Below are 55,316 nucleotides of genomic sequence, written 5' to 3'. Positions count from 1 at the left end.
CTTGCACGGACTGGAGCCGGGCCATTCGAAGACCATGATGGCGGCCTTCATCGTCGCCATTCGCGGCACCGTGAAGCAGGCTGTCCTGCTTGGGCTCGCCGCGACCGTTTCACACTCTGCTGTGGTTTGGCTGGTCGCTGTGGGTGGTATGTACCTGGGCCAGAACCTGGACGCCGAAACCACCGAACCGTACTTCCAGCTCGCATCTGCGCTGATCATCGTGGTCATCGCGCTCTGGATGCTCTGGCGCACCTGGCGTGGCGAGCAGATGTGGCGTTTCGAGCAGGACGATGACCATCACCACGACCACCATCATGACGAAACCCGGCGTATCGACACGGGCCATGGGCGTGTTGAACTCGCGATTTTCGAGGACGGGGCGCCGCCGCGCTGGCGAATTAGCGTGCTCAGTGGCCACGCCTGGGCGGCGGGAGAAGTGACCTTGCAGACCACCCGCCCGGACGGTCGCATGCGTCGCTTTGCGTTCGCCGATCGGGGCGGCTACCTGGAGTCCGTGGATGAGGTTCCGGAGCCCCATGAGTTCAGCGCGCGGCTCAGCCTGGGCCATGGCAACCATTCCCACGATTACGACCTGGACTTCCGCGAGCATGGCCACGATCACGCGCATGCCGAACTGGAGGGGCTGGAGCTGTCGCTGGACGGCTATCAGGATGCCCACGAACGGGCCCACGCCAACGATATCCGCAAGCGCTTCGCCAACCGCAATGTGACGACCGGGCAAATCATTCTGTTCGGCCTGACGGGAGGGCTGATCCCCTGTCCGGCAGCGATCACCGTGCTGCTGCTCTGCCTGCAAGTGAAAGAAGTCGCCCTTGGCGCCGCGCTGGTGTTGTGTTTCAGCATTGGCCTTGCCCTTACCCTGGTCAGCGTGGGAGCGGCAGCGGCCATCGGCGCTCGGCGGGCCTCCAATCGCTGGCCCTGGCTGGGAGCGGTGGCGCGACGAGCGCCCTATCTGTCCAGCCTGCTGATCATCGGCGTGGGTATCTACATGGGCATCCACGGCTGGATCGGGCTGAATGCCCCGCACGGATAAACGATGGCGGATGAGCAGGTACCCTCCCCTTCATCGATCCGAAACGGCAGCCTGGACCTCATAAAGTGGCTGGCAATGCTGACGATGGTGATGGATCACCTGCGTTACATATGGCCGGAGGCCAATGGCCTGTATGTGCCCGGGCGAATTGCCTTTCCTTTCTTCTGCCTGGCCATTGCCGCCAACGTGGAGCGATCCCGGGTTGGTGATGTGTTCACCGCCGGGAATGCCCGCTATCTAGTCTGGCTGCTGCTTTTCGCGGCGCTGTCCGAAGTGCCTTACCGCAGCTATTTCTACGGAACCACGTCACTCAACGTGCTGCCGACGCTGTTACTGGGACTGGTGATTGCCTGGGGCGTCCATCATCAGACGCGCGAGGCCTACACAATGGCGCTGGTCGCAGCTGCGCTAGCGTTCGTCCTCGATGGCCCGTTGATGTACGGCTTTATCGGTGCGCTGGTGCCCGCTGCATTGCTGGTAGCGATCAGACAGCCCGGGCTGCTGTGGCTGCTGCCGGCGGCACTGTGTGTGCTGATGAACGTGCGTGACCACCTGCTGAGTGGAGTGGCCAGCTACCAGCTCTATCCGATCCTGGTGCTAGCCACTGCGTTCGTCGCGCCCTTGTTCGGCCTGTGGTTGCTGCGGCAATCCACGAAATTCAACGTGTGGCCGGTGCGACGTTGGGGCTACCTCTTTTACCCAGTACACCTGGTCATTCTGCAGGTGGTGCGCATCGCTACCTTGTAGGGGCGGTCGCTACGGTTGCACCTGTTCTGGGTCCGGCTCAGCAACCTTGAAGCAGAGGCAGACACGGGTGCCTTCGTTCTCGCGACTGGTCAGACTGGCTCGCCCCCCAAAGCGCTCCATGATCTGTTTCACCATGATCAAGCCAATCCCCAACCCACCTTGCTTGGTGGTGTAGAAGGACTTGAAAGCCATCGCTTCCTGCTGACGCGACATGCCTTGGCCGGTGTCGCTGATGTTCATGTAGAGCCACCGACCTGTAACGTCCGCTTCGATACTGACCTTGAGCTTGCCGCCCTTTTGCATCGCCTCGATGGCATTGGCGACGACGCTGTTCAGCACCTGGGAGAGCAGCATGTGGTGGCTGACCACCTTGGGTGGAGAATCATTGCTCATCTCAACCTGGATGTTCGCCTTCGCCAGTTGCGCTGCAAAATGCTCCAGGGTTTCTTTCATGATTTCGACCGGCTCAACCTTTTGCGACTCACCGTGCAGGGGGCGCAGGCAGAGAAGGAGCTCACGAACCCAGGTGGACATGCGATCAACCTGGCTGATGATGTCGCGCACGCACTTCTGTAAATCCGGGCCATCCAGCTCCTGGGCCAGTTCGGCGCTGGAGCGGATCGAGGCCAGGGGGTTGCGCAGGCTATGGGCAACAGCCGACGACATTTCCCCAAGGCCCACATAAGTCCGGTTGGCTACCAGCTGGTTCTGCTGCGAGGCCAGCAGCCGCGAGGCACGCCGCACAATCCAGAACAAGCCGAAGTAGATCAGCAGGCCACCGACTGCGGTCGCCAGCCAGATCATCCTGTAGCCTCGGTTCACCCGCTCGATCAGGTCCACGGGCTCCTTGTAGATCTCGACCATGGACAGAACCTTGCCTCGTCCATCGGTCAGCGGGATGTAGTTCTCGATGAAGAAGTTCTTGGGCGGCCGCAGGAACTGCTGCTCGACGCGCTTTTCCCCGACCTCGGTGTATTCGGCTGAAACTTCGGTCGCCGAACTGAAGGCCTTCTCCATTTCTTCGTCACCCTCGACACGCTGGCCGATCAGGGCGGGATTGGTCGACCAGACGACAACGTGGTCAGGGGAGTAAATGGTGGCCAGCAAGGCGTCCGGCAAGTGGGAAAGGTGTTCGAGAAACTCGGAACGGGCGCGTTCCCGTCGGTGTCGCTCGTCCTCCGACAGTTCAGCGGCGTCCTGGAGAAGCAGCAGCTCGCCCATGTCCATGCCTGGCAGACGGTGATGCCGGACTTCGCCAGCGGCGAGGGTCTGGATGAACTGCGCAGTCAGGAGGGCGTCCCGCGCCAGGCTCTCATTGACCACGAAGCGCGTGGCGATGAGCCCGAGCCCCACGGCGACAGAGCTGATGATCACCAGACTGATGATCGAGAACCAGCGGAGCAGGTTGAACGACTCGGTAGGCGCGATGGCATCCGTATCACGCTCCCATATGTATTTCCCCCAGACAGTCGCCAGTTGCATGAGTGGCCCTCCCTAGTGTTTTTCGATCCTGTATAGCAGCAGTGGAGACAGGGCCATTTGCGGCCCCGTCAGCGCTGCGCCAGGTGGTCGAGTTCAGGGAATGATTGGAGACCAGTCGGACGAGCGGCCCCGATTACCATGCCCATTGAATCATCGCCCTTCGAGCCGGGCTGGCCGCCTCACATCTGGGGCGGCCAGTTATGGGCTTCGGCCTGGCAGTCCTTGCACCAGGCATAGAGCGCGTCGTAGATCACCAGGCCGTGAGCCAGCATCTCGTGGTCATCGGCGAAGTTGTGCGAGAGCCCCAGCGAGATGGCATAGAGGCCCGCCGATTGAGGGGTGAGATCGAGTCGCGACGTGTCGGCGCCGCGCACGATGGCTGCCAGCTTTCGCAAGGCAGGATCAACCAGGGCGTACTTCTTCAGGAAGGCATCGAAGCTGCATAACTCGCCGTCGTGGCTGAGTTCGACATTGGGTATGTCGTAGGGGGCCGCATCCTGCTCGGCAGCCACACGCAGTACCTCGGAAGCCGGCACATAGAGAAACTCCGGCTGCGGATCGATGAAACGCTGGATGAGCCAGGGGCAAGCGATACGGTCGATCTTCGGACGTTCACGGGTAACCCATTTCATGGAGCACCTCCCGCCTGCGTCTACAGGCTCCGGGTGGGCCGGCCGGCGTCACGCCAGCCGGAAAAACCATCGATCAGGTAGCGCGCATCGAGCCCCATGGCGTCCAGCGTGGCGGCGATACCCTGGCTGATTTCGTGGCCATGGGCGCAATAGAGCACCACGGGCCTGTCCCGTGGTACCGAATCCTTCCAGGTAAACACCGACTCGGGATCGAGCCAGCGCGCGTCAGGAATGGCCGCCGCGTCAGCCGCACGTACCGCTTCGCGGCGCACATCCAGCAGGGTGAATTTGCGTCCTGCCGCTTGCCACTCCATCAATTCGCAACTCGTGATCCGGCTCATTTCACACCTCTCAGGTACGCAACAGGTGCACCAGCAACCCCACCAGGGCACAGGCCAGCAGCACCGGGATGACGCCTCGCTTGAATCGGAACAGGGCAATCGCCGCTGCCACGGCGATCAGCGCCGACGGCCAATCGAAGCGACCGTCGAAGCCTTGTGGCCAGAGCACGTGGTAGCCGAAGAAGAGGGCCAGGTTGAGGACCACCCCCACCACCGCGGCGGTGATGCCGGTGAGCGGGGCAGTGAATTTCAGCTCGCCATGGGTGGATTCCACCAGCGGGCCGCCCGCGAGGATGAACAGGAATGACGGCAGGAACGTGAACCAGGTGACCAGGGTGGCGGCCACGGCGCCGGCCAGAAAGGCCTGGTCGGCGCCGAACATCGGATTCACGTAGGCGCCCACGAAGCCGACGAAGGCAACGACCATGATCAACGGACCCGGCGTGGTTTCCCCCAGCGCCAGGCCGTCGATCATTTGCGTCGGGGTGAGCCAGCCGTAGTGGCCCACCGCGCCTTGATAGACATAGGGCAACACCGCGTAGGCGCCACCGAAGGTAAGCAGCGCCGCCTTGGTGAAGAACCAGCCCATCTGGGTGAGCGTGCCGTGCCAACCGAAGACCGCCGTCAGCAGGCCCATGGGCAGCAGCCAGAGCACGCCGCCGATGACCGCCAGTGCCAGCAAACGAGGCCAGCGAAAGCGCGCATGCTCGGGCGTGGGCGTGTCGTCATCGATCAGCGCCGGCCCATAGGTGGCTTTCGCCGCAGCATGGCCACCGCCCAGCGCGAACTTGTCCGGGAAGAGGCGTCCACCCACGTAGCCGATCAGTGCCGCGCCCAGCACGATCAGGGGAAACGGAACATTCAGGGCGAAAATGGCGATGAAGGACGCCGCGGCGATACCCCACAACCAATTGTTCTTCAAGGCGCGCGAGCCAATGCGGTGGGCGGCCTGGACCACGATGGCGGTGACCGCCGGCTTGATGCCGTAGAACAATCCGGCTACCACCGGCACCTCACCAAAGGCGATGTAGACCCAGGACAGCGCGATGAGGATGAACAGCGACGGCAATACGAAGAGCGCGCCGGCAATGACACCTCCCCAGGTACGGTGCATCAGCCAGCCGATATAGGTCGCGAGCTGCTGGGCCTCAGGTCCCGGCAGCAACATGCAGTAGTTCAGGGCATGGAGAAAACGCCGCTCGCTGATCCAGCGCCTCCGTTCCACCAGCTCCTGGTGCATGATCGAAATCTGCCCGGCGGGCCCGCCGAAGCTGATGAAACCGAGCTTGAGCCAGAACAGGAAGGCCTGGAAGAGGCCTACATGACGGGCACCGGATGGCGACTGTTCGTCGGCGCGCATGGTGTTTTCACTCATCGTTTTTCTCTTCATTGGCAAAGGCAGTCAGCAGGCCATCGAAAATGGCGCTGGCGGCGGTCAGGAGCTGATCATCATCCGAGATGCTTTCCCGCAGGCCGGCCAGAACCCGCTCGATGCCCGCCGCCTCCAGCGGCTGAACACCGCCTACGTCCAGGTAGTGCACCAGGGCGGCGACTTTCCCCAGGGACGGTGCGTTCAGCTCGAAGCTGGCTTGCAGGGTCTCGAAGGTGACGCGGTTGCCGACGTGGCTGAAGGTGGCGCCATCGAAATCGAAACCGAGGGCATCCGCCGGGCAATCATGGGGTGAGTCCAGCCAGAGGATTCGAGCGCCGTCGTCGATGTAACGACGGATGAGCCAGGCGCTGGCCAGACGGTCGACCCACGGACGCTTTCGCGTGGCCCAGAGGCGGCCCTGGTAGTCCTGCCGCCTGAGAACGGGGATGGGCTGGTCATGGCTACAGGGCTCATCTGCCGACAGGGCACGGCTCAGGGCGGTTTCCAGGCCTTGCAGTGCCACGTCGACATCCTGACCGGCTCGACCCGGGAAAAAGTCGATGGCTGCAAGCTGGGTGAAGGACTTGCGCAGCTTGCGGATCTGCCTGGTAGAGGCCAGCGCATTCTCGGCTGTCAGCTGGCCGCGACAGACCTCGATCTCGGCGCGCAGCGCCGCATAGTCCTCGGCGCGATCGAACAGCGGGATGAAGCGCTCGCCCTGGGGATCATGGATGGGCAGCAGGTAGGCCGTGCCCTGGATCGAAAGGATGTCGCGCTCGATGGCGGCCAGCGCCGTGCGGCAGACATCGCTGTCTGGCAGCAGATACACCCCGTCTCGGAGCACCGCAGCACCACAGGCCTTCAGCGCCCGCCAGGCGCGCATGCGCGCAGTGGCATTGGCAGTGGGGAGGGTGAGGACGAGCGAGAGCCAATCTTTCATGTAGGATATCTAACAAAATTTGTCTCTTGCTCTACATTATTCCTTATCCAGGCTCAGGAAAAGCCCCGCCCGTCGAAGAGGCCTCGGCCACTCAGGGCGATTTCGTGTGGCTGTAGATGCCCGCCCTGCCCGAAAGACCAAGCAACGCGGGATGAGTCGCGTCGGCGGCGAATGCCTTTGGCGGACAGGCAGCGATGGAGCTAACAGGATGGACGGGCAGCGATACCCGTCCTGCGGATTCAGGGCGCGCCGAACATCATGGTCCAGTAGATACCGTTCTCGCTGCGGGTCTGCGAGGCGTAGGCGGCACCGACCTGGGTGAACCTGGGGTTCATCAGGTTGGCGCAATGGCCGGGGCTGGCCAGCCAGCTGTCCATGGCCGCGCGGGGTGAGCCCTGGCCGGCGGCGATGTTTTCGCCGACCTGCCGTCCCTTGAAGCCCGCCGCGCGGGCACGGTCGAAGGGCGAATCGCCGTCGGGGCCGTTGTGGGAGAAGTAGTCGCGGTTGGCCATGGAGCGGCTGTGCTGTTGGGCGGCCTTGCCCAACGCGGTGTTCCAGGTCAGGGCGCGGGCGGCGCCGAAGCGCTTGCTACCGCACTGGCGTGGCGTGGCCCGCGCGGCGTTGACCTGGGCCAGCAATGCCTGCCCGGCCGAGCGGGCATCCCCCAACTGGGCACTGGCCAGCGGCCGCGAGAGCACCAGACGCCATTGGTTGCCGCTGCGACTGATGCCGATATCGGAAACCTGGCTGTCGAGCAGCTCCGCGCAGTAATCGTCGCGAAGCATGTTGAAGGCCGCCCGCGCATCTCGCGCCCGCGACAGGCTGATGCTGCGCACCTCTGCGGCCTGATACCCGGCCTCACGCAACTTGCGCCGCATTTCACCCGAGTAGCCCACCGGCAAGGCCAGGTTCGATTTCAACACCAGCGGCGACGTGGCCTGGAAGCTGCGCCAACCGCAGCGCTGGTTATGAGTGCGGTAGTCGTTGATGGCCGCCAGCAGCTGACGCTCATCGCCGGCATGGGCCGGGTTGGCGAGCAGGGAAATCAGGGCGGCGGGGAACAGGGGGAGCAAGCGAAGGGTTCGGACGATTGGGCGCATGAATGGGCTTGTGGAGAAGGTTGATGGATCAGGCCGGTGTATGACTGCTGCGCGAAGAGCAGGTTCATGAGCGCAGGGGATATCTGTCACACGTCTGATGGGTGGCCGTGGGGCAGCTTCGCCACCCTTGGCGAATGAATTGGCTATATCTGCATTGCGTGTTGCAAGCACTTACATCGCCCGTAGGAGCTGGCTTGCCAGCGAATGGCCCCGTTTCGCTGGCAAGCCAGCTCCTACAAGGCTCTTGGCCCGATGGTAAATCTCTAGCAACAGCTAACGCAGACAGAGCCAATGAACTCGCCCCCACAGGGTGTGGGCCCTGACAGGGATTGCCCTGGATCAGCCCGCCGGCCGCCGCTTCTCCCCCGACCAACGGTGCCACCGTCCGCCCCTTTAGGTTGTGGGCTCTAGAGCCGGCGGACAATCCTCGCGGCGACCCATGCCTCCAACAAGAACAAGGCACGTGCAGTTCCATCCACTACTGCCCGATCGAACCAAGGGGTACGCCCCTGGGGAGGAGCCATGCGAATTCGTTGCTTTGTGCTCGGTTGTCATTGGACCGAGGGTTTTCGTACCGAAGTGGGCACTGTGCCCATGATCTGCCAGCGCTGCCTGCGCTGCGGTGCCCATCGCTACTTGAGCCTGCCGGAGGAGGAGGCAGAAACAGCCGGATGAATGGCGCAGGCAGCCGACGGGTAGCCATTTGACAGTACGCTGCGAGCCTCTAGCTTTAACCAGCGTTGCCGATGGCTTTCAAAGAGCCGCATTTCGGTTCAACCATCCTGGCAAGGGAGTGCTCCATGTCGCATCCGTCGTCCGCCAACCCCATCAAGGGCCTGGCCCTGCATTCCCTGATCTGGCTGGCCTGCGCCGGCATGGTCGCCGTCGGCCTGCCGGCCTGGCTGGCCTTTGCCGGTGGCTGGCTGGCCAGCCTGTTGCTGGTCTGGCTGCAACGGGAAGCACGCGTCCATGCAGCGCAGGCCAATGCGCAACCGGTGGTGGCGACGCCCGACTGGCAGCAAACGCAGGATGCGCTGGATGAGCAGCTCGGTACCCTGCAGGCCCATGCCGGGCAGGTCGATGGTCTGCTGCAGGATGCCATCGGTCGCCTCGGCGACAGCTTCCACGGCCTGGCCGCACGCATCGACCAGCAGCGTGCGCACTCCCACTCCCTGATCGAACGCTATGGCAACCAGCAAGGTGCCGATGACGGCATGAACTTCCAGGAGTTCATTGCCACCACCCGCAACACCCTTGGCCTGTTCGTCGAGGCCACGCTGGAAACCAGCCAGACCTCCCAGGATCTGGTCAAGCGCATGGACCGGGTGACGCAGAAGATCGCCGATATCCTGAAATCCACCCACGATATGGATGCCATCGCCAAGCAGACCAACCTGCTGGCGCTGAATGCCGCCATCGAGGCCGCCCGCGCCGGCGAGAGCGGCCGGGGTTTCGCCGTGGTGGCCGACGAGGTGCGGGCCCTGTCCACCCGCTCCACCGGATTTTCCGAACAGATTCGCGAGCATGTGGATGTGGTCTACCGCGAGATCCAGGATGCCGAGTCGGCCATTGCCCAACTGGCGGACAAGGACATGGGCATCGCCCTGGAATCCAAGCAGCAACTGCATCACATGCTGGAAGACCTGGAAGGCATGAACCGCCACACCCTCAAGGTGATCCAGGAGCTGGACCGAATCTCCCTGGAGGTGGGCGCGGGTGTCGACCAGGCCATTACCGCCCTGCAGTTCCAGGACATGAGCAGTCAGTTGATCGGGCAGATGCGCAAGCACTTCGCCAAGCTCGGCAGTTTCGCGACGGGTATCGGCGGGCTGCACGCGGTAGCGCCGGAGCACTGGGCGGAACGGGTCGAAGAGGAAACCGCCGAACTGAGGAAACCGGTCGCCAACCCCGTGAGCCAGAACAGTGTCAACGCGGGCGAGGTAGAGCTTTTCTGAGTCGATAGCCCTCAGCCATTTGCCGCTCATCCGCGCGACGAATGGCTGACGCCGGCGGCTGGACGCTCGATAGGCGCCCATCTACACCTAATCGTGGCCACTAGCCAGCAAACGGATGCAACACCTCGTAGGGACGAATTCATTCGCCAAGGGCGACGAAGGTGCCCCGACGGAAAGAACCAGAAAAAAGCGGCATGGAGAGCGGCACTGATGAGCAAGCAGATTCTGATAGTCGACGATTCGGCATCCATACGGCAGATGCTGAGCTTCACCCTCAAGGCCGCCGGGTACCTCGTGGACGAGGCGGTCGATGGCAAGGATGGCCTCGGCAAGGCACAGATCAAGAGCTACAACCTGGTGTTCACCGACCAGAACATGCCCAACATGGACGGGCTGAGCCTGATCCGCAGCCTGCGAGGGCTGCCCGGCTACCGCGCCACCCCCATCCTGATGCTGACCACCGAGTCCAGCGACACCATGAAGCAGCAAGGCAAGTCCGCCGGCGCCACTGGTTGGCTGGTCAAGCCCTTCGATCCGCCGAAACTGCTGGAAGTCACCCGCAAGGTCCTCCCCTGACCCCTGCACAAGGCGCTTCCCATGAGCGACGGGATGAATCAGTTCCTCCAGGTGTTCTTCGAGGAAACCGAAGAGCACCTGGCCAGCCTCGAACTGCTGCTGCTCGGTCTCGACCTGCAGCAGCCTGACGCCGAAGAGCTCAACGGCATCTTCCGCGCCGCCCATTCCATCAAGGGCTCGGCCGGCATGTTCGGTTTCGATGACCTGACCGCCGTGACCCACGAGCTGGAAACCCTGCTCGACCGCATCCGCAGCGGCCAGATGGCCCTGCACGCGGAGATGGTCGACCTCTTCCTGCAGGCCCGTGATGTGCTGATGCGCCTGCTGGACGCCCATCGCCAGCAGCGCCCGGACCCGAGCGTGCCGGTGGCGGAAACGGTCGCCCGCCTGCGCGAGTTGCTGAAGGCCGCACCGGCTCCCCGTGAGGAGGCGAGCTTCGGCTTCTTTGACGAAGCGCCGGAGGCGGAAGCCGGCGACGACTTCGGCTTCTTCGACGATGCGCCCGGTACGCCCGCCCAGGCCGAATCCAGCGACTTCGGTTTCTTCGATGACGCCCCCGGCGTGCCGGTCCAGGTCGCCGCCGAACCGCCCAAGCCAGTACCAGCGGCGATATCGGCCACCAGCAAACCGGCAGCCGCTGAGGGCGAATCCAGCTCTATCCGCGTCAGCGTCGAGAAGATCGACAGCCTGATCAATCTGGTGGGCGAGCTGGTCATCACCCAGGCCATGCTCGGCCAGCTCGGCGGCGCGCTGGACCCGAGCGCCCACGAACGTATTCACCAGGCCCTGGCGCAACTGGAACACAACACCCGCGACCTGCAGGAATCGGTGATGTCGATCCGCATGTTGCCCATCAGCTTCATCTTCAGCCGCTTCCCGCGCCTGGTGCGCGACACCTCGGCGCGGCTCGGCAAGCAGGTTGAGTTGGTGCTGCAGGGCGAGCACACCGAGCTGGACAAGGGCGTGATCGAGCGCCTCAGCGACCCGCTCACCCACATCGTGCGCAACAGCATCGACCACGGTATCGAGTTGCCCGAGGCGCGCCTGGCCGCCGGCAAGCCAGCCAGCGGCACGGTGCGTCTCGGCGCCTTTCATCAGGGCGGCAGCATAGTCGTCCAGATCAGCGATGACGGCCGTGGCCTGGACCGTGAGCGCATCCTCGCCAAGGCCCGCGAAAAGAACCTGGCGGTGCATGAGGGCATGAGCGACGCCGAAATCTGGCAACTGATTTTCATGCCCGGCTTCTCCACCGCCGAAGTGGTCACCAACCTCTCCGGGCGCGGCGTCGGCATGGACGTGGTCAAGCGCAACATCCAGTCCATGGGCGGGCGTATCGACATCGACTCGGCCGCGGGTCTGGGCACCCGCATCAACATTCGCCTGCCGCTGACCCTGGCCATTCTCGACGGCCTGATCGTCGCGGTGGCGCGCACCCACTACGTGATTCCGCTGACCTACATCGTCGAATCGCTGCAGCCCAAGGCGGCGGACATCCGTGGCCTGGGGGGCGAGGAAGGCGCGGTGATCCGCGTGCGTGGCGAGTACCTGCCGCTGCTCTCGCTGCACGACCTGTTGGGCGAATCCACCCCGCCGCTGCCGGCGGAGCAGTCCATCGTGGTCATCCTCGAAGCCGACGGGCGCCACTTCGCCCTGCTGGTGGATGACTTGGTTGGCCAGCAGCAGGTGGTGATCAAGAGCCTGGAACAGAACTTCCGCCGGATCGAAGGCATCGCCGGCGCCACCATCATGGGCGACGGCAGCGTCGCCCTGATCCTGGATATCGACGCCCTGCCGGGCCTGGCCCAACAACAAGGAGCGGTACTGCATGAACTCACCTAGTGCGGAACAGGCCGGACAGCCGGCCCAGGAGTACCTGACCTTCACCCTCGGTCGCGAGGAGTACGCCATCGACATACTCCGGGTGCAGGAAATTCGCGGCTATGACCAAGTGACCGCCATCGCCAACAGCCCGGCCTTCATCAAGGGTGTGATCAACCTGCGCGGCGCCATCGTTCCCATCGTCGACCTGCGCATCAAGTTCAACCTGGCCGACGTCACCTACGACCCGTTCACCGTGGTGATCATCCTCAACATCGGCCGGCGCATCGTCGGCGTGGTGGTGGACTCGGTGTCCGACGTGATCGCCCTGTCGGGTGAGGAGATCAAGCCACCGCCGGAGTTCGGCGCCAGTTTCGATACGGAATACCTGCTGGGCCTTGCCACCGCGGCCGAGCGGATGTTGATCCTGGTGGATATCGAGAAGCTGATGACCAGCCGCGAAATGGCCCTGGTCGAAGCAGCCGCAGCCTGACACGCAAGGGGATAATCCATGGGTCTGTTCAACGGAAAAGCACAAGCACAGCTTCGCGCGCAGCACATTGCCGGCCTGATCCAGGGCCTGGCCGACGGGAACCTCGACCAATCGATCGGCGCCGGCGACGACCCGATCTGGACGCCGGTCTACGACAGCCTCGCCCGCCTGCAGAAGGGTCTGCGCCAGCAACAGACGGAAACCACCCAGACCGAGGCGCTGGACAAGGCCCTGGTGGAAATGACCCGTCAGCATAGCGACGGCTGGATCGACGAAGTCATCCCGGTGGCACAGTTCAGCGGCACCCAGGCGCGCATCGCCAAAGGCATCAATGATCTGGTGGCCGCCCACATCGCGGTGAAGATGCAAGTGGTGCGCGTGGTCACCGCCTATGGCGATGGCGACTTCAGCCAGGACATGGACCGCCTGCCCGGCAAGAAGGCGCAGATCACCCAGGCCATCGACAAGGTCCGCGACCAGTTGAGCAGCGCTGCCCAGGCCGCCAGCGAGAACATCCGCATCAAGAGCGCCCTGGACAACTGCAGCACCAACGTGATGATCGCCGACGGCGAGCGCAACATCATCTACATGAACAAGACCGTCACCAGCATGCTGCAGAACGCCGAGGCCGACCTGCGCAAAGCCTTGCCGAGCTTCTCGGTGAGCAAGCTGCTGGGCGGCTCGATCGACCAGTTCCACAAGAACCCGGAACACCAGAAACGCCTGCTCGCCACCTTCACCAGCACCTTCCGTGCGCAGATCGAGGTTGGCGGGCGCACCTTCGGCCTGGTCGCCAACCCGGTCATCAGCGACAGCGGCGAGCGTCTCGGCTCGGTGGTGGAATGGGCCGACCGCACCCTAGAAGTGAACGTCGAGCGCGAAGTGGCCGGGCTGGTCGGTGCCGCCGCCAACGGCGACTTCTCCAAACGCATCAACGAAGAGGGCAAGACCGGCTTCATCCTCAACCTGGCGACCGGTCTCAACCAGTTGGTGGACACCGCCGACAAGGGTCTCAAGGACGTCTCGCGGATGCTCGGCGCCCTGGCCAAGGGTGATCTTTCGCAGAGCATCAGCGCCGACTACCAGGGCACCTTCGGCGAACTCAAGGACTACTCCAACGAAACCGCGCAGAGCCTGTCACGCATGCTCGGGCAGATCCGCGAAGCCGCCGACACCATCAACACCGCTGCCGGAGAAATCTCCAGCGGCAACGCCGAGCTGTCCACCCGCACCGAGCAACAGGCCTCCAGCCTGGAAGAAACCGCCTCCAGCATGGAGGAGCTGACCAGCACGGTGAAGCTCAACGCCGAGAACGCACGCCAGGCCAACTCCCTGGCGGTGAACGCCTCGGAAGTGGCCACCGAAGGCGGCAATGTGGTGCAGAAGGTGGTCAGCACCATGACCGCCATCAACGAGTCGGCGCGGAAAATCTCCGACATCATCGGGGTCATCGACGGGATCGCCTTCCAGACCAACATCCTCGCCCTCAACGCTGCGGTGGAAGCCGCCCGCGCCGGTGAGCAGGGGCGTGGCTTCGCCGTGGTGGCGGCCGAGGTACGCACCCTGGCACAGCGCTCGGCGGCGGCAGCCAAGGAGATCAAGACGCTGATTTCCGACTCGGTGAGCAAGGTGGAGAACGGCAACACCCTGGTGGCCCAGGCGGGCCAGACCATGAGCGACATCGTGATCGCCATCAAGCGGGTCACCGACATCATGGCGGAGATCGCCGCCGCGTCCGCCGAGCAGAGCCGTGGCATCGAGGAGGTCAACGGCGCGGTCAACCAGATGGACGAAATGACCCAGCAGAACGCCGCCCTGGTGGAAGAGGCCGCCGCGGCAGCCGAAGCCCTGCAGGAACAGGCCGGGCTGATGGCCCAGTCAGTGGCGGTGTTCAAGCTGGACCCGGCCCATGCCGGCCAGCCCGCCGCAGCCCTCGGGGCCACTCGGCACAAGTCGCCCGCGAGGCCGCAACGCGCGGCCGGCCGCGTCGGGCGAAGCAAGGAAGAGGAATGGGAGGAATTCTAGTCCCAGGCCATAACCCCGGCGCTTGCGCCGGGGCTTTCGAGGTGACGCGATGAACGCGCTGGTACTTGGCGAACACGAGTTCGGCTACAACGATCACGACTTCGAGCAGGTGCGCGAGCGGCTCTATCGCCGCGCGGGCATCAGCCTGGCCACCAGCAAGCAGCAGATGGTCTACAGCCGACTGGCACGTCGCCTGCGCCAACTGGAACTGCGCAACTTTTCCAGCTACCTCGCCTACCTCGACCAGCATCCCGAGGAATGGCAACCCTTCATCAACGCGCTGACCACCAACATCACCGCGTTCTTCCGCGAACGCCACCACTTCGACCAGCTCATCACCCTGGCGCGCGAACAGCAGCAACGAAGCCGGCCACTGCGTTTCTGGTCAGCCGCCTCCAGCACCGGCGAAGAGCCCTACTCCATGGCCATCGCCCTGCACCAGGCGCTGGGCGAGCGGGCCCAGGGCATGCAGATCATTGCTTCCGACATCGACACCGGCGTGCTGGAAATCGCACGCCGCGGCGTCTACCCACTGGAACGCATCGAGCAGTTGGACCCGGCATTGAAAAAGCGCTATTTCCAGCGCGGCACCGGAGCCAACACCGGCCTGGCGCGCGTAGTGCCGGAGCTGCGGCAGATGGTTGAGTTTCGCCGCATCAACCTGCTGGATGCCGACTGGCACCTCAGCGGCGGGCTGGACGCCATCTTCTGTCGCAACGTGATGATCTATTTCGACAAGCCCACCCAGGTGCGCCTGCTGGAACGCATGGTGCGCCTGCTCAGGTCCGACGGCCTGTTCTTCGCCGGTCATTCGGAAAGCTTCGTCCAGGCCAACCATGTGGTGAAGCTGGTCAGCCGCACCGTCTACCAGCCCGTGCCGGGAGTCCTGACATGAAAGGTGAAACCGCAGGCGCCATCGCCGCCACCCGCTATTTCGACCCGGACCACCAGTTGCCGGCCGTCAAGCTGCTGCCCGGCGAGTACTACGCCACCACTGAAGACCAGGTGCTGGTCTCGGTGCTTGGCAGCTGTGTGGCGGTCTGCCTGTTCGACCTGCAGCGCGGCATCGGCGGCATGAACCAGTTCCTGCTGCCCGAGCCCGGCCCCGGCAGCGGCAGCGGCCTGGCCAGCGCGTCCACGCATCATGGCGTGCGCATCATGGAGCAGCTCAGCGAGGAGCTGCTGCGCCAGGGCGCCCGCCGCCACCAGTTGGAAGCCAAGGTCTTCGGCGCCGGCAACCTGCCCAACGACCTGCTGCGGGTCGACACCACCCTGCGCACCGTGGAGTTCGTCCACAGCTACCTGGATACCGAAGGCATTCCCCTGCTGGCCGAAGACGTGATGGGCGCCGAGGCGCGCAAGGTCTACGTATTCCCTTCCAGCGGCAAAGTGCTGGTGAAGAAGCTGAAGAGCCTGCACAACGACACCATCCTGCAGCGCGAGCTGGAATACATCCTCTACCTCAAGCGTGGGGAAGCGCTGGGGCCCTACGACCTGTTCAAGGAGTGAACATTTGCCCATCAAGGTACTGGTGGTGGATGACTCGGCGCTTATCCGCAGCCTGCTCAGCGAGATCGTCCGTGCCGACCACGAACTGCAACTGGTGGGCGTGGCGCCCGACGCCTATGTGGCCCGCGACCTGATCAAGCAGCACTCGCCGGACGTCATCACCCTGGACGTGGAAATGCCGCGCATGGACGGCCTGACCTTCCTCGACAAACTGATGAAGGGCCGGCCGACGCCCGTGGTGATGATTTCCTCCCTCACCGAGCGCGGCTCCGAAGCCACCCTGCGGGCCCTGGAACTGGGCGCCATCGACTTCATCGCCAAGCCCAAGCTGGGCATCGCCGAAGGGATGCAGGCCTATGCCGAAGAGATTCGCGCCAAGCTCAAGGTAGCCGCACGCGCGCGGATGATCCGCCGCATCGCCGCGGAACGTCCGGCAGAGCGCGGCCTACCCATCGTCGGCACCGAGAAACTGATCGCCATCGGCGCCTCCACCGGCGGCACCGAGGCCATCAAGGAAGTGCTGCTGGGCCTGCCGGCGGACAGCCCCGGCGTGGTCATCACCCAGCACATGCCCGCGGGCTTCACCCGCTCGTTCGCCGCGCGCCTGGACAAGCTCTGCCGCATCAGCGTCAGCGAAGCCCGCGACGGCGACCGCATCCTCCCCGGCACCGCCCTCCTCGCCCCCGGCGGCCTGCACATGGAAGTGACCCGCTCCGGCGCCAACTATGTCGCGCGACTGTCGGACGCACCGCCGGTCAACGGCCACCGTCCGGCCGTGGATGTGATGTTCAACAGCGCCGCCCGCTGCGCCGGCCGCAACCTGATCGCCGCTCTGCTTACCGGCATGGGCAAGGACGGCGCCCGTGGCCTGTTGGAAATCCGCGAGTCCGGCGGCTACACCCTGGCCCAGGACGAGGCCAGCTGCGTCGTGTACGGCATGCCCCGGGAAGCGGCGGAAATCGGCGCGGCGGAAGAGGTGCTGCCGCTGGAGGAGATCGGCCCGGCGCTGCTGGCGCAGGCACGGCGCCGGGGCAGTGGGAACAGGGTGTGAGGGCCGAGGGTGGGTGCACGGACAGCTCCCTCTCCCTTCAGGGAGAGGGTTGGGGAGAGGGCAGCCAGGAGGGCTCGGTCCATCACCCTTGCCTACGACGTTGAGCTTCGCCCATCACCCATCTACAGGGGCGCTGTGTGCCTGCCCTCGCAGGCCCAAAGCTCCACCATCGGCTGATCGGCATCCGGCGGCCCCAGCCACTCGGCCAGTACGCGGCACCGACCGTTGCTGCAAAGCTGGTAATCCCCCGCCTCCGGCGTCCGCCCGAGGCGCAGGGGATTCAAGGGTGGCAACGGGCGCCGGTAATGCCAGGCGCCGTCCCGCAGTACGGCGCCGTCGGGAATGTCCATACCCGCCCCGCTGCCGCGCACCCGCGCCTCGCGCAGTTCCAGGCCCTGCGGGGTAATTCGGTAGTCCTCCTCCCAGCGCACTTTTTCCACCGTGTGCTGCCAGGCCAGGGTGAACTCGGTGACCGGCAGCGTCGCCCAGACGCTACCGGCCAACCCCAGGCACAGGCCGATCATGCGGTGGCGGCGCCTGCCCGGCGGGCACGCCAGACATGCTGGGCGATGAACAAGAAGGACAGGACGAAGCCCAGCTCATCGGTCACCGGCAAGGCGAGGATCAGCAATGCGCCAGCGACGAAGGCCAGGATGCGCTCCCACCACGCCAGGCCCACCTGCAGGTGCCCGGTGAACACCGCGCCCCACAGGCCGATGGCCAGGACCGCCTTCAGCAGTACATAGAGCGTCGCCCAGCCGTTTTCACCCTGTAGCATCAGCGCCGGATCGTAGACCGCCATGAAGGGCACCACGAAGCCCGCCACCGCGATGCGCACGGCCCAGAGGCTGATCAGCAGGCCCCGCTCGCGGGCAATCGGCGCCGCCGCGAAACAGGCCAGGGCAACCGGTGGCGTAAGGTCGGCCATGATCCCGAAGTAGAAGACGAACATGTGCGACACCAGCAGCGGCACGCCCAGTTCCAGCAGCGCCGGTGCGGCGATGGAGCTGGTGATGATGTAGTTGGGAATGGTCGGGATGCCCATGCCCAGCACCAGGCAGGTGAGCATCGTCAGGACCAGGGAAAGGAACAGGTTCTCCTGGCCGATGGCGAGTATGTAGCCGGCGAAGGTGGAGGCCGCGCCGGTCAGGCTGACGACGCCGATGATCACCCCAACCAGGGCACAGGCGATGCCCACCGGCACCGCATGGCGTGCGCCTTCCACCAGCGCATGGAGGCACAGGCGCAAGGTTGCCCGGCCGCCCTTGACGAACCAGCATGCCGCCACCAGCGCGGCGATCACGCCGAAGATCACCCCGATACCCAGTTGGAAGAACCCTGCGCAGAGCAGCCCCAAGGCGATCCAGAAGGCGATACGCAGGCCAAAGGACGACACCCGCAGGATGATCGCCGAGCCGAGGATGACGATGGCCGTCAGCGCCAGGCCAACGGTGCCGGAGAACAGCGGCGTGCGTCCGGAGAACAACAGGTAGATCAGCACGAGCAGCGGTATCAGCAGGTACCAGCGGTCCCTCACCGCCCCCCAGGCGCTCGGGCACTGCTCCTTGGGCAGGCCCACCAGATTGGAGCGCCGCGCTTCCAGGTGGACCATCCAGAAGGTCGAGCCGAAGTAGAGCAAGGCCGGAATCAACGCCGCCTTGGCCACTTCGAAATAGGGCAGGTTGATGGTCTCGGCCATGATGAATGCCACCGCCCCCATCACCGGCGGCATGATCTGGCTGCCCATACTCGCGGTGGCCTCCACCCCGCCGGCAAAGGCAGCCCGGTAGCCGAAGCGCTTCATCAGCGGAATGGTGAACTGGCCGGTGGTGACCACGTTGGCCACGCCCGAGCCGGTGATGGTGCCCATCAAGGCCGAAGACACCACCGACACCTTGGCCGGCCCGCCGAGCTTGTGGCCGAACAGGCCGAGGGAAAAATCGGTGAACAACTTGATCATCCCTGCCTGTTCGAGGAAGGCGCCGAACAGGATGAACAGGAAGATGTAGGTCGCGGACACGTAGGTGGGCGTGCCGTAGAACCCCTCGGTGCCGAAGGACAACTGGTTGACGATCTGATCCAGCCCGTAGCCCCGGTGCGCCAGGTCGCCCGGCAGGTACTCGCCAAGCAGGCCGTAGGCGAGGAACACGCCGCAGATCAGCGGCAGCGCGATACCCATGACACGGCGCGCCGCCTCGAACACCAGCGCGATCAGCAACAGGCCGACGGCCATGTCGGCGCCGGTGAGGTCGCCCGAGCGCTGGATCAGGTCCACCTCGAAAATCCATTGGTAGGCCGCGGTGGCCGCACCCGCCAGGGCCAACAGCCATGCCAGCGGTTGCCAGGGCGGCGTCCGGCCGACGGCGGGATAGCTGAGGAACACCAGCATCAACAGGAAGCCGACGTGTACGGCCCGCAGTATCTGCGTGGAAACCGGGTGGAAAGCGGCGGTTACGATCTGGAAGCAGGTGAACAGCAAGGCGACGACGAACAACGCCTTGGGCCAGTCCGACACGCTGGCGCCGAGCCCCGAATGGTCTTCTGTCATGACACGTCCTCTACTGCCTGGAATGCCGGCGGCCCCCGCCGCCGGCGCGGGCCATCACTTGAGTACGCCGGCTTCTTTGTAGAAGCGCTCTGCACCTGGATGCAGAGGGATGGGCAGGTTCTGCGCCGCCGTTTCCAGCTTGATGTCCTTGGCGGCGGCATGGGAGGTGACCAGTCGGCCAAGGTTGTCGAACATCAGTTTGGTCATCTGGTAGGCCAGTTCGTCGGACACGCCTTCGTGTGTCACCAGGATGTTGGTGATGGCCACCGTCGCTACATCCACGTCCTGGCCGTCATAGGTCTTGGCCGGGATCACCGCCGGCTGATAGGCCGCATTGCCGATCTTGGCCGTGACCTCCTTCGGTACCTCGACAAAGTTGATCGGCATGGTTGCGGACAGGTCGCGGATTGCCGCCATACCCAGCCCCGAGGACTGCAGCGTGGCGTCCAGCTGGCGGTTCTTGATCAGCTCCACCGACTCGGCATAAGGCAGGAACTCGACCTTGCCCATGTCTTCGTAGCTGAGGCCGGCTGCCGCGAAGATCGCCCGTGCGTTCAGTTCCGTACCGGACTTGGGCGCCCCCACCGAAATGCGCTTGCCCTTGAGGTCGGCCAGGGTTTTGATCCCCGACTCCTTGGCGGCGACGATCTGGATGTAGTTCGGGTAGGTGGCAGCGATGGCCCGCAGCTTCTTCAATGGCGCCTTGAAGCCCGCCTCTTCGACGCCTGTCCAGGCGTCGCTCACCGAGTCGCCCAGCGCCAGGGCCAACTCGCCACGCCCGGCCTGCAGCAGGTTGAGGTTCTCCACCGAGGCCTTGGTGGCCTGCACCGAGGTCTTCGAGCCTTCGATGCCGCTGCCGTAGATCTGCGACAGACCGACACCGATGGGGTAGTACACCCCGCTGGTGCCGCCGGTGAGGATATTGATGAAGGTGGGCGCGGCCAGTGCTGCGGCGCTGGCCGCCAGGGCGGAAAGAAAGGCAATGGAACGGATCGAGGTACGCAGTCGCATGGGGGGACTCCCTTCTTGTTGTCATGGTCTCAAAGGATTGACTCTAGACCATCGGACAGAAGGGATGCAGCCCATGCGCACCGGGCCGAAAGGAGCATTGCGCCAAGACCGGAAATGGTGTTGACGCTCCTCGATCCAGTGCCCGAAGCCCCCTCAGGTCGGCAACACCTCGCGCTGGCGCGACAGGGTCAACGCCAAGTCTTCGATCATGTCTTCCTGACCGCCCACGGTGCCTCGACGCCCCAGTTCCACCAGCAGTTCGCGGGCCTGGATGCCGTACTTTTTCTCGGCGCGCTTGGCGAACAGCAGGAAGGAGCTGTAGACCCCGGCATAACCCAGGGTCAGGGCATCGCGGTCGACGCGGATCGGTTGGTCCATCATCGGCACCACCAGGTCCTCGGCCACGTCCATGATCTTGTAGAGGTCGATGCCGGTCGCCACGCCCATGCGTTCCAGCACTGCCACGAACACCTCCAGCGGGGTGTTGCCGGCACCAGCCCCCAGGCCCGCCACCGAGCCATCGATGCGCGCGGCCCCCGCCTCGATGGCAGCCAGGGAGTTGGCGATGGCCATGCCCATGTTGTGGTGACCGTGGAAACCGACTTCGGTGCCGGCGTTCAGCCCGTTACGCAGCACGGCGATCTTCTCGGTCACTTCATCGGGCAGCATGTAGCCCGCCGAGTCGGTGCAGTAGATGCAGTTGGCGCCGTAGCTCTCCATCAGCTTCGCCTGCTCCAGCAGTTTTTCCGCGCTGACCATGTGCGCCATCATCAGGAAGCCGACGGTGTCCAGGCCCATCTTCGCGGCCATGCCGATGTGCTGGCCGGAGACGTCCGCCTCGGTGCAGTGGGTGGCGACGCGGATGGTGGAAACGCCGAGGTCATGGGCCATTTTCAGGTGGTCGACGGTGCCGATGCCCGGCAGCAGCAGCGCCGAAACCTTGGCCTGCTTGAGCTTGGGAATCACCGCGTCGAAGTATTCCTCGTCGCTGTGCGCCGGAAAGCCGTAGTTCAGCGAGCTGCCGCCCAGGCCATCGCCATGGGTGATCTCGATCAGCGGCACGCCGGCTGCATCGAGGCCGGTGGCCACGGCGACCATCTCGTCCAGGCTGATCTGGTGGCGCTTGGCATGCATGCCGTCGCGCAGGCTCATGTCGTGCAGGCGCACGTGCTTACCTTGCAGGTTCATGGGGTATCTCCACTCAACGGACGGGCAGTTGCAGGGCGCCCTTGTGGGCTTCTTCGGCGAACATCTCGGCGGTGCGCAGGCCGGCGGCGGTCATGATGTCCAGGTTGCCGGCGGACTTGGGCAGGAAGTCGCCCAGGCCTTCGACCTCGATGAAGATCGACACCTTGCGACCGTCGAACACTGGGCCGTTGATCAGCTTGTAGCCCGGCACGTAGCGCTGCACTTCCTTGACCATGTGCAGCACCGAGGTGCGAATCTCCGCCTGGTTCGGCTCGCCTTCGGTGAGGCAATGGATGGTGTCGCGCATCATCAAGGGCGGCTCGGCCGGGTTGATGACGATGATCGCCTTGCCGCGCTTCGCCCCGCCGATCTTCTCCACGGCACCGGCGGTGGTGCGGGTGAATTCGTCGATGTTCTGCCGGGTACCCGGCCCCACCGAGCGGGACGATACGGTGGCGACGATTTCGCCGTACTCCACCGGCTGCACGCGGGACACCGCCGCCACCATGGGAATGGTGGCCTGGCCGCCGCAGGTGACCATGTTGACGTTGAGCGCCAGCTTCTCCGCGTGCTCCTTGAGGTTGACCGGCGGCACGCAATACGGGCCGATGGCCGCTGGGGTGAGGTCGATCATGATCACGCCCAGCTCATTGAGCTTGCGGCTGTTCTCGGCATGCACATAGGCCGAGGTGGCGTCGAAGGCAATGCGGATGTCGTCGTCCAACACATGCGGCAGCAGGCCGTCGACGCCATCAGCGGTGGTTTTCAGGCCGAACTCGGCGGCGCGTTTGAGCCCCTCCGAGGTCGGGTCCACGCCCACCATCCACACCGGTTCGATCCATTCCGACCGACGCATCTTGATCAACAGGTCGGTACCGATATTGCCCGGCCCGATAATGGCCGCCTTGAGTTTCTTGCTCATCACCACTCCCCCAGAGTCAGGCACAGAAGGACAACCGGGCACTGCCCAGGCCGTCGATGGTCAGTTCGAAGCGGTCACCGGCTCGCGCCGGTTCCAGTGGTACCAGCGAGCCGGAGAGGATGATCTCGCCGGCCAGGAAGGGGATGCCCAGCTCACCCAGGGTGTTGGCCAGCCAGGCCACCGCCGTGAGCGGGTTACCCTGTACTGCCGAGCCCAGCCCCTCGCTGATCTGCACACCGTTCTTGAACACGGTCATGCGCAGGTTGGGCAGGTCCAGCTCACGCGGGTCCACCTGCTCGCGACCGAGGACGAAGACCCCGCACGAGGCGTTGTCGGCGACGGTGTCCTGGATGCGGATTCTCCAGTCGTGGATGCGCGAGTCGACGATCTCGAAACAGGGCATCACGCATTCGGTGGCGTCCAGCACATCCTGCTCGGTCACGCCCGGCCCCTTGAGGTCACGCTTCAGCTTGAAGGCGATTTCGCCTTCGGCGCGCGGCTGGATCAGGCGGTTGGCGGACAGGGAAATCTCCGCGCCATGGTCGAACCCCATATCGCGGGTGATGAAGCCAAAGTCTGGCTGGTGCACATCGAGCATCCGCTGCACAGCGGCAGAGGTGACGCCGATCTTCTTGCCGACGATGGCATCGCCCGCCGCCACCCGGCGCTCGATGGCGTGCAGGGAAATGCGGTAGGCGTCGTCGATGGTGATCGCCGGCCAGCGGTGGGTCAGGGGTTCCAGGGTGCGCCCGTCCTGCAGGGCCTGGTAGAGCTCTTCGCCGTATTGGCGATGCAGTGCGTCGCTCATGGCCGGCCCTCCGCGAGGAAGTCCAGGCAGGTACGGTTGAACAGTTCGCGGTGCTCCACCATCACCCAGTGGCCGCATTCGCTGAGCATCACGAAACGAATGTTGCGACAGGCTTCGAGCATGGTCTGGGCGCCGGAGGACGGGCAGAACTTGTCGTTCATGCCCCAGAAACCGAGGATCGGGCAGGACAGCTCGGAAAGGCGCGCGGCCATGTTCGGCACCTGCATGGTGCTGAGCACGCAGCGCGGCTGCTGTTGCACCACGGCGACCCGCTCGTTGACGGTCTCGTCGGCAATCAGCGAGGCATCGTAGAGCTGCAGGCCGAGCAGGCGACGCATGCCGTCTGCATCGTTCAACTCGCCATTGGCGAAGGCCGCGCCCATTTTCTGGATGCCTTCCATCTGCAGGTAGTACTGCTCCTTCTCCATCAACCCGCCGGGTGCCATCAGTACCAGGCGACTGACGCGCTTGGGCGCATCCAGCGCCAGCTTGATGGCGATGGCACCCCCCAGGGAGTTGCCCACCAGCACGCAGCGCTGAATGTCCAGGGCGTCCAGCAGACCGGTCAGGGCGGTGACGAAGAAGTCCAGGCTGTAGGTGGTTTCCGGTTTGTCGGAAGCGCCATAGCCCGGGAGGTCCGGGACGATGGCGCGGTAGCCGAAGCTGGCGAATACCGGGTAGTTCTGCTTGAAGTTGCTATGACCACTGGCGCCTGGGCCACTGCCGTGGATGAACACCACCGGCTCGCCCTCGCCCGCTTCGATGTAGTGCAGTCGCAGGCCATCCGGCAGCGTGACGAAACGCCCTTGCGGTAGTGCGCCCATGGGACTCTCCTCGGCTTGTTGTTTGCCGGGATTATTCGGGCGGGCCGGCAGGCCAACATCGTCCGAGAGGACTAGCAGCCTGCTCGGCCCTCAACTCCGCTGGTGGATGGAAAAGCGCCATCCACCCTACAGAAATGGCCACCAAACGTGGTGCCCTAGTCCTCCCGGACGTAGGCGCCCCGCCCTGCTCGCCCTAGCCTCTGTCCATCGACATTTCAGAGGAAACGACCATGGGCGATGCATTGGATTTCAGCGGCAAGTTGGTGCTGGTAACCGGCGGCGGCAAGGGTGTGGGTCGGGGCATCAGCCTGCGTTTCCTGGAGCAAGGCGCCGAGGTGGTGATCTGCGGGCGCCAGGCGCCAGAAAGCCTGCCCGAGCATGAAGGCCGCAGCGCCCATTTCACGCCCTGCGATGTACGCGATATCGAGCAACTGCAAGGCATGCTGGACGACATCGTCGAGCGCTTCGGACGCCTGGACGTGTTGGTGAACAACGCCGGTGGCGCCCCTCACACCGACGCTGCCACGGCGTCGCCACGCTTTTCCGAATCCATCATCCGCCTCAACCTGCTGGCGCCGCTGAACCTCTGCCAGTTGGCCAACCAGGTGATGCAGCGCCAGCCTGAAGGCGGCGCCATCATCAACATTTGCAGTGTCAGCGCCGTCCGCCCCTCCCCCGGCACCGCCGCCTATGGCGCGGCCAAGGCCGGCCTGCTCAATCTCACGCGTTCGCTCGCAGTGGAGTGGGCACCGAAGGTGCGGGTGAATGCGGTAACGGCGGGGTTGATCCTTACCGAACAGGCCGAGCTGCACTACGGCAACGCCGACAGTGTGGCGCGGGTGGCGGCAGGAATTCCGCTGCAACGCATGGCAACCCCCGAGGACATTGGCGATGCCTGCCTGTACCTCGCTTCCCCCCTGTCCAGCTATGTGAGCGGGGCGGATATCTGCGTGCATGGCGGCGGAGAGAAACCGGCGTTCCTCGAAGCAGCCGGGGTGAACTGAAAAGCCGATGGGTTTCGCAGGCTCTACCCATCCTACAAATATGGCACCCGTAGGATGCGGTAGAGCGAAGCGAAACCCATCAATTCGAACCCACCGACTCCACCAACGAATGGCCCCGGAACACCGTCTTGACGATCTTCCAGGCGCCATCGATGCACCGATAGCGGTCCTGGTAGAACCCGCCCAGCTGCCGCGTGGCGCCGGTTTCAGCGTCGAGGTTGAAGTAGTACAGCGCCCAGCGCGCCCTGGCCTCATCCTCGGCGACCAGCTCGACCTCCGGGTTGGCGCCGTGGTGCAGGTCGATCACCCGCTCGTTGCAGGCCAGGGACTGGTACAGCGCAACAAAGCTGTCGCGGTCCCGGAAAGTCCCCACGGGGCCGTAGTCGATGGCGACTTCACCCTCGGCGAAGCACGCGCGGATCGCCTCCACGTCCTTCAGGTCGCAGGCGTTGAGATAGCGGTGCTTGAGCTGGCGGATGGCCTCGAGTGCTTCAAGGCGGGCAAGACGCTGCTCCAGGGTCATGACACCTCCCTCCCCACGACGTTGGCCTCGCCCCAGAAGGCCTTCATGGAACGGATACGGCCTTCGGCGTCGAACTCCATCACGTCGATCACCTGGATGGAACAGGCGCGGCCGTTCCAGTCCAGGTCAACGCAGAAGGGAACCGCGCCGCTGCCGGCATGACTGGCCGATACCGGACCGGTGCGGCGGGCCCGGGCGTTGGCGCGGCCCAGTCCCTCGCGGTAGAAACGGTCGATGGCCTCGATGCCCACATGGGGCGGGCTGCCCACCGGGTCTTCCACCGAGGCATCGGCGGCATAGAGCGCGATGATGCCGTCGATATCACAAGCGTCCACCAGCTCGACGTAGCGAGCCATGATTTCCTGTACCTGCTGCGGACTGATCATTGGATTCTCCTCACGCCACTTCAAATAGGGCGGCGGCACCCATGCCGCCACCAATGCACATGCTCACCACCACATAACGCAGACCCCGGCGCCTGCCCTCGATCAGCGCATGTCCAACCATGCGTGCGCCGGACATGCCGAACGGATGGCCGATGGCGATGGCACCGCCGTTGACGTTCAGGCGCTCGTCCGGAATCCCCAGGGTGTCGCGGCAGTGGATGACCTGGCAGGCGAAGGCCTCGTTCAGCTCCCACAGGCCGATGTGGTCCATGGAAAGGCCGTGGCGCTTGAGCAGCTTGGGAATGGCGAACACCGGACCGATGCCCATTTCGTCGGCATCGCAACCGGCCACCGCCAGGCCACGGTAGAAGCCGAGGGGTTCCAGGCCACGGCGTTCGGCTTGTTGCGCGCTCATCAGCACCGAGGCACTGGCGCCATCGGAGAGCTGCGAGGCGTTGCCGGCGGTGATGAAGCGCCCGGCACCGGTCCACTGCCCGCCCTGCCAGACCGGTTCCAGGGCGCTCAGGCTTTCGCGGGTGGTGTCCGCGCGGTTGCACTCGTCGCGGCCCAGAGTCACGGTTTCGTGGCGGCTTTCGCCGGTGGTCTTGTCCATCACCAGCTTGCGCACGGCCAGCGGCGCCAATTCGGCATCGAACCGGCCGGCGCCCTGGGCCAGGGCGGTGCGCATCTGGCTCTGGTAGCTGTACTCGTCCTGCGCCTCACGGGAAATGCCATAACGCTCGGCAACGATTTCTGCCGTCTCGATCATCGGGATATAGGCGCGTGGGTCCTGCGCCAGCACCGCCTCGGACTGGTTGCGGTAGCTGTTCTTGTGCTTGTTCTGCACCAGCGAGATGGACTCCAGACCACCGGCGACGGCGATGTCGATTTCATCGCACATGATGCTCTTGGCAGCCAGGGCGATGCTCATCAGCCCCGAGGAGCACTGGCGCTCCACCGCCATGCCGGAAACGTTGGCCGGCAGCCCGGCGGCGGTCGCACAGAGGCGGCCGAGGTTGTAGGCCTGGGTGCCCTGCTGGGCAGCGGCGCCCATGATCACATCGTCCACTTCGCCCGGCTCGACGCCCGCGCGGCGCAGCGCCTCGCGCACCACATGGCCGCCCATCAGCGGCGCCTCGGTGTCGTTGAAGGCACCGCGGAAGGCTTTGCCGATGGGCGTGCGGGCGGTGGATACGATTACGGCTTCTTTCATGGGTTACTCCAGAATTCTTCAGTTCCTAACGAAATCGGCCCTACGCGGGGTAATACCGGCTGATGGTGTCCACGACGCAACCTGGGCGCTCTTCGCCCTCGATCTCCACCGTGACGCGGATGGTGGCCTGGATGCCGCCCTTCACTTCTTCGGCGGCAATGAGTTGCGCACTGCCGCGCACGCGGCTGCCGGCGCGGACCACATTGGGGAAGCGGACCTTCTCGCAGCCGTAGTTCACCCCCATGGATATGCCCCGTACTTCGACAATCTGTGGCAGGAAGAGATTGACCAGGGCGAGGGTCAGGTAGCCGTGGGCGATGCAGGCGCCGAAGGGGCCACCGGCGGCGCGCGCCGGGTCGACATGGATCCACTGGTGGTCACCGGTAGCCTCCGCGAACTGGTCGATGCGCGACTGCTCCACACGCAGCCAGTCGCTGTGGCCCAGCTGTTCGCCAACGCGCTCCAGCAAGGCCACCGGGGTGTCGAAGATCGTTGCCATGCTCAGGCCCTCTGGCTGGAAACCGACAACACTTCGCCGGTCATGTAGGAGCTGTAGTCACTGGCCAGGAACATCATCACGTTGGCCACTTCCCAGACTTCCGCGGCGCGGCCGAAGGCTTCGCGAGAGGCGAGCTGGTCCAGCAGCTCCTTGGGCGCGGACTTCTTAAGGAAATCGTGCAGGGCGATGCTCGGGCTCACCGCGTTGATGCGGATGCCGTGCTCCGCCGCTTCCACCGCCGCGCAACGGGTCAATGCCATGACGCCGGCCTTCGCCGCGGCATAGTGGCTCTGCTCCTTCTGGGCACGCCAGCCGAGCACCGAGGCGTTGTTGACGATCACCCCGCGTTGCCGGGCAATCATCGTCGGCAGCATGGCGCGGGTCATGCGCATGGTGCCGGTGAGGGTCACGTCGAGGACGCGGTTCCATTCCTCGTCGCTCATCTCGACCAACAACCGCGAACCGCCCAGGCCGGCGTTGTTGATCAGCACGTCAACGCCATCCAGGTCGCGTTCGGCGGCAGCCACCAGGGCCTGCACCTGCTCCTCGGACGTGACGTTGCATTCGCGGGTGTAGACCCGGTCCAGCCCGGTGGCCTCGCGGATCTTCAGCGCCGCTTCCTGCAGGCGGCCTTCATGGATGTCGCTGATCATCAGCGCCCGGCAGCCTTCCTCGGCAGCGCGCAGGGCGGCGGAAAAACCGATGCCGGCGCCCGCGGCGGCGGTGATCAGCACCGACTTGCCGCGCAGCAGGCCATGGCCGGGAACGTAGGTGGGAGTAGTCATGCAAGGTCCTCGGATCAGGCGCGCACGCGCGGCTCGCGGGGCATGCCCAGCGCGCGTTCGGCGATGATGTTGCGTTGGATTTCGTTGGTGCCGCCGTAAATGGTGTCGGAGCGGCTGAAGAGGAACATCGATTGCAGGCGCCCCAACTGGTAGGGGCCGCCCTCCAGCAGTTCGGCGTCCGGGCCGAGCACGTCCATGGCCAGCTTGCCGAGGGCGACGTGCCAATTGGACCAGCACAGCTTGTAGATCATCGCCTCGCGGCGCAGCGAGCCGTCCTGGGCGCCGGAGAGCATGCGCAAGGAGTTGTAGCGCAGGATGCGCAGTCCGCTCCAGGCGTCGGCGATGCGCTGGCGCAGCAGCGGGTCGCGGGCGGCTCCGTTGGCGCGGGCGATGCGGATGATTTCCTCCAGTTCGTTCTGGAACAGCATCTGCTGGCCAAGGGTGGAGACGCCGCGCTCGAAGCCCAAAAGCGCCATGGCGATCTTCCAGCCATCGCCCGGGGCGCCGAGGATGTTACTGGCCTCGGTGACGGCCTCGTCGAAGAACACCTCGTTGAATTCCGAGGTGCCGGTGAGCTGCTCGATGGGCCGCACCGTAACGCCCGACTGGTGCATCGGCACCAGCAGGAAGGACAGCCCCTGGTGCCCGACACTGCCCGGCTCGGTGCGGGCGATGACGAAGCACCATTCGGATTCGTGCGCCAGCGAGGTCCAGACCTTCTGGCCGCTGATGCGCCACTGGCCGTTCTCCAGCACCGCGCGGGTCTTCACGTTCGCAAGGTCGGAGCCGGCCCCCGGCTCCGAGTAACCCTGGCACCAGAACTCGGTGCCGGCGACGATGCCCGGGAGCAGGCGGCGTTGCTGTTCATCAGTGCCGAAGGCGGCGATGGTGGGCCCGGCCAGGCCTTCGCCGATGTGCCCCATGCGGCCAGGGCCCCCGGCACGGGCGTACTCCTCGTGGAAGATCACCTGCTGGCTGATGGACAGGCCGCGTCCGCCATGCTCAGGCGCCCAGCCCACGCAGGTCCAGCCGCCTTCGGCCAGCTTGCGCTCCCAGGCTTTGCGTTCTTCGGGAAAGCTGTGCTCGTCACCCGGGCCACCGCGAAAGCGCAGGACCTCGAACTCGCCGCGCAGATTGTCGGCAAGCCAGCCGGCCACGTCACGGCGGAAGCACTCATCCGCCTCACTGAAACTGATCTTCATGCGATCTCCCCCAGAAGGGCCGCGGCAATCCGCTCCCGGTGCCAGGACGGCGCGCCGAACAGGGCTTCACTGGCCCGGGCGCGCTTGAAGTAAAGGTGCGGGTCGTACTCCCAGGTGAAGCCGACGCCGCCATGCAACTGGATGGACTCCGCCGCGCAGTGGAAGAAGGCTTCCGAGCAACGCGACTTGGCCAGGGCGGCGGCCAGGGACAGCTCGGCAGCGACACCCTTGTCGCCATGCGGCGCCAGTGCTTCCTCGGCCACGCAGGCGGCGTAGAGGGCCGCCGAACGCGCGCATTCCACTTCCAGCATCATGTCGGCGGCGCGGTGCTTGATAGCCTGGAAGCTGGCGATGGCACGACCGAACTGCTGGCGCTCGGCGGTGTAGGCAAGGGTCAGGTCCAGGGTCTGCTGGGCACCGCCTACCTGCTCCGCGGCCAGCGCCACACAGGCCAGGTCCAGGACCTGATCGAGCAGTTCACCGCCCTGCCCCGGCTCACCCAACTGGGCATCGGCGCCGACGAAGACCTGACTGAACTCCACCTCGGCCAGCTTGCGGGTCTGGTCCAGGGTTGGGATCAGGCGGCGGCGGACGCCAGGCGTGTCGGCGGGTACAGCGAACAGGCCGATACCCTGCCGGCCGCGCGCGGCCACTATCAGCAGGCCGGCGCTGTGGCCGTCCACCACCTGGCGCAGGCAGCCGTCGATCACGACTCCACTGCCCTCGACGCGATAGCTCGCCTGCACCGCATCGCGGCCATTGAGGTTGTTGCTGGCAAAGGCCAGGGTGGCGGTCAGGCTGCCATCGGCGAGCTGCGGCAGCCAACGGGCCTTCTGTTCCTCACTGCCGCCCAGCAACAACGCCGGGGTGGCCAGGCAGGCACTGGCGAAGAAGGGCGAACAAAACAACCGGCGGCCCATTTGCTCAAGCAGGATGGCCAACTCGACGAAACCCAGTCCGAGGCCGCCGTATTGTTCGGGAATATGAATGGCCGGCCAGACCATCTCGTTGCACAGTCGCCGCCAGAGGTCCGGGTCATGGCCCAGCTCGGTGGCCATGGCCGCCCGCACGGCGGCGGAATCGGAAACATCCGCGAGAAAGCTCTCGGCGGACTCGCGGATCATCTCCTGCTCATCGCTGAACGCGAATTCCATAAGGCTGCCTTTTTGTGATTCCTGGGGCTGGCAAGGAGTCTGGCGACTTGCGCCGGGCGGGGAATCGTCCGGATGGACGACGAGGGGAAAGGCCGTTGTGGCGAGGTAAACGTCCGTATGGCCCGCCCCAGCGAAGGCCAGGATCGCTATGCATCACAGTGTGTCTGAAATGCATCGAGATACATGGGCACCGATTTGGCCAGGGAACTGACACAGGCCAGATAACTCGGGGTGTTCAACTGCATGCGTCACTTGAAAGGGGTCGACCGGCCCCGGCCAATCGCTTGCAACGGAGACTTCCCCATGAAGATGGCAGTGCAGAACAAGGCAACCGGCAACAAACGCCGCCGCTGGGTCGGCTCGTCGATTCTCGCTCTGACCCTGATGCAACTTGGCGTAGCCCAGGCGCAAACTTCCCCGAGCGCGGAACCCATCGCGACCGGTGCCGGCACCCGGCAGGCTTCCGCCTCCCCGTTCGGTCCGCTGAAGCATGTAAAGGCCGGGCTACTGGACGTGGCATACGCCGAGGCCGGCCCCGCCGACGGGCCTGTGGTCATTCTCCTGCACGGCTGGCCTTACGATATCCACAGCTATGAGAAGGTCGCGCCTCTGCTGGCGGACAAGGGCTATCGGGTGCTGATGCCCTATGCACGGGGCTATGGCGATACGCGCTTCCTCTCCGAGCAGTCCGTTCGCAATGGTCAGCCCGCCGCGCTGGCCACTGACGTCATCGATTTCATGGATGCGCTCAAGATCAAACAGGCCGTGCTCGGCGGCTACGATTGGGGTGCGCGCTCGGCCGACATCGTCTCCGCGCTCTGGCCGGAACGGGTCAAGGCGCTGGTGTCGGTCAGCGGCTATCTGATCGGCAACCAGGCCGCGGGCCAGAAGCCGCTACCGCCCAAGGCCGAACTGCAGTGGTGGTACCAGTTCTACTTCGCCACCGAGCGCGGCCGCGCCGGCTACGAGCAGAACACCCACGACTTCGCCAAGCTGATCTGGCAGTTGGCCTCGCCGAAATGGGCGTTCGACGACGCCACTTTCGATCGCAGCGCCGCCGCCCTGGACAACCCCGACCACGTCGCCATCACCGTTTACAACTACCGCTGGCGCCTGGGCCTGGAGAAGGGGGAAAGCCGGTACGAGGCCCTGGAGCAGAAGCTGGCCACCTCACCCTCCATCAGCGTGCCGACCATCACCCTGGAAGGTGACGCCAACGGTGCGCCGCACCCGAAGGCCGAAGACTATGCCAAGCGCTTCACCGGCAAGTACGAGTACCGGCTGATCACCGGCGGCATCGGCCACAACCTGCCCCAGGAAGATCCGCAGGCCTTCACCAAGGCCGTCATCGACGCTGACAACCTCTGAAGCGCAGACAGGGCAAGCTCGCTGCCACCGGCGCGCCTGGTGGCAGCGAGGTCCTCGATTCACCAGATGCTCAGAAAACGAGCAAAACCAGCCCGAATACATCCATAAAGTTGATTATTCCTGGTCACGGAAAAAGCCGTTCCACTTAACGAAACTGCGCCGTTTAAAAGACATAAACAGTTGTTTTTATTTGAAATAAATCAACCATCAATAGCATCGATGGTAACCATTACGCAGCATCACTTCTTCATCGAAATCACATCAGTAACATGGGCCCCGTAGACGAATTCCAACCCCCTCTAACCAAGGTGACCAAAATGAAAAAGCAAATCTTCGCCAGCCTGTTCATCGCCAGCCTGTCCGCCTCCGCTTTTGCACTGTCGGTTGCCGAGGGTGGTTCCGACCGCACGTCCATCCACCGCGTTGCCGAAGGTGGCGCTGACCGCACCAGCATCCACCGCGTCGCAGAGAATGGCTCCGAGCGCTCCCAGTCCCTGCGCGTGGCTGAAGGCGGTTCCGACCGTACCAAGGCCTTCGATGTCGCCGAGAACGGCTCCGAGCGCTCCCAGTCCCTGCGTGTAGCTGAAGGCGGTTCCGACCGTACCAAGGCCTTCGATGTTGCCGAGAATGGTTCAGAGCGCTCCCAGTCGCTGCGCGTTGCCGAAGGTGGATCCGACCGCACCCAGGCTTTCCAAGTGGCTGAAGGCGGTGCAGATCGCACTGGCGCCAACCGCATCAGCTAGTTCCCGGAGCAGTTCAGAGGCAGGCAGTTCATGATGTATGCACCTCGAAAGGCAGAAGGCGCCACCTGTGGCGCCTTCTTTCTTTTTGGGGAATGTGAAATCTATGGGAGCGGATTTGGGGTGGGGTTGTTCACGAGCAGAGCTCGCTCCTACGGCGGTTGTTGGGCGCCGGGCATGGGGGGCAGCTGCGCTGCCCTTAGCGAATGAATTCGCCCCCACAGAAGAAAGAGCGGGAGGGTAGCGGGGATCAGGTGCCGTAGACCTTCTGCGCCGGGACGGCTTCGGCCAGCAGGCGTTCGACCACCTCGCCCACTTCGCCGGGCTGGTAGCGCGCGCCCTTGTCGAACTCGGGGCCGCGGCGCCAGCCGTCGGCGATGGAGAGTTTGCCGCCTTCCACTTCGAACATCTTTCCGGTGACGGATTGGGATGCTTCCGAGCCTAGCCACACCACCAGCGGCGCGACGTTCTCGGGGGCGAAATAGTCGAAGCCGTCGTCCGGCCTCTTCATCACCTCGGCGAAAACGTCTTCGGTCATGCCGGTGCGGGCAGCCGGGGCCAGGGCGTTGGCGGTAATGCCGTAGCGCGCCAGTTCGGCGGCCTGCACCAGGGTCAGGGACGCTATGCCTCCCTTGGCAGCGGCGTAGTTGGACTGGCCGATGGAGCCCTGCAGGCCGGCGCCGGAGCTGGTGTTGATGATCCGCGCATTCACCTCCACGCCGCCCTTGGCCTGCTCACGCCAGTGCTTCACCGCATGGCTGGCCAGGCAGAAATGGCCCTTCAGGTGCACGGCCATCACCGCGTCCCAGTCGGCTTCGGTGAGGCTGGCGAACATGCGGTCGCGGCAGATGCCCGCGTTGTTCACCAGCACGTGGAGGTCGCCGAAAGCTTCGATGGCCTGGCGGACGATTTCACCGGCAGCGGCGTAGTTGGTGATATCGCCGTTGTTGGCGATGGCCTGGCCGCCGTTGGCACGGATTTCAGCGACCACGGCTTCGGCGGCGGGCAGGTTGATGTCGTTGACCAGTACCTTGGCGCCTTCGGCGGCGAAGGCCAGTGCATAGGCTCGGCCGAGACCGCCGCCGGCGCCGGTGATGATGACGGAACGGGATTGGCAGATTGGCATGGGGAGTTCTCCGATAAGTTCGTGTGGGGGTTGGTTGCCCTCTCCCCAGCCCTCTCCCGGAGGGAGAGGGGGTTTGTCCGTGCGATGTGCTAGAGCCGCTCGATGATGGTCACGTTCGCCTGCCCACCGCCTTCGCACATGGTCTGCAGGCCGAAGCGGCCGCCACTGCGCTCCAGTTCGTGCAGCAGGGTGCACATCAGCCGGGTGCCGGTGGCGCCCAGGGGATGGCCGAGGGCGATGGCGCCGCCGTTGACGTTGGTGCGGTCATGGGGGTAGCCGGTTTCCTTGAGCCAGGCCATGGCCACCGAGGCGAAGGCTTCGTTGATCTCCACGCGGTCGATGTCGTCCAGCTTCATCCCGGCGCGCTTCAGGGCGTACTCGGTGGCCGGGATGGGCGCGGTGAGCATCCACACGGGGTCGTCGGCACGCACGCTGATGTGGTGGATGCGCGCACGTGGTGTGAGGTTGTAGCGCTTGAGCGCCGCCTCGGAGACCACCAGCAGCGCACTGGCGCCATCGCAAGTCTGGCTGGAAACCCCTGCAGTGACGCGATCGCAGCCGAACAGGGTTTCCAGCTCGGCCATCTTGTCCAGGCTGGTCTGGCGCGGGGTTTCGTCATGCTCGACGCCGGCCAGGGGCACGATCTCGCGAGCGAAGCGGCCCTGTTCGATAGCGCGCAGGGCACGGCGGTGGGATTCCAGGGCGTAGGCCTCAAGGGCCTCGCGGGTCAGGCCCCACTTTTCGGCGATCATCTGCGCGGCGCGGAACTGGGTCGGCGGCACCTTGCCATAGCGCTTCACCCAGCCGTCGGAGCCGGAGAAGGGATCGGTGAAGCCCAGCGGTTCGGCGGCGGTCATGGCCGAGGAGATGGGAATCTGCGTCATGGTCTGCACGCCGCCGGCGATCACCACATCCTGGGTGCCGCTCATCACGGCCTGGGCGGCAAAGTGCACCGCCTGCTGGGACGAACCGCACTGGCGGTCGATGGTGGTGCCGGGCACGGCGTGGTCAAGGCCGGCGGCCAGCCAGCAGGTGCGGGCGATGTCCCCGGCCAGCGGGCCGATGGTGTCGACGCAACCGAAGATCACATCGTCGTAGTCAGCGTCGGGAATCGGGTTGCGAGCGACCAGTTCGCGCAGCACATGGGCGCCGAGGTCGGCGGCGTGGATCTGGCTCAGGCCGCCCTTGCGCCGGCCGGTGGGGGTGCGCAGGGCGTCGACTATGTAGGCTTCGGGCATGGCAGTCTCGAATGGTCAGGAGTGGAGTGAAGGATGACGGACTAGAAGGTATTACCCGCCCCCGGCTGGACGTGGCCATCGAACAGCGCCTGGCGAATCCGTGCCTTGTGCCAGCCACGGTCGCCCCAGACCTTGTCCAGGGCCCAGGCGCGTTTCATGAAGATCTGCAGGTCCACCTCCCAGGTGTATCCCATGGCGCCATGGGTCTGGATGGCGTTCTTCGCCGCCAGCAGGGCGGCCTCCGCGCAGGCGATACGGGCGTGGGAAACCTGCACGTCCTGGTCCGCAAGCCCTTGGGCGACGGCATAGGCAGCGCGGTACAGCGGGCCCTTGGCGAACTCGATCTGCACCGCGACGTTGGCCATCAGGTGCTTCACCGCCTGGAAGGAGCCCACCGGCTTGCCGAACTGCTTGCGTTCGAAGCTGTAGTCCACCGCCAGGTCCACCATGCGCTTGGCCAGGCCCAGCAACTGGGCGGCGGTGCCGAGGGCGCCACGGTTCCGCGCAGCGGCCCACAGCGCCCTACCCTGCTCGCCGTCTGCCACACAGGTGGATGGACTCGGCGTCCAGTCGACCCGGAACAGCTGGCGGCTCGGGTCCACCGATTCATTGCGGGTGAGATGCACCTGTTCGGGCAGCACGGCGTGTACCTCGTCCCCATGGGGCAGGAGCAACAGCCCAGCCACATGGGCATCGGCCACCAGCGGGTTGCCCGGTTCCCCCACGGCAAGACGCGCCTTGCCTTCGGCGATGCGGGTCAACCATTCGCCTTGCAGGTCGAGCTGACCCTGCAGGGCGGCGAGCAGCGGCACGCCGATCAGCATGGTGTCCACCAGGGGCTCGGGCAGGCCGGCGTAGCCGCATTCCTGGGCGAGGAGGATGAAGTCCAGCTCATTCATGTCCAGGCCACCGAACCCGTCCGGCACCGTCAGTGCGGTGAGGCCAAGTTCAGTGAGTTGGCCCCAGAGTTCGTCGCTGCGGCCGCTTTCGGATTGCCAGAGCTCACGGATGCGTTCCGGGATCACTTCATTGGTGAGGAAGGCGCGCACGTTGTCCTGGAACAGCAGTTGGTCGTCGCTGAAAGTGAAGTCCATGGCGCGCTCCTCAGGCTCGCGGCATGCCGAGCATGCGCTCGGCGATGATGTTGCGTTGAATCTCGTTGGTGCCGGCGTAGATGGGCCCGGCCTGGGCGAACAGGAAGCCGTCCAGCCAGTGGCCGACGTCGCCGGCAACCGGCGCGTGGGGCAGCAGTTCGCCGCGCAGGCCGAGGATCGACAACGCCGTCTCGTGCATGCGCTGGTCCAGCTCGGACCAGAAGATCTTGTTGGTGGAGGATTCCGGGCCGATCTTGCCGCCCTTCACCAGCCGCGACGCCGTCATGTAGGTGTTCAGGGTGTAGGCCTCGGCGTCCATCCAGGCGCGCATCACCGCTTCGCCGATCGCCGGGTCCAGGTCGGCCTGCTCACGGTTGGCCAGATAGAGCTGCACCAGGCGCCGCGCGGTTTCCTGGAAGCGCGCTGGCGAGCGAAGCATCAGGCCGCGCTCGAAGCCGGCGGTGGACATCGCCACATGCCAGCCCATGCCCTCCCCGCCCAGCACGTTATCCACAGGCACTTCCACGTCGTCGAAGAAAATCTCGGCGAAGCCCGGCAAGCCGTTGAGCTGCTGGATAGGTCGCACGGTAATGCCGGGGCTGTTCAGCGGCAGCAGGATGAAGGTCAGGCCGTGGTGGCGGCTGGATTGCGGGTCGCTGCGGAACAGGCCGAACAGCCAGTCAGCCCAGACGGCGCGGGTAGACCAGGTTTTCTGGCCATTGATCACATAGACATCACCCTTGCGCTCGGCACGGCAACGGATGGCCGCCATGTCGGAACCGGCATTCGGCTCGGACCAGCCCTGGGCCCAGATTTCTTCGCCCGTGGCCATCTTCGGCAGGAAGCGCTCCTGCTGCGCGGCGGTGCCGAACTCCATGAGGGTCGGGCCGAGCAGGAAGATACCGTTCTGGTTCACCCGTGCCGGCGCGCCGGCGCGGTAGTACTCCTCTTCGAAGATCAGCCACTCGATCAGGTCGCAGCCGCGTCCGCCGAGTTCCTTCGGCCAGGTCACCATGCCCCAGCGACCTTCGTTGAGTTTCGCTTCCCAGGCACGGTGCTGGCGGAAGCCTTGCTCGCAGTCGAAGGATTGCAGGGGCTCGGCTGGCACGTTGGCCGCCAGCCAGGCGCGGACCTCCTCACGGAAGGCCTGCTGTTCAGGTGTGTAGGTCAGGTCCATGGGCTCATCCCTTGAAGGTGGCGGTGCGCTTGTCGACGAAGGCATCGCGGGCTTCCTGGGAATCCAGCGAGCGGTAGGCCTGCAGGGTGAATCCCTGCTCCCAGCGGTATTTGTCTTCGAGGTTGCCGTCCTCGATGCCGGTCAGCGCCTCCTTGGCCAGGGCGATCATGGCCGGGCTCTTGGCGGCGATCTTGCGCGCGACCTCCAGGGCCGCCTCGCGCAAATCGGCACGCGGCACTACGCGCTCAACCGCACCCAGGCGATAGGCCTCGGCGGCGTCGATCATGTCGCCGGTGAAGTACATGTGGCGCACCTTCTGCACCGGGAACAGGCGCTGCAAGTGCGCGCCGCCGCCCATGGCGCCACGGTCTACCTCGGGGACGCCGAAGCGCGCGCAGTCGGAGGCGACCAGGATGTCCGCCGCCCCGCAAAGGCCGATGCCGCCGCCGAGGACGAAACCGTGCACGGCAATGATGACCGGCTTGGGATTGCGGTGGACGGCCTTGAAGCTGTCGTAGTTGCCCTTGTTGACGGCGACGATCAGGTTGCCGTCGGCGGCCAGTTCCTTGATGTCCACGCCTGCGCAGAAACCTCGGCCCTCGGCGCGGATGACGATGACCCGAACCTCGGGCGACTCGCCCAGATGCTCGAGCTCGGCGGCGATGGCCGCCCAGCCTTTACTGTCGAAGGCGTTCACCGGCGGGTGGTCGAAGACCATCTCGGCAATGCCGTTATCGATGCTCACGTGAAATGGACTGCTCATCCGGCTACCCCTTAGTTGTTCGATTTGTCGGTCACGCGGCGGCACAGCTCGGCGAGCCGCTGCTCGGCCTGCTGCACGATGGATTCGATGAGTTCGGCGCAGCCCGGCAGGCTGTCGATGCTGGCGGCGATCTGTCCGGCGGGAAGCACACCCGCTGCCGGTTGGCCGTCGACCATGGCTTTCTGGATCACCATCGGCGCGTTGGCGGCCATCAGGGTCTGGGCGGCGGTGAGGCCATCGCTGCCGCCGAGCTTCAACGCGCTGCCCAGCAACTGGGCGACACTCGCGCCACTGTGACGGCGGTAGGCCAGTGCACTGCGCAGGGCCAGCAACAGGCGCTTCAGACCGCCGGAGCGTTCCAGGCTGTCGAGCAATTCGTTGCGGATCATCCGTTGCGGCATGCCATCGATGGCGCGGCTGATGATGATGGCGGCTGGGTCGCGGACTTTCAGGTAGCGATCCAGGGTGGCCGGAGGCACAGGACTTTCGGCACTCATCAAAAAGCGCGTGCCCATGGCGATGCCTTCGGCTCCGAGCGCCAGGGCCGAGACCAGGCCGCGACCGTCCTTGAAGCCGCCGGCAGCGACCACAGGAACGTCGACGGCGTCCACCACCTGGCCCAGCAGGATCGAGGTGGGCACCGAGCCGGTATGGCCGCCGCCCTCCCCGCCCTGCACGGTCACCGCGTCGGCGCCCATCTCCACGGCTTTCACCGCGTGTTTCAGCGCGCCCACGGTGGGCATGCAGACAACGCCGGCGTCCTTCAGCCGGGTGATCATCGCCTTGCCCGGCGAGCGGCTGTAGCTCACCGCACGCACCTGGTGGCGCAGCACCAGTTCGACGATCTCGCCGGCATTGGCCTGGTACATGTGGAAATTGACGCCGAAGGGCTGGTCGGTCAGCCGCTTGGTTTCGAGGATGGCGGCTTCCATCTGGTGGGGCTCGATGGTGGCACCCGCGAGGAAGCCGAAGCCGCCGGCATTGCCGGTGGCGGCCACCAGTTTCGGATCAGCCACCCAGCCCATGGCGGTCTGGATGATCGGGTAGCGGCAACCGAGCAGGCGCGTCAGGCGGGTGTCCAGGGATATCGCCATCACGCCTCCGACGGGTTGCGCTGGGACTGGGCCATGGCGCGGGCGTCATAACCGCCCAGCTTGTCGCCACTGACCAGTTCGTTGTGTACGTGGGCGAAGTGATGCAGGCCGAACACCATGTCCATGGTGGCGCGCTTGCCCATCAGGTCCTCGGCGTTGTTCACCGCCTGCTTGGTCAGCTGCAAGCCCAGGCGCGGCATCTGCGCGATGCGCCGGGCCACGTCCAGGGTCACGTCTTCCAGCACGTCGCGCGGCACCACCTTGTTGACCATGCCCATCTGATAGGCGCGCTCCGCGCCCATGCGCTCGCCGAGGAAGAGGAACTCCTTGGCGATACGCGGGTTCAGCTCATGTACGTGAGCGAAGTACTCGACGCCGGGGATGCCCATGCGCACCACGGGATCGGAGAAGAAGGCATCGTCCGAGGCGATGATCAGGTCGCAGACCCAGGCCAGCATCAGGCCGCCGGCGATGCAGGCGCCCTGGACCATGGCAATCGTCGGCTTGGGCATGTCGCGCCAGCGCCGGCACATGCCGAGGTAGACCTCCTGTTCACGGGCATAGAGGAACTCGCCACCCGGTTTGCCCACGTGGTCGTACCAGAGGCTGGCGCGGTCGAAGCTCTCGTGCACGTCGCGGCCCGGCGTGCCGATGTCGTGCCCGGCTGAGAAATGCTTGCCGGCGCCGCGCAGCACGATGACCTTGACGCTGTCGTCGTCGCAGGCGCGGCGGAAGGCCGCGTCCAGGGCGTAGGTCATGCGCGAGTTCTGCGCGTTGTGGTACTCGGGGCGATGCATGGTGACCAGGGCCAGCGGACCCTGCACCTCGTACTGCACCACCTCTGCTTCGGCCTGTTCTTGGTTCATCTGCGCGGCTCCGCCTCAGTGGGTCGTGGCCCGGGCGCGCACGCCCGGCGGGTTGTCCTTGAGCTGGCTGGCGCGCAGGTTGTGCGGGTCCAGTTGCTGGATGAGGATCAGTTGTTCGAGGGTTGGGGCGGCGGTGGTCGGAATCTCGTCCGGCACATGCAGCGGGAAGCTGGTGGCGGCCTGCACGTCCTCCGCCGTGACCCCAGGGTGCAGGGAGCGGATACGCATCTGCCGGCCGGGGCCCTGGAAGTCGAGCACGCAGAGGTCGGTGACGATCAGGCGGATGTCGATCTCGTCCAGGGACCAGCCACGGGCCAGGCGTTCGGGGTTGTAGCCAACCGAGGCCACCACATCCACCTCGCCGTCGACGAACACCCGCTTGTTGTGGCTGGACACCATGAAGGAGTTGGCGTGGCTGATGGAGTTGCCGGGGAAGCCACGCACCCCGAGCATCTGCGACTTGGGTCTGGCGTGGTCGCCGATGCAGGAAATGTTGGCCTGGCCGAAGCGGTCGATCTGTACCGGCCCCACCAGGGCGTGGCGCTTGCCGCTCCAGACGTTGTCGAAGATGCGCGAGAAGCCCATCCAACTGTCGAACTTCGGCTGGTAGCCGCCGCGCGGCCCAACCGGTACCGGCTCGGCGACCATGAAGGCTTCGGAGTCGGTCATCATCAGGTCGGCGTTGCTGTTGAGCATGGCGAGCGACGCAGCCAGGCGCTGCAGGACGCCGATGCCCGTGGCGAGCACTTCGCCGTCATGGGTAAAGGCCTCGGCGGCAGCGCAGATCATCAGTTCGGCGAGGCTGTAGGGTTGTTTGGTGGCAGTCATCTCAGCGTCCTCAGAAAACCGGGAGCGGCAGTTGGCGAATGGCATTCAGGCCACCGACACGGGCGAGGTACTCCGCTTCCCCGCAGTTGACGTAGCGCTCCATGTAGGCCTGCCAGCCGTCCGATTCGGCGGCCGAGGCGTTGTAGGCCTTGAAATGGGCAATATCGAAGCCGTAGAGCGGTGCGCAGGAGGACGGATGGGCCCCGCCCGGCAGATGCACCACGGCGCTGGTGCGGTTGCGTTCCCAGAACACCTGGCGGGCGCGCATCGGGTCTTCGTGGAACCAGCCGCTGTCCACGAGTTCGTCGCAGCTCACGTAGGCCTTCTCGGCGGCGCGCACGAAGAGGTCGTCCATGTAGTGGTCGGGACCGGCGATCTGGCAGACCCCACGCGCGTCGGCGCGGTCGACGTGGATCAGGGCGGCATCCAGCTTCAGCGCCGGCATGGCGACCCAGTCACGGCTGTCGTCGTACGGCGAGCTGACGAGTTTCAGCTCCGGGTTCAGGCGCAGCACATCGGTGCCCAGGCCCACGGCCGTCGGGATGAAAGGCACGTTCATGGCGGCGGCCTTGAGGCCGAGCAGGAGCATGCCTTCGTCGATTTCCATCACGTCCACGGCGCCTTCCTGGCGAGCCTTGCGGAAGTAAGGTTCCAGGGGGATGAAATCGAGCGAGACGAAGGCGTAGACCAGCTTGCGGACCTTGCCGGCGGCGCAGAGCATGCCGACATCGGCGCCGCCGTAGGCGACCACCGTGAGGTCTTTGAGGTCAGAGCGCAGTATCTCGCGTACCAGGGCCATGGGCTTGCGCCGCGGGCCCCAGCCGCCGATACCGATGGTCATGCCATCGCGCAGCTGGCCGACGATGTCGGTGGCGGTCATGCGTTTGTCCATGGGGCGGCTCCTTATTGACGACCGACGCTGAAGTCATGGCCCCAGTGGCTGACCACGGTGCTCTCGAAGGGGGTGTGGCGGTCCCAGTCCATGACCTTGCCGCCGCAGCCGTACTCCAGGTCGAAGCCGCCGGGGGTCTGCATGTAGAAGCTGGTCATGTCGTCATTGGTATGGCGGCCAAGGGTGGCGGACAGCTTCACGCCGCTGGCATGCATGCGGTCCAGCGCACGGCCGACATCGTCCAGTTCGCCCACTTCCACCATCAGGTGCACGCAGCCGGAGGGAATCGGGCACTCGAACAACGCCAGGGAGTGGTGGCGGCCGTTGTTGCAGTGGAGGAAGTGGATGCGCTTTTCCGGCTCGGCCGGGTCAGGGGTGAAGCGCACCTTCATCAGGTCGGACAGCCCAAAGCCCATCACCCGCTCGTAGAAGTCCAGGCAGCGGTCGAAGGCCGGGGCCGGCAGCACCGCATGGCCCATGCCCAGGTCGCTGGTGACGAAACCGGAGACGCCAACCGGGGAAACGAAGGGGGCGAAGTCTTGCAACGGCCCCCAGAACAGTTCGTGACGGTTGCCGTCCGGATCGGCGAAGCGTGCCAGCTCCTGAACCTTGCGACTGATGGCGTCGGCGGCGCTGCCGCGCTGGACTTCGACGTCAGCCTGTTGCAGCTCAACGATCGCCTGCTCGAAGGCGGCCTTGCCGGCCACTTCCCAACCACAGGCGCCATAGCCGTCACGGTCGGCACGCTCCACCAGGATGCGGTAGGGGCGCTCGTCCATCTTCAGGTAGAGCCGCTCGTCCGATCCGGCATCCACCATCATGCCGAGCACGCCGGTGGCGTAATCGCGCCAGCGCTTCAGGTCTGTCGAGGCTACGGTGACGTAACCCAGGCCACGGATATCCATGCGGTTCTCCTCATTGTCGTTATCGCCGCGCATGCAGGGCGCGGGCTCTATGAGGACGGATTTAATCGGCAGGCCCAGAGGTGGGCATCGTCCGTTGGGACTAGCGCGAAAGGCACGTGGGACGGGGGCTTCGGCGCTTGCGGGAAGGCCGTTCAAGGGAGTCCGGCGGGGAACTTCGCCATGGCCCTGAATCCGCTTCGAAAAAGCAATTCAAAAGTCGGGCCAGACTGCACAAAACTTCAATAAAGTATGTTTCTGGAATGTTTCACTGAAACAAGATAGAAACACCCGACCTACATGTTTTTACAAATCAAAATACAGTCCTTTACATAGATTAAAAATGACCATTTCAACAGGAATAATCCATGCCAATCAGCTAGTTATGAAACTACCGATTATCTTTAATCTCACCACTGGTCAGGCAACTGAAAATAGCACTGGCGCTCTTTCTCAATATTCTTAATATCCGGCTTCGGGGGAATATCCGGGGGTTTACGAGGAATGAACAATGAAATCCGCTATTACCACCACTGCCTTGTCCAGCCTGCTGTTTTCCGTTGTCGCGTTCACTTCGTTACAGGCATCCAGTGCGCCCCTTCAACCAGCAGGCCAGCAACCGCTGCTGATGCTGGCGGAAGGCGGCGGTGATCGCCTCCTGCAATACCGGGAGATGCAGGCGCAACGCAGGCAGACGGCCGCTGACGAAAGCGAGCGTTTCGCCCAGTTGGTCGAGGACAAACCAACGGCGGCCGGCTCAGGGAGCGCCAGGGAAACGGCAGAATCGGCCACGAAACCCGCAACCCGCTATCAATCAAGCCGCCACCAGCAAAGTGCGGAATACGAGTACTGATCTGCAGTAGTGCCCCCTCTCCTGGCGCGTCCCGCCCCACGCCAGGAGGGGAACTGCAACGCCAATCGCCAACGACTTCGCTTCCATAGCCAACACTTCCCCATTGATGGAAAAATCTGGTGGGAATTTCCCGCTGCAAGGACATCGGCCGGCGCAGTAATTTAGCCGGCGGATCATTCACAGGGGACGGCGATGGACTCACTCACCCAGGCGGTGCTCGGCGCCACCCTCCAGGGCGCACTGCTCGGCCGCTGGCAGGGACGCAAGGCACTGCTCTACGGCGCGCTGCTCGGCACTCTGCCGGACCTGGACGTGGTAATCCGCTACACCGACGCCGTGGAGGCGATGACCTACCACCGCGGCTTCAGTCATTCGATCTTCGTGCTCAGCGCCCTGGCGGTATTGCTGACCTTGCTGGTTCGACGATGGCGGCCGAATCCAGATTATTCGACGCAACGCCTGTTCCTCACCCTCTGGCTGGTGCTGGCCACGCATCCCGTGCTGGACAGCTTCACCGGCTACGGTACCCAGTTGTTCTGGCCACTGATGACGCCACCTATTGCCTGGTCCAGCATCTTCATCATCGATCCGCTCTACACACTGCCCCTGCTGGCGGCCGTGTTCGGCGGACTGCTGTTCGGCCTGCGCAACCGTGCACCGCGCCTGCCCGTAGCGGCCCTGGCGCTGTCCAGCCTTTACCTGCTCTCCAGCCTCGGCGGCAAGTTCATGGCCGAGCAACGGGTGGCCGAGGTGCTGGAGCGCGAGGGCATTCGCCCACAGGCGATCTTCAGCACGCCGACGCCCTTCAACACGCTGCTCTGGCGGGTGATCGTGCTCGACGGCGAGGACTACCACGAAGCCCTGGTGAGCTGGTTCGACCGCAATCCGCCCCGGCTCGAACGCATCCCCCGCGGCACCGAGCTGGCGCGACGCCTGCGCGATTCGCCCCAGCACCTGCGCCTGGCCTGGTTCACCCACGGCATCCTGCGCTACGACCAGATCGACCAGGTGCTGGTCGTCACCGACCTGCGCCTGGGCATGACGGGCTTCCATCCGTTCCGCTTCATCCTCGCCGAACAGCGTGACGGCCGCTGGCAACCGGTCGCCGAGGCGCGCCGCTGGCCCACCGACCGGGGCGACCTGGAACGTCTGCAGGTGCTCTGGCAGCGCGTCTGGCATCAGGATCAGGCGGTACCGTTATCCACCTGGGCCAGCCTGCTGCAGCGCTAGAAGAGAGCGGCTCTCGACGCATCACGCAAACAGGTCGATTGGCAGCGACTCATCCCAACTGCGCAACTGCAGAAAGACGAACCCCGGCGCGTGGCCGGGGTTCTTGTATTGCAGCGGAATAATCAACCCGCCTCGTAACCGGCGACCTTGTCAGCCTGGACCTTGCCGCTCTGCTTCAGGCGGTAGCAGCCCCACATCACCAGCAGCCAGACCGGGATGGCGTACACCGACACCTGGATGCCCGGGATCATCAGCATGATGACGAGGATGAACAGCACGAAGGCCAGGCACAGGTAGTTGCCCATGGGGTACCACAGGGCGCGGAAGCCGGTGCGGACGCCGTCCTTGTCCATGCGCTGGCGGAACTTGAGGTGGGAGTAGCTGATCATCGCCCAGTTGATCACCAGGGCGGCCACCACCAGGGACATCAGCAGCTCCAGCGCATTGTGCGGAACCACGTAGTTGACGATGACGGCCAGGAAGGTCACCAGGGCCGACACCAGCAACGAGCGCACCGGTACGCCGCGCTTGTCCACCTTGGCCAGGGAACGCGGGGCATCGCCCTGCTCGGCCAGGCCCAGCAACATGCGGCCGTTGCAGTAGGTGCCGCTGTTGTAGACCGACAGTGCGGCGGTGAGCACCACGAAGTTCAGCAGGTGAGCGGCGGTGTCGCTGCCGATCAGCGCGAAGATCTTCACGAAGGGGCTGCCGCTGTACGGGTCGCCAGCGCTGTTGATGGACGCCAGCAGCGCATCCCAGGGGCTCAGGGACAGCAGCACGACCAGGGCGCCTACATAGAAGATCAGGATGCGGTAGATGACCTGGTTGATCGCCTTCGGGATCACCTGCTTGGGTTTGTCGGCCTCGGCGGCGGTGAAGCCGAGCATCTCCAGGCCACCGAAGGAAAACATGATGAAGGCCATGGCCATCACCAGCCCGCTGATGCCATTGGGGAAGAAGCCGCCATGTTCCCAGAGGTTGCTCACTGCCGCCTGCTCACCACCGGAGCCGCTGAACAGCAGCCAGCAGCCGAGGATGATCATGCCGACGATGGCGACGACCTTGATCATGGCGAACCAGAATTCAGCCTCGCCGAAGAGTTTCACGTTGGCCAGGTTGATGGCGTTCACCACCAGGAAGAACACCGCAGCCGTGGCCCAGGTGGGGACTTCCGGCCACCAGAAATGGATGTACTTGCCCACCGCGGTGAGCTCGCTCATGCCCACCAGCGTGTAGAGCACCCAGCAGTTCCAGCCGGAAAGGAAGCCGGCGAAGCCGCCCCAATACTTGTGCGCGAAGTGGCTGAAGGACCCGGCGACCGGTTCTTCGACGATCATTTCGCCGAGCTGGCGCATGATCAGGAAGGCGATGAAACCGCAGATGGCATAGCCGAGGATCATCGAGGGGCCGGCGGACTTGAGGACCCCGGCCGAACCGAGGAAGAGGCCGGTGCCGATGGCGCCGCCGAGGGCGATCAACTGGATGTGGCGATTCTTCAGGCCGCGTTGAAGCTCGCCTGAGTGTTGCATGTCACTCATTGCGTCACCTTTTGTTGTTGTCGTGACGGGATTTCACCCGCCGGGCTTGTGGTCCGGCGGAAGTTTGCAAGGCGGATAAACCTCTATTGCGCGTCTGGCTGTACCTCCGGAGCAGCATTCCTGAATGCCTCGAGGACTTCGCAGCGCGCAGCGATATCGAGGATGCGCGGATAGGCCGACAGGTCACAGTCGAAGCGGCGCGCGTTGTAGATCTGGGGAACCAGGCAGGCTTCCAGATAACCCGGACGGCTACCCAGGGAGAGCTTGCCGCCAAAGGCTTGCAGGCCCTTTTCCACAGCGCAGAAACCGAGGGCTACCCAGTGGCGGTACCAGGCGTCCTTGGCTTCATCGGCTACGCCCAGTTCGGCCTTGAGGTACTGCAGCACCCGCAGGTTGTTCAGCGGATGCACATCACAGGCGATGTGCAGGGCCAGCGAACGCACCAGGGCGCGCTGGGCAGGGTCGGCTGGCAACAGGGCCGGTACGGGAAAGACTTCTTCGAGGTATTCGAGGATGGCCAGGGACTGGGCGATGCGGATTTCGCCACCGGCATTGCCCGAGTCCACCAGCAGCGGCAACAGGCCCTGGGGGTTGAGCTCGTGGTAGGCGCTCTGGTGCTGTTGGCCGCCATTCTTGACCAGGTGAACCGGCTCCTGGCGATAGGCCAGGCCCTTGAGGTTGAGAGCGATGCGGACGCGGTACGCAGCGCTGGAGCGCCAGTAGCCGTAGAGGGTGAGTTCGGTATTCATGGCGTCGGGCCGTTTTTTTGTTTGCGTCATCTCACTCTGGCAGCGCTTGGCGAGCAAGGCGTGGAATCCGGCAGAGCGAGGCGCTGGACGGTCGATCCGGAAAGTTTTCCTTACACCTGCGGCGCCGTGACGGCTGCGCCTGTCAGGCGCTCCACCTGCGTAAGGTTTTTGTGACAGGGCGTTCAGCCAGGCTGCCAGCCGCCAGCCCTGCAGGCCGACCGGCGGCCATTTGCAAGGGCTCCTGGCCTGTGCCATATGAAAGCAATGCGCCACTAGCTGAAGGACGCCGCGCAATGCCGCACATGGACGAGCTCTACGACAGCCTGGTCAACCTTTGCTACGAGTGCGTGCTCGACAGGGACGCCTGGCGGCCGATGCTCGAACAGCTCGCGGCGGTTACCGGCCACCAGATGGGTGCCCTGCTCTTCCTCGACCAGCGGGAACAGCGGCCGCAGGTCACCTCCATCAATCTCTGTGACCCGGCGAGCGTGGAGGCCTACAACAGCTATTACCACCAGTACGATCCGGCCAAGGAAGTGCTGGTTCCGCGCCCGATAGGCAGTTGGTACCACGATCGGGAAGACCTCGGCGCGCAGCGTATCCGCCGCGATCCGTACTATCAGGAGTTTCATCTGCCCTTCGGCATGAACAGCATTTCCTGCATCAAGCTGCACGAACAGGCGAACACCGGCATCTACCTGTCATTACTGACCGCGGTGGGCGCCAGCCTCCCCGAACAGGAACAACGCAACCTGCTCAAGCGCCTGAGCCCTCACTTGCTGCGGGCGGCGCGGATGTCCAACCGCCTGCAGACGCTGGAGCTCGATGTGGCCCATCGCGAGCTGCTATTGGAGCGCCATCCGGCACCGGTCTGGCTGCTCGATGCCGAAGGACGGGTGCTGTTCTGCAACCACCAGGCGGAACAGCGCCTGGGCCAGTTGGAGTTTGCCCTGCAGGGCCGCCAGGGCAGGCTGCAGGGCAAGTCGCTGGATGGCCGCCTGCAGGCGTTGATCCGCCAGGCCGCCGGCCACAGCGGCAAGCGCCGTGCCGGCTGGCTGCCGCTGGACAGCGAACCGCCGACCCAGTTGCTGGTGACTCCGGTACCCGATGCGTCTGCGCTGGCCGCACGGCACAGCGGGTCCCTAGTGCTGCTGGCGCTGCTGGAGAACCAACCTCGCAGCCAGTTGCTGGCCGACCTCTTCCGACTCAGTCCGGCGGAACTGCGCCTGGCTGAACTCGTCACGCAAGGCCTGGCGCCGGAAACGTGCGCCGAACGCCTGAATGTCTCGATCAACACCATTCGCACTCAGTTGCGCGCCCTTTTCCGCAAGACAGAAACGGAGCGCCAGGCTGAGCTGGCAAATCTCTTTACCCGCTTGCAGGGGCTCTGATTCGCGTTATCCCGCCTAATTTAAAGCGCAATTTCATCTATCTGAATGATTGCAGGCAGATCGCCATCTACTAAGGTTCTACTCGGAGTGAGCGCCTGCCTTTATCCCGCGTGTCGGGTCAAGGAATCCACGTCTGGCCAGAGGAGGTGGCATGTGGAAGAGATCAGTGATCCGGAAGAACTGAGCAGAAGCATTCAAGAACAACAGCAACTCCACGAAGAACTGGTGCACATCAAGGCCGAACGTGAACGGCTGAGATTCGACAAACCCGCGCCCCCCAGCAAAGCGGAACCACTGCCGAGCAACATCGTGCCGTTCCCCTGCAGACCGGTCACCAGCCCTGGCCTGCGCTGCGGCAACGCCCTGTTGCTGGACTATCTCTACGGGGTGGAGTCCGACGCCCTGCGCGACCTGCCCGAGGAACGCACCCGCCAGCTATTCGACTTCGCCACCAGCGCGCAGGCAGCGCGTGCGCTGCGTTGCCGACGACGCATGCTGGCCCGCGCCCTGGACGAAACCTGCCAGCAGGCCGGCAAGGGTGCGCGTCTGCTCTGCATCGCCGGTGGTCACTTCCGCGAAGCAGAGCTGGCCCACGAACTGCGCCACGGGCGTTTCGGCGAAATGCTGGTGCTCGACGACGATGACGCGCGCCTGGAAACCGTGCGCAAGAGCTACGGCGCGCTGGGCGTGAGTACCCGTCTGGGCAACCTTGAGCAGTTGCTGGCCGGCGAGTGCCGGCTCCAGGGCTACGACCTGGTGTATTCGGCTGGGGTTACCGAACTGCTGGACGACCGTCGCTGCGAGCGCCTGGTCCATCGCCTGTTCCAGGCCGTGAGCCCGGGGGGGCGGCTGCTGTTGGCCAACTTCCGTCCCGAGGTAAAGGGCATCGCCTTCCTCGAAGGGCTGCTGGACTGGCGACCACGCTATCGCCACGACGCCCAGATGCTCAGCCTGCTGGACGGCGTCGACTACAACCAGATCGCGTCTGCGCGGGTGTTCCACGATATCGGCCAGCGCATCGTGTTCCTCGAAGCGGTGAAGTACGGCTGAATGAGTTCGGTCGACTTCCGTCCCCAACCGTAGGAGCCAGCTTGCTGGCGAACGGGGCCTGCCTTTCGCCAGCAAGCTGGCTCCTACAGCGTCAACCCTGCTGCAAATGCCCGTAGAGCTTGGCGTAAAGACCACCTTCAGCGATCAGCTGTTGGTGGTCGCCGTCTTCGGCGATACGGCCGCCGTCGAATACCAGCACCCGGTCGGCCTGCTTAACCGCTGACAGGCGGTGGGCGATGATCAGGGTGGTACGACCGTTGAGGAACGTGCCGAGCGCCTGGTGCAGGGCGTATTCAGTGGCGGCGTCCAGGGCGGAAGTGGCTTCGTCGAGGACCACCACCTTGGGTTCTGCCAGCACCATGCGTGCGATGGCCAGGCGTTGCCGCTGGCCGCCGGACAGGCGCACACCGGAACGACCGACCACGCTGTCCAGTCCCTGCGGCAGGCTACGAATGGTTTCGGCCAGTTGGGCAATTTCCAGGGCGCGCCAGCAGGCGTCATCGCTGCGCTCGCGGCCCATGGTCAGGTTGGCGCGCACGCTGTCGTTGAACAGCGCCGGATGCTGCAGCACCACTGCGACGTTGTCGCGTACCTCAGCCAGGCCGATCTCCTCCAGCCGGCAGCCACCAAAACGGATCTGCCCAGCCTGGGGCTGGTAGAGACCCAGCAGCAGTTGCACCAGGGTGCTCTTACCACCGCCACTGGCGCCGACTATGGCGACTTTCTCGCCGGGCGCGATGGACAGGTTGAGGCCGTCCAGCACCGGCTCGTCGGAATAGGCGAAACGCAGGCCTTTGACCTCGATGCCCACGGTCTCGCGTCCTTTGAAAGGATCGACGCTGGGCGCGTACTGGGGCTCGTCGGCGCGGGCCAGCAGTTCGTTGATACGAGCGACGGCGGCGCCGGCGGAATAGTAGGAGTACTGCAGGCCCAACAGTTGTTCGACCGGGCCGATCATGAACCAGAGGTAGCTGAACACCGCCAGCATCTGGCCAATGGAGAGATCGGAGAAGAGCACCGTGAGCATCGCCGCGGCGCGGAAGAAGTCGATGCCGAACTGGAACAGCAGACCGCTGGTGCGCCCTGCCGCATCGCTCTTCCACTGGGAGGCGACGGCGTAGTCGCGGACTTCCTGGGCGCGCTGGCCAAGACGGCCGAAGAAGAAGCCCTGGCGGTTGCTGGTACGCACTTCCTGGATGGCTTCCAGGGTTTCCGTCAGTGCCTGGGTGAAGCGCGCGGTGCTGTCGTTCTCCAGCTTCTTCAGGTGTTTGACGCGCTTGCCCAACTGCACGGTGGCGTAGATCACCAGCGGGTTGAACAGCAGGATCAACAGGGCCAGTTGCCAGTGCATCCAGACCAGGATGGCGGCCGTGCCGGTGAGGGTGAGCACGGCGACCAGGAAGCGGCTGAGGGTTTCGCCGACGAACTTGTCCAGGGTGTCCAGGTCGGTCACCAGGTGGGCGGTGACGGTACCTCCCCCGAGGCTCTCGTATTCGCCGAGGGAGATGCGTTTGAGGCGTTCGATCAGGCGGGTACGGACGCGGTAGACGATGTCCTTGGCCAGCCGCGCGAAGAGGCGCGCCTGCAGCACGTTGAAGACCAGGGCCATGCCTCGCAGCAGCAGGGTCACGACCAGCATCAGGCCGATGTAGCCGACTGCATTCTCCCAGGGCTCGGGCAGGAAGTTGTCCATGAAGCGCAGCGCGGCATCGCCCTGCTTCAGTAGGACTTCGTCCACCAGCAGGGGCAGCAGCAGCGGAATGGGCACGCTGCAGAGGGTGGCCAGCACGGCGACGAAGTTGGCCAACCAGAGGGCTTTCTTGTGGCGCAGGGCCAGACGACGGATTTCCGCCCAGCTCAGGCGATCAGCCATGGGTACCTCGCTCCAGCCAGCGGCCCAGCAAGGGCGCCAGCTCGTCGAGCGGCTGGTAGCCATTGGTCAGCAGCGCCAGTTGGCCGTTGCGTTCGGCCAGCAGGGTGGGGAAACCGGCGATGCCAAGGTCCTGTACCCAGGTGAAATCGGCGACGGTCGCCTCATGGCTGGAGGCGGCGTCGAAGCCTTGCGCGAACTCGATGCGCGGAATCCCGGCCTGTTCGGCCAGCGCCACCAGGGTGGACGCCTGGGTCACGTCGCGACCCTCGGCATAGAAGGCCTGCTGGATCAGTTTGACCAGTGGCCAGGCCAGCTCAGGAGCCAAGCCGCGCGCGACCACCAGGGCCCGGCAGGCCGGCTCGGTGTCGTAGACGAAGCCCTCGGGCAGTGCGCCCTCGAAGCGGAACGGTTGTCCAGTGGCCTGGTTGACCGCCTGCCAGTGTTCGAGGATGTAGCGCTTGGTGTGCGCGTCCAGCGCGGCACCATGACCGGTACGCAGGCCGCCAGCCACCAGCTGCAGCGGCACGTCGGCTGCCGCAGCCTGCCCGGCGAGGGCCTCCACCACGGGGGCGAAACCCCAGCACCAGGAACACATGGGGTCCATCACATAGAGCAGGCGGGCGTTGGACAAGCTCAATCCTCCAGGGCTTGGCGCGGGTCGCGACCGATCGGGTGAGGCAGGTTGCGGGCCTTGGCCAGTTCGATCTGCTTCTGCCGCTCGATGGCACTGGCACGGGTCCTCTCGCTCAGGCTGTCCCAGCAGTGCGGGCAACTGATGCCAGGCGAGTAGTGCTCCGACTGACGGTCTTCCACGGATATCGGATTACGGCAGGCGTGGCACTGGTCGAAATCCCCTTCCGAGAGATCGTGGCGCACGGTGACGCGGTTGTCGAAGACGAAGCAGTCACCGCGCCAGAGGGTTTCGCCCTGGGGCACTTCCTCCAGGTACTTGAGGATGCCGCCCTTGAGGTGGAAAACCTCTTCGAAGCCCTGGTTGAGCATGTAGCTGGAGGCTTTTTCGCAACGGATGCCACCGGTGCAGAACATGGCCACCTTCTTGTGCACCGCCGGGTCGTAGTGGGCCTTGATGTAGTCGGGAAAATCGCGGAAGGATTTCGTCTTCGGATCGACCGCGCCTTCGAAGGTACCAATGGCCACTTCGTAGTCGTTGCGCGTGTCGATCAGCAGGACTTCGGGGTCACTGATCAGGGCGTTCCAGTCCTGGGGGTCGACGTAGGTGCCAACCTTCTGGTTGGGGTCCACGCCGGGAACACCGAGGGTGACGATTTCCTTCTTCAGCTTGACCTTGGTGCGGTAGAAGGGCTGATCCGTGCAGTAGGACTCCTTGTGGTCCAGGTCCACCAGGCGCGGGTCGATCCTGAGCCAGGCGAGCAGCGCGTCGATGGCTTCACGGGTGCCCGACACGGTGCCATTGATGCCTTCCTCGGCCAGCAGCAGGGTGCCTTTGACGCCGTTGTCCAGCATGGTCTTGAGCAGGGGTTCGCGCAGCGCAACGTAGTCCTTCAGGGTGACGAACTTGTACAGCGCCGCAACAACGATCTGGGTCATGCGGTGACTTCCTCCAGTGGTCGCCCACGTAAAGGGCGGACCGGGTGACAGAAACGACTGCGCCGGCTGGGCCGGCGCGGTGCGAAGTCTATCAAAAAGCCGCCAGCCACTGGCTGCGTGAATTGGTCTCAGGCGCCCAACGGACGTCGGGGCGCCCGGGCCAGGCGCTCAATGATCCAGCTTGCTGCCACCCCGGCAGGTCGGCGAATCCGGCGCTGCGCCCTGTGCTGCCCACTCCTCAGGAGTGTAGGTATGCAGGGCCAGGGCATGGACCTGTCCCATCAGTTCACCCAGGCTGGCGTAGACCTTCTGGTGGCGCTTGACGGCGTTCAGCCCGGCGAACACCGGGCTGACGATCACCGCCTTGTAGTGGGTTTCCTGGCCGCGGCTATGCATGTGGCTCTCGTCCAGCACGTCGAGGTACTGGGGGTCGAGCGCTTCCAGGGCGGTCAGGATACGGTCGCGCATGGACATCGGTTAACTCCGCTTACTGCTGCTTTTTCTTGTCCTGGGGGGCCAGTTCGTTGGTCATGTCGCTGAGCAGCTTGTTGACCTCGGGCACGGCGGTTTCCAGGCGGCTCTGGGTCAGCTGGGCGGATTGCTGGGTCAGGGACGGCATCTTTTCCAGCACTTTCTTGCCCAGGGGCGACTCGTAGAAGGCGATCAGTTCCTTGAGCTCACTCTCGCTGAAGTTGCTGGTGTAGATCTTCACCAGCTCAGGCTTCAGCTTGTCCCAGCCGACGGCCTTGTCCAGGGCGGTGTTGGCCTTGGCCTGGTAACTCTCCAGGGTGGCCTTCTTGCTGGCCGGCGCCTGGGTCTGCTGGAAACGCTGCTCGAACATCTGCTGCACCTGGGCGTAGACCGGAACGGTCAGCTTGTCGGCGCGAGCGAGCTTGAGGAAGCGCTCGGCATCGGCGGCGTGGCTGGCGGCATCGGCCAGAACCTGGCCACTGGCGCACGCCAGCAGTACGGCGGTGCAGAGAATGCGAAGCTTCGTCATTGGGAATCCTTGTCTGGGCACGAATGAGGGGGGCTGCCCCGGGGCTGGTCATTCTGCGCTCAAGCGGATATCGGGCTCAAGCGGCGGGAAATTCGACAACCTCGGGGCGAAAATGTGCGATGCCGCACTTCACGAAGCTGTTGTCAAAACGCCATCACTTGCTCATGCTTCCGCCCACTGGGCATCCTTTGGGGGCTTGGAAACCTGCAGTACCCGTTGACGTAATTTCCGATGAGGACGCAACCGGTTTCCACTAGGCCTGTACGAAAATCACCGAGCGCAGGCTGATCTTGTACAGAGCCTGAAATGCCCAGGCTTCGCACACACATGGACGTGCCCGATGAATAGCCACATATCCACCCTGCCGCCGGGAATCCCCGAGCTCTGCGATGCGCGCGGCATGCTCGCGCCCGCCGCTGTCGGCTGGTCCAACCGGCCACGGTTGAACTGTGCGATACCCGGCCACTTCGGCCGTCGCAAGCGCTGGAACCACTGGTGCATCACCACCCCGCGCTGGATGCTCTCGCTGACCCTGGCGGACCTCGACTACCTGGGCTACGGCGCAGCCTACTTTCTCGATCTCGACAGCGGCCAGGCCGTCGCCCATACCCAGCTGCGGCCCTTCGCCCTCGGCTGCCGACTGCCGGATACAGCGCTGCAAAGCCATTGCTTCGACCACCCTCGCCTGCTGATCCGCGTGGACGAGCATCCCGGCCGACTGAGCATGCGGGTAGAGGCACCCGACCTCGGCGGCCAGCCGCTGCAGGCCGCCCTGGACGTGCTGCGCCCCGCCCACCTGGACTCGGTGAACCT

Annotated in this window: 56 protein-coding genes (1 of these 56 running past the window's edge); 19 read left to right on the top strand and 37 right to left on the bottom strand. The window is 64.8% G+C overall.

The features are described 5' to 3' along the window. On the top strand, nt 1-1,054 hold the 3' portion of the coding sequence (locus FFS60_RS13290; RefSeq protein ID WP_137822231.1) for a nickel/cobalt efflux protein RcnA. 80 nt of this gene lie to the left of the window's left edge; only the last 1,054 of its 1,134 coding nucleotides appear in the window; its start codon lies beyond the left edge, outside the window; its stop codon occupies nt 1,052-1,054. Between the two features lie 3 nt (nt 1,055-1,057). Continuing rightward, nucleotides 1,058-1,801 (top strand): TraX family protein, encoded by a 744-nt coding sequence (locus FFS60_RS13285; RefSeq protein ID WP_171016523.1) that lies wholly within the window; start codon nt 1,058-1,060, stop codon nt 1,799-1,801. A 9-nt stretch (nt 1,802-1,810) separates the two neighbouring features. Here FFS60_RS13285 and FFS60_RS13280 read toward each other — a convergent pair whose 3' ends face one another. From FFS60_RS13280 to FFS60_RS13255, 6 genes are all read right to left on the bottom strand, one after another. Next, nucleotides 1,811-3,283 carry a PAS domain-containing sensor histidine kinase gene (locus FFS60_RS13280; RefSeq protein WP_028628124.1) on the bottom strand — a complete coding sequence of 491 codons (1,473 nt, stop codon included), beginning with the start codon at nt 3,281-3,283 and terminating at the stop codon, nt 1,811-1,813. A 179-nt stretch (nt 3,284-3,462) separates the two neighbouring features. Further along, on the bottom strand, nt 3,463-3,915 hold the full coding sequence (locus FFS60_RS13275) for a chromate resistance protein ChrB domain-containing protein (protein ID WP_137822230.1): 453 nt from the start codon (nt 3,913-3,915) through the stop codon (nt 3,463-3,465). Nucleotides 3,916-3,935: 20 nt separating this feature from the next. After that, nucleotides 3,936-4,256, bottom strand: coding sequence for a rhodanese-like domain-containing protein (locus FFS60_RS13270; protein ID WP_137822229.1), 321 nt, complete (start codon nt 4,254-4,256; stop codon nt 3,936-3,938). Between the two features lie 10 nt (nt 4,257-4,266). After that, nucleotides 4,267-5,631 (bottom strand): chromate efflux transporter, encoded by a 1,365-nt coding sequence (gene chrA / locus FFS60_RS13265; RefSeq protein WP_137822228.1) that lies wholly within the window; start codon nt 5,629-5,631, stop codon nt 4,267-4,269. Next, complete coding sequence (locus tag FFS60_RS13260; protein WP_137822227.1) at nt 5,624-6,568, bottom strand: chromate resistance protein ChrB domain-containing protein; 945 nt, start codon at nt 6,566-6,568, stop codon at nt 5,624-5,626. Before FFS60_RS13260 ends, chrA begins: the two co-directional genes overlap by 8 nt. Nucleotides 6,569-6,807: 239 nt before the next feature. Next, nucleotides 6,808-7,668: a CAP domain-containing protein gene (locus FFS60_RS13255; protein ID WP_028628129.1), complete on the bottom strand. Its 861-nt coding sequence runs from the start codon at nt 7,666-7,668 to the stop codon at nt 6,808-6,810. 522 nt (nt 7,669-8,190) lie between these two features. Between FFS60_RS13255 and FFS60_RS29245 the strand changes: the two genes are divergently transcribed. The 9 genes from FFS60_RS29245 to FFS60_RS13215 all read left to right on the top strand — a co-directional run bounded on the left by FFS60_RS29245 (nt 8,191) and on the right by FFS60_RS13215 (nt 17,095). Beyond that, nucleotides 8,191-8,343, top strand: coding sequence for a PSPA7_2676 family Cys-rich small protein (locus FFS60_RS29245; protein WP_305955950.1), 153 nt, complete (start codon nt 8,191-8,193; stop codon nt 8,341-8,343). 71 nt (nt 8,344-8,414) lie between these two features. Continuing rightward, nucleotides 8,415-9,623 (top strand): methyl-accepting chemotaxis protein, encoded by a 1,209-nt coding sequence (locus FFS60_RS29240; RefSeq protein ID WP_371926419.1) that lies wholly within the window; start codon nt 8,415-8,417, stop codon nt 9,621-9,623. Between the two features lie 210 nt (nt 9,624-9,833). Next, nucleotides 9,834-10,199: a response regulator gene (locus tag FFS60_RS13245; RefSeq protein ID WP_137822225.1), complete on the top strand. Its 366-nt coding sequence runs from the start codon at nt 9,834-9,836 to the stop codon at nt 10,197-10,199. A gap of 21 nt (nt 10,200-10,220) precedes the next feature. Continuing rightward, nucleotides 10,221-12,038 carry a chemotaxis protein CheA gene (locus FFS60_RS13240; protein ID WP_137822224.1) on the top strand — a complete coding sequence of 606 codons (1,818 nt, stop codon included), beginning with the start codon at nt 10,221-10,223 and terminating at the stop codon, nt 12,036-12,038. Then, nucleotides 12,025-12,510 carry a chemotaxis protein CheW gene (locus tag FFS60_RS13235; protein WP_028628133.1) on the top strand — a complete coding sequence of 162 codons (486 nt, stop codon included), beginning with the start codon at nt 12,025-12,027 and terminating at the stop codon, nt 12,508-12,510. The genes FFS60_RS13240 and FFS60_RS13235 overlap by 14 nt, the downstream gene beginning before the upstream one ends. A gap of 18 nt (nt 12,511-12,528) precedes the next feature. Further along, a complete protein-coding gene (locus FFS60_RS13230; protein WP_137822223.1) occupies nt 12,529-14,535 on the top strand; it encodes a methyl-accepting chemotaxis protein in 2,007 nt (668 codons plus the stop codon). Nucleotides 14,536-14,584: 49 nt separating this feature from the next. Then, nucleotides 14,585-15,430, top strand: coding sequence for a CheR family methyltransferase (locus tag FFS60_RS13225; protein WP_137822222.1), 846 nt, complete (start codon nt 14,585-14,587; stop codon nt 15,428-15,430). Next, entirely contained in the window at nt 15,427-16,044 is a 618-nt protein-coding gene (locus FFS60_RS13220) for a chemotaxis protein CheD (protein ID WP_137822221.1), read from the top strand. Before FFS60_RS13225 ends, FFS60_RS13220 begins: the two co-directional genes overlap by 4 nt. A 4-nt stretch (nt 16,045-16,048) precedes the next feature. Then, on the top strand, nt 16,049-17,095 hold the full coding sequence (locus FFS60_RS13215; protein WP_137822220.1) for a chemotaxis response regulator protein-glutamate methylesterase: 1,047 nt from the start codon (nt 16,049-16,051) through the stop codon (nt 17,093-17,095). Between the two features lie 122 nt (nt 17,096-17,217). Here the strand turns inward: FFS60_RS13215 and FFS60_RS13210 are convergent, their stop codons facing one another. The 7 genes from FFS60_RS13210 to FFS60_RS13180 all read right to left on the bottom strand — a co-directional run bounded on the left by FFS60_RS13210 (nt 17,218) and on the right by FFS60_RS13180 (nt 24,396). Continuing rightward, nucleotides 17,218-17,619, bottom strand: coding sequence for a DUF1850 domain-containing protein (locus FFS60_RS13210; RefSeq protein WP_137822219.1), 402 nt, complete (start codon nt 17,617-17,619; stop codon nt 17,218-17,220). Beyond that, nucleotides 17,616-19,643 carry a TRAP transporter permease gene (locus tag FFS60_RS13205; RefSeq protein WP_137822218.1) on the bottom strand — a complete coding sequence of 676 codons (2,028 nt, stop codon included), beginning with the start codon at nt 19,641-19,643 and terminating at the stop codon, nt 17,616-17,618. Before FFS60_RS13205 ends, FFS60_RS13210 begins: the two co-directional genes overlap by 4 nt. A gap of 54 nt (nt 19,644-19,697) precedes the next feature. Continuing rightward, entirely contained in the window at nt 19,698-20,654 is a 957-nt protein-coding gene (locus FFS60_RS13200) for a TAXI family TRAP transporter solute-binding subunit (protein ID WP_028628140.1), read from the bottom strand. 153 nt (nt 20,655-20,807) lie between these two features. Further along, nucleotides 20,808-21,842 carry a 4-hydroxy-2-oxovalerate aldolase gene (dmpG, locus tag FFS60_RS13195; protein ID WP_137822217.1) on the bottom strand — a complete coding sequence of 345 codons (1,035 nt, stop codon included), beginning with the start codon at nt 21,840-21,842 and terminating at the stop codon, nt 20,808-20,810. Nucleotides 21,843-21,855: 13 nt separating this feature from the next. Continuing rightward, the gene (locus FFS60_RS13190) at nt 21,856-22,764 is read right to left on the bottom strand and encodes an acetaldehyde dehydrogenase (acetylating) (RefSeq protein WP_028628142.1); all 909 of its coding nucleotides are present in this window, start codon (nt 22,762-22,764) and stop codon (nt 21,856-21,858) included. Between the two features lie 16 nt (nt 22,765-22,780). After that, entirely contained in the window at nt 22,781-23,572 is a 792-nt protein-coding gene (locus tag FFS60_RS13185) for a fumarylacetoacetate hydrolase family protein (RefSeq protein ID WP_028628143.1), read from the bottom strand. After that, on the bottom strand, nt 23,569-24,396 hold the full coding sequence (locus FFS60_RS13180; RefSeq protein ID WP_137822216.1) for an alpha/beta fold hydrolase: 828 nt from the start codon (nt 24,394-24,396) through the stop codon (nt 23,569-23,571). The genes FFS60_RS13185 and FFS60_RS13180 overlap by 4 nt, the downstream gene beginning before the upstream one ends. 230 nt (nt 24,397-24,626) lie before the next feature. On the opposite strand from FFS60_RS13180, the gene FFS60_RS13175 reads away from it, so the two are divergent. Continuing rightward, nucleotides 24,627-25,400: an SDR family oxidoreductase gene (locus FFS60_RS13175; protein ID WP_137822215.1), complete on the top strand. Its 774-nt coding sequence runs from the start codon at nt 24,627-24,629 to the stop codon at nt 25,398-25,400. A gap of 79 nt (nt 25,401-25,479) precedes the next feature. Here FFS60_RS13175 and FFS60_RS13170 read toward each other — a convergent pair whose 3' ends face one another. The 7 genes from FFS60_RS13170 to FFS60_RS13140 are packed head-to-tail and all read right to left on the bottom strand — an operon-like array spanning nt 25,480 to nt 31,162. Beyond that, nucleotides 25,480-25,923, bottom strand: coding sequence for a nuclear transport factor 2 family protein (locus FFS60_RS13170; protein WP_137822214.1), 444 nt, complete (start codon nt 25,921-25,923; stop codon nt 25,480-25,482). After that, nucleotides 25,920-26,309: a nuclear transport factor 2 family protein gene (locus FFS60_RS13165; protein WP_137822213.1), complete on the bottom strand. Its 390-nt coding sequence runs from the start codon at nt 26,307-26,309 to the stop codon at nt 25,920-25,922. Before FFS60_RS13165 ends, FFS60_RS13170 begins: the two co-directional genes overlap by 4 nt. Nucleotides 26,310-26,319: 10 nt before the next feature. Continuing rightward, nucleotides 26,320-27,522 carry an acetyl-CoA C-acyltransferase gene (locus FFS60_RS13160; RefSeq protein WP_137822212.1) on the bottom strand — a complete coding sequence of 401 codons (1,203 nt, stop codon included), beginning with the start codon at nt 27,520-27,522 and terminating at the stop codon, nt 26,320-26,322. Between the two features lie 40 nt (nt 27,523-27,562). Beyond that, on the bottom strand, nt 27,563-28,021 hold the full coding sequence (locus tag FFS60_RS13155; RefSeq protein ID WP_137822211.1) for a MaoC family dehydratase: 459 nt from the start codon (nt 28,019-28,021) through the stop codon (nt 27,563-27,565). Between the two features lie 2 nt (nt 28,022-28,023). Next, entirely contained in the window at nt 28,024-28,806 is a 783-nt protein-coding gene (locus FFS60_RS13150) for an SDR family oxidoreductase (protein ID WP_137822210.1), read from the bottom strand. A gap of 14 nt (nt 28,807-28,820) precedes the next feature. Beyond that, nucleotides 28,821-30,008 (bottom strand): acyl-CoA dehydrogenase family protein, encoded by a 1,188-nt coding sequence (locus tag FFS60_RS13145; protein WP_028628151.1) that lies wholly within the window; start codon nt 30,006-30,008, stop codon nt 28,821-28,823. Further along, on the bottom strand, nt 30,005-31,162 hold the full coding sequence (locus FFS60_RS13140; protein ID WP_137822209.1) for an acyl-CoA dehydrogenase family protein: 1,158 nt from the start codon (nt 31,160-31,162) through the stop codon (nt 30,005-30,007). Before FFS60_RS13140 ends, FFS60_RS13145 begins: the two co-directional genes overlap by 4 nt. 303 nt (nt 31,163-31,465) lie before the next feature. On the opposite strand from FFS60_RS13140, the gene FFS60_RS13135 reads away from it, so the two are divergent. Both FFS60_RS13135 and FFS60_RS13130 read left to right on the top strand, forming a co-directional pair. Next, complete coding sequence (locus FFS60_RS13135; RefSeq protein ID WP_137822208.1) at nt 31,466-32,530, top strand: alpha/beta fold hydrolase; 1,065 nt, start codon at nt 31,466-31,468, stop codon at nt 32,528-32,530. A gap of 317 nt (nt 32,531-32,847) precedes the next feature. Continuing rightward, entirely contained in the window at nt 32,848-33,273 is a 426-nt protein-coding gene (locus tag FFS60_RS13130; RefSeq protein WP_028628154.1) for a hypothetical protein, read from the top strand. 247 nt (nt 33,274-33,520) lie between these two features. Here FFS60_RS13130 and FFS60_RS13125 read toward each other — a convergent pair whose 3' ends face one another. The 10 genes from FFS60_RS13125 to FFS60_RS13080 form a co-directional block, all read right to left on the bottom strand. Continuing rightward, complete coding sequence (locus FFS60_RS13125) at nt 33,521-34,396, bottom strand: SDR family oxidoreductase (protein ID WP_137822207.1); 876 nt, start codon at nt 34,394-34,396, stop codon at nt 33,521-33,523. Nucleotides 34,397-34,485: 89 nt separating this feature from the next. Then, the gene (locus tag FFS60_RS13120) at nt 34,486-35,634 is read right to left on the bottom strand and encodes an acetyl-CoA C-acetyltransferase (RefSeq protein ID WP_137822206.1); all 1,149 of its coding nucleotides are present in this window, start codon (nt 35,632-35,634) and stop codon (nt 34,486-34,488) included. Between the two features lie 41 nt (nt 35,635-35,675). Then, nucleotides 35,676-36,728, bottom strand: coding sequence for an acyl-CoA dehydrogenase family protein (locus tag FFS60_RS13115; RefSeq protein WP_137822205.1), 1,053 nt, complete (start codon nt 36,726-36,728; stop codon nt 35,676-35,678). Nucleotides 36,729-36,738: 10 nt separating this feature from the next. Beyond that, nucleotides 36,739-37,905 carry an acyl-CoA dehydrogenase family protein gene (locus FFS60_RS13110; protein ID WP_137822204.1) on the bottom strand — a complete coding sequence of 389 codons (1,167 nt, stop codon included), beginning with the start codon at nt 37,903-37,905 and terminating at the stop codon, nt 36,739-36,741. Nucleotides 37,906-37,909: 4 nt separating this feature from the next. After that, a complete protein-coding gene (locus tag FFS60_RS13105; RefSeq protein WP_028628159.1) occupies nt 37,910-38,668 on the bottom strand; it encodes an enoyl-CoA hydratase family protein in 759 nt (252 codons plus the stop codon). Between the two features lie 11 nt (nt 38,669-38,679). Then, nucleotides 38,680-39,762 (bottom strand): nitronate monooxygenase family protein, encoded by a 1,083-nt coding sequence (locus FFS60_RS13100; protein WP_028628160.1) that lies wholly within the window; start codon nt 39,760-39,762, stop codon nt 38,680-38,682. Then, nucleotides 39,762-40,628 (bottom strand): enoyl-CoA hydratase, encoded by an 867-nt coding sequence (locus FFS60_RS13095; protein ID WP_137822203.1) that lies wholly within the window; start codon nt 40,626-40,628, stop codon nt 39,762-39,764. The genes FFS60_RS13100 and FFS60_RS13095 overlap by 1 nt, the downstream gene beginning before the upstream one ends. 15 nt (nt 40,629-40,643) lie before the next feature. After that, nucleotides 40,644-41,456, bottom strand: coding sequence for a CoA-transferase subunit beta (locus FFS60_RS13090; protein ID WP_028628162.1), 813 nt, complete (start codon nt 41,454-41,456; stop codon nt 40,644-40,646). 10 nt (nt 41,457-41,466) lie between these two features. Then, nucleotides 41,467-42,348, bottom strand: coding sequence for a CoA transferase subunit A (locus FFS60_RS13085; RefSeq protein ID WP_028628163.1), 882 nt, complete (start codon nt 42,346-42,348; stop codon nt 41,467-41,469). A gap of 11 nt (nt 42,349-42,359) precedes the next feature. Further along, nucleotides 42,360-43,253 carry a VOC family protein gene (locus FFS60_RS13080; protein ID WP_028628164.1) on the bottom strand — a complete coding sequence of 298 codons (894 nt, stop codon included), beginning with the start codon at nt 43,251-43,253 and terminating at the stop codon, nt 42,360-42,362. 508 nt (nt 43,254-43,761) lie between these two features. On the opposite strand from FFS60_RS13080, the gene FFS60_RS13075 reads away from it, so the two are divergent. Both FFS60_RS13075 and FFS60_RS13070 read left to right on the top strand, forming a co-directional pair. After that, nucleotides 43,762-44,103 carry a hypothetical protein gene (locus tag FFS60_RS13075; RefSeq protein ID WP_137822202.1) on the top strand — a complete coding sequence of 114 codons (342 nt, stop codon included), beginning with the start codon at nt 43,762-43,764 and terminating at the stop codon, nt 44,101-44,103. Between the two features lie 192 nt (nt 44,104-44,295). Then, nucleotides 44,296-45,333, top strand: coding sequence for a metal-dependent hydrolase (locus FFS60_RS13070; RefSeq protein WP_028628165.1), 1,038 nt, complete (start codon nt 44,296-44,298; stop codon nt 45,331-45,333). A 122-nt stretch (nt 45,334-45,455) separates the two neighbouring features. Here the strand turns inward: FFS60_RS13070 and FFS60_RS13065 are convergent, their stop codons facing one another. Continuing rightward, nucleotides 45,456-46,871, bottom strand: coding sequence for an amino acid permease (locus FFS60_RS13065; RefSeq protein ID WP_028628166.1), 1,416 nt, complete (start codon nt 46,869-46,871; stop codon nt 45,456-45,458). Nucleotides 46,872-46,954: 83 nt separating this feature from the next. Then, complete coding sequence (maiA, locus tag FFS60_RS13060; RefSeq protein WP_137822201.1) at nt 46,955-47,620, bottom strand: maleylacetoacetate isomerase; 666 nt, start codon at nt 47,618-47,620, stop codon at nt 46,955-46,957. Between the two features lie 293 nt (nt 47,621-47,913). On the opposite strand from maiA, the gene FFS60_RS13055 reads away from it, so the two are divergent. Both FFS60_RS13055 and FFS60_RS13050 read left to right on the top strand, forming a co-directional pair. After that, the gene (locus FFS60_RS13055; protein ID WP_137822200.1) at nt 47,914-49,011 is read left to right on the top strand and encodes a helix-turn-helix transcriptional regulator; all 1,098 of its coding nucleotides are present in this window, start codon (nt 47,914-47,916) and stop codon (nt 49,009-49,011) included. Nucleotides 49,012-49,164: 153 nt separating this feature from the next. Beyond that, a complete protein-coding gene (locus tag FFS60_RS13050; RefSeq protein WP_137822199.1) occupies nt 49,165-50,061 on the top strand; it encodes a class I SAM-dependent methyltransferase in 897 nt (298 codons plus the stop codon). A gap of 91 nt (nt 50,062-50,152) precedes the next feature. Here FFS60_RS13050 and FFS60_RS13045 read toward each other — a convergent pair whose 3' ends face one another. The 5 genes from FFS60_RS13045 to FFS60_RS13025 all read right to left on the bottom strand — a co-directional run bounded on the left by FFS60_RS13045 (nt 50,153) and on the right by FFS60_RS13025 (nt 54,503). Continuing rightward, nucleotides 50,153-51,934: an ABC transporter ATP-binding protein gene (locus FFS60_RS13045; RefSeq protein ID WP_137822198.1), complete on the bottom strand. Its 1,782-nt coding sequence runs from the start codon at nt 51,932-51,934 to the stop codon at nt 50,153-50,155. Further along, complete coding sequence (locus tag FFS60_RS13040; protein ID WP_171016524.1) at nt 51,927-52,529, bottom strand: DsbA family protein; 603 nt, start codon at nt 52,527-52,529, stop codon at nt 51,927-51,929. The genes FFS60_RS13045 and FFS60_RS13040 overlap by 8 nt, the downstream gene beginning before the upstream one ends. Before the next feature lie 38 nt (nt 52,530-52,567). Then, complete coding sequence (locus tag FFS60_RS13035) at nt 52,568-53,503, bottom strand: rhodanese-related sulfurtransferase (RefSeq protein WP_137822197.1); 936 nt, start codon at nt 53,501-53,503, stop codon at nt 52,568-52,570. 168 nt (nt 53,504-53,671) lie between these two features. Next, nucleotides 53,672-53,977: a BolA family transcriptional regulator gene (locus FFS60_RS13030; protein ID WP_137822196.1), complete on the bottom strand. Its 306-nt coding sequence runs from the start codon at nt 53,975-53,977 to the stop codon at nt 53,672-53,674. A gap of 13 nt (nt 53,978-53,990) precedes the next feature. After that, entirely contained in the window at nt 53,991-54,503 is a 513-nt protein-coding gene (locus FFS60_RS13025; RefSeq protein WP_028628174.1) for a DUF2059 domain-containing protein, read from the bottom strand. Between the two features lie 340 nt (nt 54,504-54,843). On the opposite strand from FFS60_RS13025, the gene FFS60_RS13020 reads away from it, so the two are divergent. Continuing rightward, nucleotides 54,844-55,316, top strand: a 473-nt coding sequence (locus FFS60_RS13020) for a DUF2804 family protein (RefSeq protein ID WP_137822195.1), incomplete at its 3' end; no start/stop codon positions are given.

Origin of the sequence: Pseudomonas sp. D(2018), assembly GCF_005502555.1 — a bacterium.
Classification (GTDB): domain Bacteria; phylum Pseudomonadota; class Gammaproteobacteria; order Pseudomonadales; family Pseudomonadaceae; genus Metapseudomonas; species Metapseudomonas resinovorans.
The sequence above is the reverse complement of the archived record's forward strand: the minus strand, read 5'-3'. Positions and strand labels throughout refer to the sequence as shown.

Excerpts from the sequence above, each read along its gene's own strand:
- FFS60_RS13285 (WP_171016523.1), top strand. The coding sequence starts at position 1,058 with ATGGCGGATGAGCAGGTACCCTCCCCTTCATCGATCCGAAACGGCAGC.
- FFS60_RS13280 (WP_028628124.1), bottom strand. The coding sequence starts at position 3,283 with ATGCAACTGGCGACTGTCTGGGGGAAATACATATGGGAGCGTGATACG.
- FFS60_RS13275 (WP_137822230.1), bottom strand. The coding sequence starts at position 3,915 with ATGAAATGGGTTACCCGTGAACGTCCGAAGATCGACCGTATCGCTTGC.
- FFS60_RS13270 (WP_137822229.1), bottom strand. The coding sequence starts at position 4,256 with ATGAGCCGGATCACGAGTTGCGAATTGATGGAGTGGCAAGCGGCAGGA.
- chrA (WP_137822228.1), bottom strand. The coding sequence starts at position 5,631 with ATGAGTGAAAACACCATGCGCGCCGACGAACAGTCGCCATCCGGTGCC.
- FFS60_RS13260 (WP_137822227.1), bottom strand. The coding sequence starts at position 6,568 with ATGAAAGATTGGCTCTCGCTCGTCCTCACCCTCCCCACTGCCAATGCC.
- FFS60_RS13255 (WP_028628129.1), bottom strand. The coding sequence starts at position 7,668 with ATGCGCCCAATCGTCCGAACCCTTCGCTTGCTCCCCCTGTTCCCCGCC.
- FFS60_RS29245 (WP_305955950.1), top strand. The coding sequence starts at position 8,191 with ATGCGAATTCGTTGCTTTGTGCTCGGTTGTCATTGGACCGAGGGTTTT.
- FFS60_RS29240 (WP_371926419.1), top strand. The coding sequence starts at position 8,415 with ATGGCTTTCAAAGAGCCGCATTTCGGTTCAACCATCCTGGCAAGGGAG.
- FFS60_RS13245 (WP_137822225.1), top strand. The coding sequence starts at position 9,834 with ATGAGCAAGCAGATTCTGATAGTCGACGATTCGGCATCCATACGGCAG.
- FFS60_RS13240 (WP_137822224.1), top strand. The coding sequence starts at position 10,221 with ATGAGCGACGGGATGAATCAGTTCCTCCAGGTGTTCTTCGAGGAAACC.
- FFS60_RS13235 (WP_028628133.1), top strand. The coding sequence starts at position 12,025 with ATGAACTCACCTAGTGCGGAACAGGCCGGACAGCCGGCCCAGGAGTAC.
- FFS60_RS13230 (WP_137822223.1), top strand. The coding sequence starts at position 12,529 with ATGGGTCTGTTCAACGGAAAAGCACAAGCACAGCTTCGCGCGCAGCAC.
- FFS60_RS13225 (WP_137822222.1), top strand. The coding sequence starts at position 14,585 with ATGAACGCGCTGGTACTTGGCGAACACGAGTTCGGCTACAACGATCAC.
- FFS60_RS13220 (WP_137822221.1), top strand. The coding sequence starts at position 15,427 with ATGAAAGGTGAAACCGCAGGCGCCATCGCCGCCACCCGCTATTTCGAC.
- FFS60_RS13210 (WP_137822219.1), bottom strand. The coding sequence starts at position 17,619 with ATGATCGGCCTGTGCCTGGGGTTGGCCGGTAGCGTCTGGGCGACGCTG.
- FFS60_RS13205 (WP_137822218.1), bottom strand. The coding sequence starts at position 19,643 with ATGACAGAAGACCATTCGGGGCTCGGCGCCAGCGTGTCGGACTGGCCC.
- FFS60_RS13200 (WP_028628140.1), bottom strand. The coding sequence starts at position 20,654 with ATGCGACTGCGTACCTCGATCCGTTCCATTGCCTTTCTTTCCGCCCTG.
- dmpG (WP_137822217.1), bottom strand. The coding sequence starts at position 21,842 with ATGAACCTGCAAGGTAAGCACGTGCGCCTGCACGACATGAGCCTGCGC.
- FFS60_RS13190 (WP_028628142.1), bottom strand. The coding sequence starts at position 22,764 with ATGAGCAAGAAACTCAAGGCGGCCATTATCGGGCCGGGCAATATCGGT.
- FFS60_RS13185 (WP_028628143.1), bottom strand. The coding sequence starts at position 23,572 with ATGAGCGACGCACTGCATCGCCAATACGGCGAAGAGCTCTACCAGGCC.
- FFS60_RS13180 (WP_137822216.1), bottom strand. The coding sequence starts at position 24,396 with ATGGGCGCACTACCGCAAGGGCGTTTCGTCACGCTGCCGGATGGCCTG.
- FFS60_RS13175 (WP_137822215.1), top strand. The coding sequence starts at position 24,627 with ATGGGCGATGCATTGGATTTCAGCGGCAAGTTGGTGCTGGTAACCGGC.
- FFS60_RS13170 (WP_137822214.1), bottom strand. The coding sequence starts at position 25,923 with ATGACCCTGGAGCAGCGTCTTGCCCGCCTTGAAGCACTCGAGGCCATC.
- FFS60_RS13165 (WP_137822213.1), bottom strand. The coding sequence starts at position 26,309 with ATGATCAGTCCGCAGCAGGTACAGGAAATCATGGCTCGCTACGTCGAG.
- FFS60_RS13160 (WP_137822212.1), bottom strand. The coding sequence starts at position 27,522 with ATGAAAGAAGCCGTAATCGTATCCACCGCCCGCACGCCCATCGGCAAA.
- FFS60_RS13155 (WP_137822211.1), bottom strand. The coding sequence starts at position 28,021 with ATGGCAACGATCTTCGACACCCCGGTGGCCTTGCTGGAGCGCGTTGGC.
- FFS60_RS13150 (WP_137822210.1), bottom strand. The coding sequence starts at position 28,806 with ATGACTACTCCCACCTACGTTCCCGGCCATGGCCTGCTGCGCGGCAAG.
- FFS60_RS13145 (WP_028628151.1), bottom strand. The coding sequence starts at position 30,008 with ATGAAGATCAGTTTCAGTGAGGCGGATGAGTGCTTCCGCCGTGACGTG.
- FFS60_RS13140 (WP_137822209.1), bottom strand. The coding sequence starts at position 31,162 with ATGGAATTCGCGTTCAGCGATGAGCAGGAGATGATCCGCGAGTCCGCC.
- FFS60_RS13135 (WP_137822208.1), top strand. The coding sequence starts at position 31,466 with ATGAAGATGGCAGTGCAGAACAAGGCAACCGGCAACAAACGCCGCCGC.
- FFS60_RS13130 (WP_028628154.1), top strand. The coding sequence starts at position 32,848 with ATGAAAAAGCAAATCTTCGCCAGCCTGTTCATCGCCAGCCTGTCCGCC.
- FFS60_RS13125 (WP_137822207.1), bottom strand. The coding sequence starts at position 34,396 with ATGCCAATCTGCCAATCCCGTTCCGTCATCATCACCGGCGCCGGCGGC.
- FFS60_RS13120 (WP_137822206.1), bottom strand. The coding sequence starts at position 35,634 with ATGCCCGAAGCCTACATAGTCGACGCCCTGCGCACCCCCACCGGCCGG.
- FFS60_RS13115 (WP_137822205.1), bottom strand. The coding sequence starts at position 36,728 with ATGGACTTCACTTTCAGCGACGACCAACTGCTGTTCCAGGACAACGTG.
- FFS60_RS13110 (WP_137822204.1), bottom strand. The coding sequence starts at position 37,905 with ATGGACCTGACCTACACACCTGAACAGCAGGCCTTCCGTGAGGAGGTC.
- FFS60_RS13105 (WP_028628159.1), bottom strand. The coding sequence starts at position 38,668 with ATGAGCAGTCCATTTCACGTGAGCATCGATAACGGCATTGCCGAGATG.
- FFS60_RS13100 (WP_028628160.1), bottom strand. The coding sequence starts at position 39,762 with ATGGCGATATCCCTGGACACCCGCCTGACGCGCCTGCTCGGTTGCCGC.
- FFS60_RS13095 (WP_137822203.1), bottom strand. The coding sequence starts at position 40,628 with ATGAACCAAGAACAGGCCGAAGCAGAGGTGGTGCAGTACGAGGTGCAG.
- FFS60_RS13090 (WP_028628162.1), bottom strand. The coding sequence starts at position 41,456 with ATGACTGCCACCAAACAACCCTACAGCCTCGCCGAACTGATGATCTGC.
- FFS60_RS13085 (WP_028628163.1), bottom strand. The coding sequence starts at position 42,348 with ATGGACAAACGCATGACCGCCACCGACATCGTCGGCCAGCTGCGCGAT.
- FFS60_RS13080 (WP_028628164.1), bottom strand. The coding sequence starts at position 43,253 with ATGGATATCCGTGGCCTGGGTTACGTCACCGTAGCCTCGACAGACCTG.
- FFS60_RS13075 (WP_137822202.1), top strand. The coding sequence starts at position 43,762 with ATGAAATCCGCTATTACCACCACTGCCTTGTCCAGCCTGCTGTTTTCC.
- FFS60_RS13070 (WP_028628165.1), top strand. The coding sequence starts at position 44,296 with ATGGACTCACTCACCCAGGCGGTGCTCGGCGCCACCCTCCAGGGCGCA.
- FFS60_RS13065 (WP_028628166.1), bottom strand. The coding sequence starts at position 46,871 with ATGAGTGACATGCAACACTCAGGCGAGCTTCAACGCGGCCTGAAGAAT.
- maiA (WP_137822201.1), bottom strand. The coding sequence starts at position 47,620 with ATGAATACCGAACTCACCCTCTACGGCTACTGGCGCTCCAGCGCTGCG.
- FFS60_RS13055 (WP_137822200.1), top strand. The coding sequence starts at position 47,914 with ATGCCGCACATGGACGAGCTCTACGACAGCCTGGTCAACCTTTGCTAC.
- FFS60_RS13045 (WP_137822198.1), bottom strand. The coding sequence starts at position 51,934 with ATGGCTGATCGCCTGAGCTGGGCGGAAATCCGTCGTCTGGCCCTGCGC.
- FFS60_RS13040 (WP_171016524.1), bottom strand. The coding sequence starts at position 52,529 with ATGTGTTCCTGGTGCTGGGGTTTCGCCCCCGTGGTGGAGGCCCTCGCC.
- FFS60_RS13035 (WP_137822197.1), bottom strand. The coding sequence starts at position 53,503 with ATGACCCAGATCGTTGTTGCGGCGCTGTACAAGTTCGTCACCCTGAAG.
- FFS60_RS13030 (WP_137822196.1), bottom strand. The coding sequence starts at position 53,977 with ATGTCCATGCGCGACCGTATCCTGACCGCCCTGGAAGCGCTCGACCCC.
- FFS60_RS13025 (WP_028628174.1), bottom strand. The coding sequence starts at position 54,503 with ATGACGAAGCTTCGCATTCTCTGCACCGCCGTACTGCTGGCGTGCGCC.